Source organism: Roseateles sp. PN1 (assembly GCF_038419725.1).
GTDB lineage: Bacteria > Pseudomonadota > Gammaproteobacteria > Burkholderiales > Burkholderiaceae_C > Paucibacter_A.
Genome location: NZ_JBCARA010000006.1, coordinates 1 through 57146, shown reverse-complemented (window position 1 = coordinate 57146; position 57146 = coordinate 1). Strand labels below are relative to the sequence as shown.

Sequence of the window (57146 nt, the reverse complement as noted above, 5' to 3'; positions counted from 1 at the left end):
GTACCGAAGAGCTGCGCCTGGCCGATGCCGGGAATGCGCTGCAACTCGGGCACGATAGAACGGGCGGCATAGTCACCCAGCGAGATCGGGTCTTTGGTGCCGTCCTTGCTGGACAAGGTCACGAACAACAAGAAGTTGTTCTGCGCCTTGTCGACCCGCACGCCTTGCTGCGTCACCGCAGCAGGCAGGCGCGGCGAAGCGCGCGACAAGCGGTTCTGCACATCGACCTGAGCCAGGTCGATATTGGTGTTGGCCTCGAAAGTGATGGTGATGGCACCGGTGCCATTGGCCTGGGAGGTGGACTCCATATAGGCCAGGCCGGTGGCGCCGTTGAGCTCCTGCTCAATCACCGAGATCACGCTTTCGTCCAACACCTTAGCCGAGGCGCCCGGATAGGCCACGCTCAGCACCAGCGAGGGCGGCGCCACCTTGGGGTATTGCGACACTGGCAGCACAGTGACGGCAACAGCGCCGAACACCACGATGAACAGGGCGATCACCCAGGCAAAAATAGGTCGATCAATGAAGAATCTTGACATGGCTGCGTCCTCGCCTTAACGCGCTGCGGCGCTGGCGGCCGATGCTGCTGGGGCGGCAGGTGCCGATGCAGCCGGCGTCCACGGCACCGGGGTCACCGGGGCGCCGGGCACAAACATCTTTTGGAAGCCGTCCACGATCACTTGTTCGCCGGCTTGCAGACCTTCCAGCACCACCCATTGATTGCCTTGGCCGCGATCGACCTTGACCTTGCGCGGCATGGGCTTGTTGTCCGGGCCGACGACCAGGACCGAGTCGCCCTGGTTGCTGCGCGTCACCGCCTGCTGGGGCAGCAAGATGCCGGCCGGCAACTCGCCTTGGCTCAAGCGCACACGCACATATTGGCCGGGCAGCAATTGGTTGTTCGCATTGGCCACTTCGGCGCGCAGGGTCACCTGGCCGGAAGTAGGGTCCACACTCAGGTCGGTGAACAGCAGCTTGCCGGGCTTGGCCAGTTCGGTGCCATCGTCCAGCACGATGCGCACCTGGGCGCTTTGCGCGGCATCAGCGCGCATCTTGCCGTTGCTCAGGGCGCGGCGCAGTTGCTGCACCTCGTTGGCGCTTTGGGTGAAGTTGACGTAGACGCTGCTGGTTTGCTGAATCAGGGCCAGTTGCGTGGCCTCTGCCGCGCTGACCAAGGCGCCTTCGGTTACCAAGGCCCGGCCGATGCGGCCAGAGATCGGCGCGCTGACTGCCGCGTAATCGAGATTCAACTTGGCGGTCTGGATGGCGGCCTTGGCGGCAGCCACATCGGCTTCGGCCGACTTGGCTGCAGCGACCGAGGTGATGTATTCCTGCTGGCTGATGGCCTTGGCTTCGGCCAGCGGCTTGTTGCGCTCGGCCTGGGCTGATGCTTGGCTCAAATTCGCTTGCGCCTTGATCAGGCTGGCATGCGCACTGTCCAGCGCGGCTTGGTAGGGAGCGGGGTCGATCTGGAACAGCGGCTGGCCGGCGCGCACTTCGGCGCCTTCGGTGAACAAGCGCTTGAGCACCACGCCATTGACACGGGCCCGCACCTGCGCCGTGCGCAGGGCTTCAACCCGACCCGGCAGCTCGGTCTGCACAGCCACCGGCTGCAAGCTGGCTTTCACCACGCCCACCTGGGGAGGTGGCGGCATGCCACCGGCTGGGCCCGCGGCCGCTGCCTTGTCACCGCCGCCGCAGGCCGACAAAGCGGCAAGCACAGCGACGCACAAAGGCAGGAGATAAAGCGCTCGTGCGCCAGCGCCCAGCTTGGGCGAAGGGTTGCTTGCTTGTTGGTTCATATTGATCTTGCTCAATTGGATGAAGAAGTTCATGGCGCCTGGCAGTTGCAGCTAGCGATCCATTTTTGCGCGATAAGCCCCTTTGCCTAACAACAACTTGGGTTCAAACGTGGGGCCAAAGCCGCGAAATGAGCGACAGTATATACAAACATACATTCGTGCATGTATGTAATCTTGCTTAGAATAGGGTCATGGCCAGGAAAACCAAGCAAGAAGCGCAGGAAACCCGTACGTGCATCCTTGATGCGGCGGAGCAGTTGTTTCAGCAACGCGGCGTTTCGCGCTGCTCGCTCCACGACATCGCTCTCCACGCGGGCGTGACCCGCGGGGCCATCTATTGGCATTTCAAAGACAAGGCTGAGCTCTTCAACGCCATGATGGAGCGCGCCACCATGCCGCTGGAAGAGGGCTTGAGCCCTGCGGTCGAGCCCGGCACCGACACGGAAGAGCCCGCGCTGAGCCTGCTGGATCTGCGCTGGGGCTTGGTCAACGTATTCCACTCGGCCATGCATAACGAGCGCGCAAGGCGGGTGTTCGAAATTTCGACGCAGAAGGTCGAGTACACCAGCGATATGCAGGCCTTGGTGGATCGCCGACTGGCCTCACACCGCGGTTGGCGGGCGCAGAACGAAGCCTCTTTTGAGCATGCCAAGGCGCAGGGGCAACTGCCCGCCAATCTGAACAGCGCCAATGCGGCGGTGACGCTGGTCGCCTTGGTCGACGGTTTGCTGCACCAGTGGTGCATGGACCCCCTGTCCTTCGACTTGGTGGCGGTTGGCCAATCCACGGTGGAGACTTTTTTGACCGCCCTGAGCTACCAGGGCGAGGCCCTGCTGCCGCCGATGACAGCCGAAGAGTCAGCGCGCCTGGGCCAAGGCAATCTGTGCGGCCCACGCCGCGCGAGCGACTGAAAAAGCGCATCCCGCTCGCATTTCAGGCCTTTTCCGGCACAAAGCCCACAGCCAAGCCCCCTGAATTGCACAGGCCTTGTAGGGGTTTGCGCTTGGACAAGGGACAATCGACCCTTCCCCAAATTCAGTGAGGCGCAGCCGGCCACCCGTCGGCCTGCGCTTTTGCCGCGCCATTTCAAGATGCAAGCCCAAAAGTCCAGCAGCAAGCCAGCCACCGCCGACAAATCCGCCAAGGCCACCAAGGCCTTGACGGCCTACCGGCCGTTCTGGGCCAAGCGCTTCGGGCCGGCCCCGTTCTTGCCGATGTCGCGCGCCGAAATGGAGCAACTCGGCTGGGACAGCTGCGACATCATCATCGTCACCGGCGATGCCTATGTGGATCACCCCAGCTTCGGCATGGCCGTGATCGGCCGCACGCTGGAGGCGCAGGGCTTTCGCGTCGGCATCATCGCCCAGCCCGACTGGCAAAGTGCCGACCACTTCAAGGTGCTGGGCAAGCCGAATTTGTTCTTTGGCATCGCCGCCGGCAATATGGATTCGATGATCAATCGCTACACAGCGGACCGCAAGATCCGCAGCGATGACGTCTACACCCCTGGCGGCCAGGGCGGCAAGCGCCCCGACCGCGCCACGCTGGTCTACACCCAGCGCTGCAAAGAAGCCTGGAACGATGTGCCCATCGTGATTGGCGGCATCGAGGCCTCGCTGCGCCGCATTGCCCATTACGACTACTGGCAAGACAAAGTCCGCCGCTCGGTGATCGTGGATGCCAAGGCCGATCTGCTGGTCTACGGCAATGCCGAGCGCGCCATCGTGGAAGTGGCACACCGCCTGGCCGCGCGTCAGCCGATCGAGAGCATCACCGATGTGCGCGGCACCGTCTTCATGCGCCGCACCAATGACCCCACGGCCGAAGGCTGGTTCGAGCTGGACTCGACCGAGGTGGACATGCCCGGCCGCGTGGACGAGCACATCAGCCCGTACCAGACGATCGAGCAGACCGCCGAGGAAAAAGCCGCCGGCTGCGTCACGGGCCAGGTCAAGGCCGGCCAAGAGACGGGTGACGGCAGCAAGCCCATCACCATCCACCGCAAGCCCGCAGCCGCACCGCTGGCAGGCAAGATCCAAATGCCGCCGCGCGAACGCACGGTGATCCGCCTGCCGGCCTACGAGCAGGTCAAGAGCGACCCGGTGCTCTACGCCCACGCCAACCGCGTGCTGCATTTGGAAACCAACCCCGGCAATGCCCGCGCCCTGGTGCAGCGCCATGCCGACCGTGATGTCTGGATCAACCCGCCACCCATCCCGCTGACCACGCCGGAGATGGACCATGTATTCGACCTGAACTACGCCCGCTCACCCCACCCGAGCTACGCCGACGCCAACGGCAGCCATGACGGCGAGACCAAGATTCCCGCCTGGGAGATGATCCGCTTCAGCGTCAACATCATGCGCGGCTGCTTCGGCGGCTGCACCTTCTGCTCCATCACCGAGCATGAAGGCCGCATCATCCAAAGCCGCTCGGAAGACTCGGTGATCCGCGAGATCGAGGAGATGCGCGACAAGGTCAAGGGCTTCACCGGCGTCATCTCCGACCTCGGTGGCCCCACGGCCAATATGTACCGCATCGGCTGCAAGAGCCCCGAGATCGAGGCCGCTTGCCGCAAGCCGTCCTGCGTCTACCCCGGCATCTGCCAGAACCTCAACACCAATCACGACCCGCTGATCAAGATGTACCGCCGCGCGCGGGCCTTGAAGGGCGTGAAGAAGATTCTGATCAGCTCAGGCCTGCGCTACGACCTGGCCGTGCAGTCACCCGAGTATGTGAAGGAGTTGGTCACGCATCACGTCGGCGGCTACCTCAAGATCGCACCCGAGCACACCGAGGACGGCCCGCTCACCAAGATGATGAAGCCGGGCATCGGCACCTATGACCGCTTCAAGAAGATGTTTGATGCCGCCAGCGAAGAAGCCGGCAAGAAGCAATACCTGATTCCCTACTTCATCGCCGCCCACCCCGGCACCTCGGACGAGGACATGATGAATCTGGCCGTCTGGCTCAAGAGCAATGGTTTCCGCGCCGACCAGGTGCAAACCTTCTACCCCAGCCCGATGGCCACGGCCACGGCCATGTATCACTCGAACCGCAACCCGCTCAAGAAGATCAGCCGCGACCCGGCCACCAGCGAGGTGGTGGACATCGTGCGCGGCGACCGCCGCCGCCGCCTGCACAAGGCTTTTCTGCGCTACCACGACGCCAACAACTGGCCGATGCTGCGCGAAGCGCTCAAGACCCTGGGCCGCAGCGACTTGATCGGTAACGGCAAGCATCATCTGATCCCGAGCTACCAGCCCGTCACCGACGGCAGCTACGAGAGCGCGCGACGCAAAAACTCTACGCCGACGCCTACCGGGCGTGGCGGCGCAGGCCATGGCGCGTCCGCGGCAACAGTGCGACCGGTTGCCAAGTCGCTGCACCACCCTTCGCAAGCGCGGCCCCAGTCTCGGCCCAACGCGCAGCCACAGCCGGGCCAGATCCTGACCCAGCACACCGGCCTGCCGCCGCGTGACAACGGCTCGCGCCCACCAGCCAAATCAACCCGGCCGCTAAAGCCTCACGGGGCTGCTGGCAAGGCGGGAGCATCGGCGAGCCCGTCTAGCCGCGCCGGCAAACCCAGCCCCTCAGGCAAGCCGGGCAAACCAGCGAAACCAGGCCAGCGCTGAGCACTGACCACTGAGCGCAGCCTCAAGGCTGCTGCTTGGCTTGCCTGAATAGGTTGGCCACCCGCAGCGCCAGTTGCACAAAGCTCAGAATTCGGGCCAGGCCAGGCCGCCGGGCGCGCCCCTTGAGCAACATCGCCGCGCCCGCGGCGCCACCGGCCAAACCCCACCAGCCCAGCGGCTGAGTGAGGGTTTGCGCCTCCTTGCGCATCTCGGCACGCAACTCGATGCTGCGCAGGCGCAAGGCTAGGTGGCGCAGCTTCAGGTCATTGAGTTCTTGTTGAAACATGATGCTCAGCCTCCCAAAGCTTCACGGTCGCGCGCCAACTCGGCCACGCTGCCGGCAAACGCGCCGCCTTTTTGACTGATATTGGCGCTCGCTCGCCGCCAGCACCACCATGCCAGCAGCGCGTAGCCCGCGCCCAGCAGCAAAGCCGCCAGCCAACGCCATGGCTCCGGGCTGAGCAGCAACACGGCCGCCGAGAACAAGCCCAGCGCCGCCACGGCCAGCAACAAGGCCATCAAGGCCTGGACCAAAGCGGAAAACAGCCGCAGCTTCTCCGCCTCGAGCTCGACGGAGAACATATCGACGCGGATTTCCAGCATCTCCAGCGCATGCGAAAACAGGCGCCGTACACTGCCAAACAGGCCGCCGCTCTCGACGGAATCGGCCGCGCCGGCCTTGGTCGAGGCCGTCTCCGGCGACTCTTCTCGTGCTTCCCTCATGCCATCTCCTCAATATCAAAACTAACGCCACCCTTTTTACAGGGATCACTTCGTGAACAATGCTGCTACAAGTGAGTTTTCAAGTGTTGCGTCACATCAGCGCACAGGGTTGTGAGCATGGCGATGAAGTTCAGAATCGAATACCCTTGTGCCATTGTCAATCTATCGGCTGGAGCATAGCCCCCCCATGCAAGAGACAAACAGTCCGATGCCCCCTGAAGCACAGGGCGATGACGATTTGCTGGAATTCCTGGAAGGCCCTGAGCCGGGCGACCGCGACCCTGCCGGTTCAGCCAGTCATTGGCGCATCCTGATCGTTGACGACGACAGCGACGTCCACAAAGCCACCGAACTGGCCATGCAAGGCCTGCTGGTCGAAGGCCAGCCGCTCACCTTTGTCCACGCCCGATCCGCGGCCGAAGCCCGCTATGTGCTGGCCCATGAGCATGATCTGGCCGTCGTTCTGCTCGATGTGGTGATGGAGACCGAAGACTCCGGCCTGCAACTGGTGCGCTATATCCGCGACGAGTTGCAACTGGCCTCCCTGCGCATCGTGCTGCGCACCGGCCAACCCGGCTATGCGCCCGAAATCGAAACGGTGCAGGCCTATGACATCAACGACTACAAGACCAAGTCGGAACTGACCCGCACCCGCTTGTACACGGTGCTCACGGCCGCCATCCGCTCCTACCGCCAGATCTGCGCGCTGGAAGCCAACCGGCGCGGCCTGGAAATCATTGTGGAGGCCAGCACCGAGCTGAGCCGCCTGCGCGGCTTGCACCGTTTTTCTGAAGGCGTGGTGACACAGATCTGCGCCATGCTGGGCATCTTGCCCGAGGGCCTGGTGTGCGCACAGGTGGGCTCCGACGCCAGCACCGATGTGCGCATCGTCGCCGCGGCAGGCCAGTACAGCAGCTTGATGGATCTGCCACTGAGTTCGGTACCCATCTCCGCCGTGCGCGATCCGCTGCAACGCTGCTTGCAACAGCGCGAGAACATTTACGAGGAAGGCACCTGCCTTTACTTCGGCCTGTCCAACGGCCGCCCAATGGCCGCGCTGGTCGATGTGGGCCGCACCCTGGGCGAAATGGATCAGCGACTGTTGCGCGCCTTTTGCGCCAATATTTCGGTCGGTCTGGAAAACGTGGTGCTTTACAGCCAGTTGCTGGACCAGGCCTATAACGACCAATTGCTGCGCCTGCCCAACCGCAACCGCTTCGTCGAGTTGCTGGACAAAAACCTCAAGGATCCAGCCGGCATCACGCTGGCCTTGATCGACATCGACGATTTCTCCGACATCAACGACGCCTTCGGCCACCAGTTCGGCGACCAGGTCTTGCAAGCGGTGGTGGTTCGCCTGGGCGAGCGACTGGGTTTCAACACCGCGATGGCCCGCGTCGGCGCCGACACCTTCGGCCTGCTGGGGCCAAGCGCCCAAGTGTGCGGCGAATCGATCGAAGCCGTGTTCATCGAGCAATTCGCAGTGTCGGGCGAGCGCCTGCAACTGTCGGCCACCACCGGCCTGGTGCGGCTGGAGGATTCGGCCGCGGTGGGCTCCGAGCTCTTGCTGGACGCGCAAATTGCGCTCAAGCAAGCCAAGTTGCAGCATCGCGGCTCCTCACAGTATTTCTCACCCGCCATGGGCACCGATGCGCGCGAACGCTTCAAGCTGCTCAAAGGCTTGCGCGCGGGCTTCGAAGAAAACCGCTTGTTCGTGGTCTATCAGCCGCAGGTGGATTTGGCCACCGGCAAGGCCATTGGCGCGGAAGCCTTGCTGCGCTGGCGCACCGAAGAGGGCCGCTTTGTGCCGCCCGACCAATTCATTCCCTTGGCGGAAAAGTCTGGCCTGATCATCAGCATTGGCGAGTTCGTGCTGCGCACCGCCTGCCATCAAACCAAGCGCATGCTGGAACTCGGTTACGCCGACTTCCGCATGTGCGTGAATGTGTCGCTGGCGCAGTTCCGCCACCAGGACTTCATCGCCATGCTGATGCGCGCGCTGCGTGATATCGGCGTCGACGGGCGCAATCTCGAACTCGAGATCACCGAATCGATGGCGATGGAAGACACCGAGCTGGTGATGCACATCCTGGCGGACATCAAGCGCTGCGGCATCACGGTGGCGATTGATGACTTCGGCACCGGCTTCTCATCGCTGAGCCATCTGCGTCAGCTGGATGTGGACCGGCTCAAGATCGACCGCGCCTTTGTGCGGGAAGCGCAAAGCTCCAGCGCCGGCTCGACGATTGCACAAATGGTCATCAATCTGGGTCGCGGCCTGGGCCTGACGGTGATCGCCGAAGGCATCGAAACCGAAGAGCAGCGCCAGCAACTGCTGGCCCTGGGCTGCCACGAAGGCCAGGGCTATTTGTTCGCCCGGCCCATGCCGGCAGAGCAGTTGGAGCGCTGGATGGAGCACCCGCTGGCGGCCGAGCAAACCTGAGGCACGCCGGCTGAACCGGCGGCGCTGAAGTAAATGCTCGGCGCTTGCCGAGCACTCGCACCAGCCGCGCCAGCCAAGCGCGCGGCATCAGCCTGGCGCGGCCAGCGCACCAGGATCAGCGGCGGCTGATCAACATGCCCAAGAGCAAGCCCACACCGGCCGCCAGGCCGATGGACTGCCAGGGGTTCTCATGCACATAGGCATCGGTGGCGCGGCCCGCAGCGCGGGCACGCTCCACGGCAGCTTCCTGCAGATCGGCCAGATTGTGCTTGGCACGGTCCAGGCTGGCCTGCACCTTGGCGCGCAGCTCGGTGGCGCCTTCGCCGGCCGAGCCTGCGGTCGCCCGCAGCAGCGACTCGGCCTCGGCCACAACCGCGTGCAAATCGCTAATCAAACGGTCACTTTGAACGGTGGGGATCTCTGCCATGGTGTTCACTCCTTGAGTTATTGAGGCCATCTGAGTCAGCCGATCTACGCTCGGCTGAAGAACCTGCCGGCAAAGCCCGGGCGGGCTTTGCTGCAGCGAGTTCATCAGGCAACGATAGCGCGTATCAGCTCAAGAGGCTATCTGGGGGCACATACTCGTATCCCAAGTCCCGCGCCACCGCCTCGTAGGTCAGCTTGCCCTGCGCCACATTGAGGCCGGCGCGCAGATGCGGGTTGTCCTTCAAGGCCTGCTTCCAGCCCTTGTCGGCCAAGGCCACGGCATGGCCGATGGTGGCATTGTTGAGCGCGAAGGTCGAGGTGCGCGCCACCGCGCCGGGCATATTGGCCACGCAGTAATGCACCACGCCGTCGACCACAAAGGTCGGATCGGCATGGGTGGTGGCGTGCGAGGTCTCAAAACAGCCGCCCTGGTCGATGGCCACATCCACCACCACGGCGCCCTTCTTCATGCGCGCGACCATCGCCCGCGTCACCAGCTTGGGCGCGGAAGCGCCCGGGATCAGCACGCCGCCGATCACCAGGTCAGCCGACAGCACCGCCTCTTCCACGCTTTGCACATTCGAATATTGGGTGCTGATGCGGTTGCCGAACACCAAGTCCAGCTGTCGCAAGCGGTCCACGCTCTTGTCCAGCACGGTGACGCGCGCGCCCATGCCGACAGCCATCTGCAAGGCATGGGTGCCGACCACGCCGGCGCCCAGAATCACCACATGCGCAGGCGCCACGCCGGGTACGCCGCCCAGCAGCACGCCCATGCCGCCCTTGCTCTTCTCCAGATGTGCGGCACCCGCCTGAATCGACATGCGGCCGGCCACCTCGCTCATCGGCGCCAGCAAGGGCAAGCCGCCGCCCGGGCCGGTGACCGTTTCATACGCAATGCAGATGGCACCGGACTTGACCAGGGCCGCCGTCTGCTCAGGGTCAGGCGCCAGATGCAAATAGGTGTAGAGGATCTGGCCCGGGCGCAGCATGGCGCACTCCTGCGGCTGCGGCTCCTTGACCTTGACGATCATGTCGGCCTGGGCGAACACGGTGGCCGCATCGGGCGCCAGTGTGGCGCCGGCGGCCAAGTAATGCTCGTCCAACAAACCAATCGCAGCCCCCGCGCCGGTCTGCATCAGCACCTTGTGGCCGCGCGATGTCAGTTCGCGCACGCTTGCCGGTGTCAGGCCCACCCGGTACTCGTGGTTCTTGATCTCTTTGGGGCACCCTACCGTCATCTTGTTTTGGCTCATCACAGTCTCCTTGTGGCTCGTTGGCCGGTTATAGGCCTCGCAGTTGTACGACCGAAGGCCACGAAAGTGAAGCGGCATCACACGCCCTTCATCGCCATAAGGGAAACTGATGTGCGGCGCCCTGCGGCGGCACGGCACACTCAGGGCATAGTCCGATGGAAGCAGCAGGAGTTCACGCATGAAGCCAGCCAAAATCCTCGTCGCCCAAGGTGGCGGCCCCACCGCCGTCATCAACCAGTCGCTGGTGGGCGTGGTGCTGGAGGCGCGCCGCCAGGCCAAGGTCGAGGCCGTCTACGGCGCCTGGCACGGCATGCGCGGCATCATCAACGAAGACTTCGTTGATCTGGGCCAGGAAACCAGCCACAACTTGGAACTGGTGGCCGGCACCCCCTCCTCCGCCCTGGGCTCCACCCGCGACAAGCCTGACGCGGCCTACTGCCACCAGATCTTCAAGGTGCTGCAGGCCCACGGCATCACCCACTTCTTCAATATCGGCGGCAACGACTCCTCCGACAGCGTGCGCATCGTCAGCGAGGAAGCAGCGGCCGCTAACTATCCACTGCGCTGCATCCACATCCCCAAGACGATTGACAACGACTTGGTGGAGAACGACCACACGCCCGGCTTCCCCTCCGCCGCCCGCTTTGTGGCCCAGGCCTTCGCCGGCGCCAACCTCGACAACGCTGCCCTGCCCGGGGTCTACCTCGGTGTGGTGATGGGCCGCCATGCGGGCTTTCTGACCGCGGCATCGGCCTTGGGCAAGAAGTTCCCTGACGACGGCCCGCACCTGATTTACCTGCCCGAGCGGGTGTTCGAGCTGGAACGCTTTCTGGCCGATGTGAAAGCCATGTACGAGCGCCATGGCCGCTGCGTCATCGCCGTTTCCGAGGGCATCCACGACGCCGCCGGCGAGCCCATACTCGCTCAGCTCAGCACCCAGCTGGACCGCGACGCCCATGGCAATGTGCAGCTCTCTGGCACCGGCGCCCTGGCCGATCTGCTGTGCGAGCAAATCAAATCCCGCCTCAAAATCAAGCGGGTGCGGGGCGACACCTTCGGCTATCTGCAGCGCAGCTTCATCGGCTGCGTCTCCGACGTGGATCAACGCGAGGCCCGCGAGGTCGGCGAAAAGGCAGTGCAATTCGCCTTCCACGGCCAGCGCGATGGTTCGGTGGCGATCAAGCGGGTGGGCAACTACTCGGTCGATTACGAGTTGCTGCCGCTGACGGCGGTGGCCGGCAAGACCCGCGTGATGGAAGACGAATTCATCAGCGCCAGCGGCACCGATGTGACCGATGCCTTCCGCCTCTACTTGCGCCCTCTGCTGGGCTCAGGTCTGCCGGACGCCTTCCGTCTGCGACCCAACCCGGTGGCCAAGGTTTTAGGTCGGACATAAGCGGCGGCCGCCTGGCTCAGAAGGGCCGGCTGATCAATACAAAGAGCTCGGGCTGCCAGCGGCGCTGTAACAGCGGGCTCCTGGCAGCGTCGCCTTGCAACTGGTGGACACCGAGCTTTGATCGCAACAGCCATTGATCGTTGAGCCGGTAGCTCAGGCGGGCGAACAGGCCCGCGCTGACCAGCCCCTCGCCCACCTGATAACTCGGCACGCCAAGCTTGGCCGCCTGCGGCGCGCTGAGGCCAAACATCGCTTGAGCCAGGCGCTCGTCCATCAGCTGGGCGCTTGCACCCACAGCCAGCTGCAGCGTTGGCAGCGCCAACAAACCGAAGTCGCCGGAGAGCTCAAGCGAGCTGCCTTCGCCGACCTGCTCCCGGCGCGCCAAACGCGTGCTCAAGGCCGCCTGCAACTGCAGGCGCCCCAAGCCTAGCTCGGCATTCCAGCGCAGCGCGGGCGCCATTGGAATCGTGTCCAACTGACGGTAGGCCGCGGGCAAGTCCTCAGACCGGCGCACATTGATATCGGGCGCCACCGCCACCCCCAGCTGCAAGGCAGCCAATGGGCGAAACTGCAGACCGAGGCCGCGCACGCTGCTGATGTAGAACCAGTCTCGGTACTGCGATTCAAGCACCGGCAGGGGTAAGACAATCATCTGCTTGGACCCGGCATAGCTGGGAAACATGGCCAAGCCACCGCCCCACTGGTGCGACCAAGCGGAGGCGGGCGGCAGCTCTACTGCGGGCGGGGTCGCTGGAGTTTGGGCCTGCAGCGCGCTGCCGAGCAGGGCGTGCAGCGCCAAGGCCAGGATGGCCAGTCGTCGAGGGAGTGCTTGCGATTTCATCATGAGGCGTACGTTCATAAGGTCTGGGGCTGAAACAAGGAGCCGGTAAACGGCAGTCGCGTGAGCGGCATCACTCCACTTCGATCACATCGTTGTTGGAGCCCGATTTGGTGATCTTGGCCTGCAGCCCCAAAGGGATATAGACGGTGTTGCCGGTGCCGGTGAGATCGATGTGCAGCACCGTGGCCGTCTTGTTGACGCGGATGGTGTTGTGCAGCCCCGTCACCAGCAAATTCCGGACCGTGTTGCCGGCACTGATCTGCACCTCGTTGCGTGCGCCGGTGATTTCAATGTCGTAGCTGCCGACCTTGTTCAAGGTTTCCTTCTGGCCAATGCCGTCAACCAGCATGCGGCCGTCTTCTTCGCTGCTGCCGCCACAGGCAGCCAAAAAGGCCAGAGAACACAGCAGCAGCGCTGCACTCGATCCATAAATTGAAGGAACTTTCATAGTGCGTTTCATTGAGAGTGGTGGGTGATGACGGCAGTGTGCAAAGGCGCGCATGAAGCTCAGATGAAGCCGCACAGCCGGTGCGCGCGCCAACATGAAGCTGCGATGAAGACCGCAGGGCCAAGCCGCCAAAACGCAGGCACGCCACTCCTAGAATCCCCGGCCATCGACGCTCTAGCCCGCACCATGTCCAACATCTTGCTTGTCGAAGACGATCTGCCGCTGGGTAACTCACTCCAGCGCGTATTGACCCTGGCCGGCCACCATGTGGTGTGGCTGCGCAATGGCAGTGACGCGCGACGCTTTCTCGGCGATATGGACTTCGCGCTGCTGCTGCTCGACATCGGCCTGCCCGACGAGCTTGGCCTGGATGTGCTGGCCTGGTTTCGCCAACTCGGGCGGCAAACGCCGGTCATGCTGCTGACCGCACGCGACAGCGTCGGCGAACGAGTGCAAGGCCTGGACGCCGGCGCCGACGACTACCTCGGTAAGCCCTTCGCGATGGAAGAACTGCTTTCCCGCGTGCGTGCGCTATTGCGTCGGCAAAGCGGTCAGGCCAGCAATGTCTGGCAGCTCGGGCCTTTGAGCATAGACACCGCGCGCCGGCGCGTGCTGCTGAACGCGCAGGAGGTCACCTTATCGGCCCGCGAATACGACATCTTGCTGGCCCTGGCCGCCGAACCCGGCCGGGTGCTGACGCGCGCTCAGATCGAAGCGCGCCACCAACTCAGCGACACGCTAGACAGCAACGCCACCGACGTTCACGTCTACAAGCTGCGCAAGAAGCTAGGCAATGAGTGGATCAGCACCGTGCGCGGTGTTGGTTATGTGCTCGAACTCGCGGGGGCCGGCACATGAGCAATGCGCCGGTGTCCGCGAGCGGGAGGCTTGATGGACAACACCCGTCGCTGATCCAGCGCCTGATCGCCTGGCAAGCACTTGCCCTGGTGCTGGCCTGGTTGGCCCTGGCCGGATTACTGACCTGGCGCGGCGTGGGCGAGGTGCAAACCCGCTTGCAAGGCATGAGCACGGTGATGGCCAGCGCCGCCTTGAGCCCTGAGTATGAGCTGCCGCAACGCATGGCTAGCACCGAAGGCGCGGCCATGGCCCTGCAAGGCCTGGACGAAGAGTTCGCCCAAGGCCTGCGTCCCGCCTACCAGCTGTGGGACCACGAGGGTCGCCTGATCTACCGCAGCGCGAATGCCCCTCCCACCCGACTCGATGCCGCAAGCGCCTTCGGCGAAACACTCAACTGGCAGGTACAGCGCTCGGAGCCCGGCCTCGGCCGCACGTTGCTGATAGCCGCGCCACGCGAGTTGGCCCCAAGCGCCATGCTGCCCCTGCTCTGGCAGGTGCTGACATCACAGCTGGGCGTCTTTCTCTGGCATGGCTTGGTGATCTGGCTGAGCGTGCGCGTCGGCTTGCGCCCGCTGGCTCAACTGGCGGAGCGCATTGCCCAGCGCCGCGCTGGCGACCTGGCGCCGGTACAGGTGGACCGGCTCTATGCCGAAACCGCCCCCGTGCTGCGTGAGCTCAACGAGCTGCTGGCCCATGAAGCCCAAAGGCTGGACAAGGAGCGCCGCTTCCTGGCCGACGCGGCGCACGAGCTGCGCACGCCGCTGGCCGCAGTCAACGCCCAAGCGCATCTGCTGCTCAGCGAAGCGGACGCCCAAGCCCGGGGCGAGGCGGCCGCAGCACTCACACAGGGCATTGCCCGCGTTTCCCATCTGCTGGCCCAGTTGCTGACCCTGGCTCGCGCCGAGGCATCCCCGACCAAGCCCGAGCCAATCGAGCTTGATGCCGCGAGCCTGCTGCGCGGCCGCGTCGCGCTGCTGGCCGGTCTGGCACGGCCACGCGGCATTGAGCTGTCACTGAACGCGCCCGAACACTTGCCCTTTCGGCTCGAGCCCGAAGGGTTCTGTTCGATCGCCGACAACTTGATCGACAACGCGATCCGCTACACCGCGCCCGGCGGCCGGGTAGAAGTGAGCCTCAGCCGGCAAGGCGATGTGTTGGCATTCGGCGTGCGCGACAACGGCCGCGGTATCGCGCCTGAATTGCGTGAACGGGTCTTCGAGCGCTTCTACCGCGTGCCCGGCAGCGCCGAGCAAGGCACCGGCCTGGGCCTGGCCATCGTCAAACGGGTGGCCGAGCGGGACGGCGCGACGCTGAGCTTTGTCGCCGGGCTAGACGGGCGCGGCCTGGGCCTGCGCCTGCTGATCCCGTCTCAGCAAGGCAAGGCCGCCGGCGCCGGGCAGCAGGGATAAGGGGCTGGCATCGCCCAGCGGGCCTGAGCGGCGGTAGCATGCAAGCCTCCTCTTCTGAGACCCACGCCATGTCACCCCAAACACCCCCACCGGCCGGCTGGCCGCGCCTGAGCAGCAGCGTGTTTTATGCCAACGCCAGCCAAGCCATCGACTGGCTGGTCGACGCCTTCGGCTTTGAAGTGGCCATCCAGGTCATGAGCCCCGACGGCAGCCGGGTCTTGCATAGCCAGCTGCTTTATGGCGAAGCCATGATCATGGTGGGCGAAGGCGGGGCCGAGCGCGAGCCTAAGTTCGGCATCCCCTGCCGCAGCCCGCTGGCCGTGGGTGGCGCCAACACGCAGTGCCTGATGCTGTTTGTCGACGATGTCGAGGCCCATTGCGCGCAGGCCCGGGCGGCCGGCGCCATCATCCTGGCCGAGCCGGAATTGCATGACTATGGCCCCGAGTACTGGGCCGACCGCAGCTACGGCGCGCAAGACCCCGACGGCCATATGTGGTGGTTCACCCAGCGGGTGCGCGATCCGGCCTGATTTAGCCGTCCTGCTTCATCGTGCGGGCGAATGCCGAATCGACAAACAACTGCCGGCCGACCGCCGGACAGCACGGGCGCGTACAGTCCGGCCACCATGTCAAACGCCACACCTCCCAGTTCTAGCGCCAGCGCCAGCCCGCACCCCGCCAACACCTTCACCGAACTGCTGGTGACCTTGCTGGCGCCCTCCTTGGTGCTGATGCAGCTCAGCGGCCCGGAGCGCCTGGGAACCATGGGCGCGCTTTTGCTGGCCCTGTCCATGCCGCTGTTCTGGGCCTTGCGCACGGCAGTGCGCGAACGCCGCTTCAGCTGGATGGCGGGCTTGGGCGTACTCAGCACCTTGATGACCGGTGGCATCGGCCTGCTGGCCCTGGATGCGCAATGGTTGGCCGTTAAGGAAGCGGCCGTGCCGGGCCTGATCGGCCTGGTGGTGCTGATTTCCGCCATGACACGCAAACCGCTGATCCGCCTGCTGGTATTCAACCCGCAAATCATGGACGTGCCGCGTATCGAGACCGCCCTGGCCGTGCGCGGCGCCACCGCCGCGTTTGAGCGCTGCCTGCGCCTGGGCACCTGGATGCTGGCGGGCAGCTTCGCCTTCTCCAGCACGATGAACTACGCCCTGGCGCGCTGGGTGGTGCAAAGCCCCGCCGGCACCGAGGCCTTCAACGCCGAGCTGGGTCGCATGAACTTGCTGAGCTGGCCCGTCATCGCCATCCCGTCCACCTTGATGATGATGGGCGTGCTGTTCTACCTGGCGCGCGGCATCAAGCAGTTGACCGGCATGAAGCTGGAAGAGTGCCTGCGCCAGCAATAGTCCACGCCAAAAGCATTCCGCAGCCGAATCGCTGAGTAGGATGGCAGCCTCATTCCAAGCAGGAGCAAAGAAGATGGGACAGATGATCGAATTCACGCGCCCCGACGGCGCGTCCAGCCCCGCCTACCTCGCCCGTGCTGCGGCAGCCAATGCCCCTGGCCTGATCCTCTTGCAGGAATGGTGGGGGCTGAACGACAACATCCGCGCCACCGCAGACCGCTATGCCGCCGCCGGTTTCACCACCCTGGCGCCCGACCTCTACCGCGGCCGCCAGGCCAGCGATGCCGACGAAGCCAGCCACTTGATGAGCGGCCTGAGCTTTGCCGATGCCACCCACCAAGACCTGGCCGGCGCACTGGCCTATTTGCGCGGCGCAGCCGGCTGCCCCAAGGTGGGCGTGAGCGGCTTTTGCATGGGCGGCGCGCTGACGGTGGCCGCGGCCGTGCATGTGAAAGGGCTGTCTGCCGCCAGCTGTTTTTACGGCATGCCGCCGGCCGACTTTGCCGCGCCGCAGGACGTAGGCATTCCCTTCCAAGGCCATTACGCCGACATCGACGACTGGTGCACGCCCGAGGCCGTGAAAGCCTTTGTGGCCCTGCTGCCGCCGGGCGCCGACATCCATCACTACCCGGCCGCCCACGGCTTCTTCAACAGCAGCCGTGAGCATGTCTACGACGCGGCCTGCGCCGACTCGGCCTGGCAACGCACGCTGGACTTTCTGCGCCGGCATCTGCAAGGCTAGGGCTGGAACGACGCTCCCGCCGATCTAGCCGAGCGCGCTGATCAGCTCAAGGCGAAGAGGGCTGCGCTGGCGAAGGCGCTTCCTGCGCAGGAAGCTCCAGCTGCAGCCACTCGATCTCAAAGCGCGCCCCCTGCCCCGGCGCGCTCTTCACGCTCAGGCGGCCTTTGAGTTCTTTGCTGACCTGAGCCTGGGCTTTGAACAGGCCCAGGCCGCTGCGACCTTGACCAAACTGGGTGGATACGTAGGGGTCGAACACACGCGGCAGCAGATCGGCAGCAATGCCGCGCCCCTGGTCTTGCACGGATAGCCACAGCTGATGGCCGGTGCGCCCGGCGCTGACCCGCACCAAGCCCGCCTGCCCGGGCGGGTAAGCATGGCGCGCCACGTTTTGAAACAGCTGCACCAGCACATCATGGATGACCCCACTGGCCACGTTCAATGGCTCGGCCAGATCTAGCTCCAGGCTGAGCGCGCTGCTGGGGCCCAAGGCCTCGCGCCAAGCGGCATGGACCAGCGTTTCGAGTGGCTCCTTGGCGGCAAGATCCAGCCGCGGCTCGGGCAACTCAGCGACGAATTCCTTGTATGTGGCGATCAGCTTGATTGCACGCTCGACGTTGCTCAGCGACAAAGCGCCGCCTGTCGTCAGGGCGAGCACATCCGCCTGCAGGCCCGAGCGCGAGACCGCCCCTTGCTGCAAACGCTGCTCAAGGGCTTGCCCCCGCGCCACCAAGCTACTCAGCGCCGTCAGAGCAACGCCCAGAGGCGTGTTCAACTCATGCGCAACCCCTGCCAACAAGCTGCCGAGCGATGCCAGGCGGCTGCTCGCAATCAATTCGTCTTGCAAGTCACGTTGCAACTGAAGCGACTCACTCAAAGCCTGATTCTTGTGCTCCAGCGCCTTGGCATGCGCTTGGGCATGTTCTCGGTCGACCTGGGCATGGTGCAGCTCCGCCTTCTCAAGCGCCATCGTCAACGCCCTTTGGCTTGACAAGCGCAGATCGCTCAGCTCCCAGGCATGGGCTTGCTCAAGTGCCAGCAAGGCCCCCTCCCCATCGCCGATCTGCATCAGCCAAGGCGCCAGCTCCCTGAGCCTCCGCGCGTGATGAGCGTTCTTGCTCTGCAAGCTCGCCAGGCCGGCAATGCTTTGCTGCATCAGCTGCGCTGCACCGGCGAAGTCCTGGCTGGCGGCGCAGCACTTGGCCTGCGCGGCCAAGACTTCGGGCTCGAAGCGCCGCCGCGCATAGTCGCTGATGCGGGCCAAGTAGGCACTCGCGCTGCTCACGGCTTGCTGCGCCTGGCCATAGTCGCCCATTTCCAAAAAGGCCTCGGCCACGCCCGTCAAGGCATTGCAGGCCTCAGCCCAGCGCCGCTGCTGGACACTGAACTTCACGGCCGCCTGAGAGGCCTGCAGTCGCCGCTCAAAGTCACCTTGGCGCCGGTAGGCCAGGGCGAGATCCGTGAGGGCCACCACCCACGGCCCCGGATACGCTGCCTCTTGGTAGAGCGCTGAGGCCGCCAGCAGGCACTCAATCTCGCGCTGAGTTTCCTGCTTCACGCAAAGACAGGCGGCCAGCGCGATCTGGTAGTGGGCTCTATCCTCCGGCGCAGTCGCGGCCTCCGCATTCAGATCAGTCAAGCGCGCCAACAGCAGGGCCGCCTGCTCCACCTCGCCGATGAAGGCATGAAGGTGACAACTCTTGGCGAGCAAATAGATGCGGTAGGAGGCACCCAGCCCCAACTCGGTCCAGCCCAGGCCAATGGCCAAAAGCGGCGCCGTGGTTTGCCCCTGCAATTCCTCATCCAGCAGGCAGACCAAATGAGCCACCAGCGCCACCCCGAATTCACTGGGCGCCTCTTGTTTCAGCTGTTCGAACAGAGCGAGCGTCGCCGGAAGCTGATCGCCGGCCTGACTGGGCTCACCCCAGTAGCGGGCCTGCTCGGCCCGCAGCCAAGCCCAACGCTCGGCGGGTGTGGCGGGGGGACTTGGCAGCTGCGGCATTCTTCGCTCCAAATGAACGAAAACATTCTGCGCCCAAAAGATGCGCCCAAGCGGAAAGCACAGTTGCCGCGCTGCGAAAGACGCCCTAGCCCGCCCGCATGGCTGCGCCGAAGCAGCCATTGCAGGCCAAATAGAAAAGCGACCGGTCCCGCCGCCCAAAGGCCGAAGCGGGAAATTCCGGTCGCTGCCGGCCCGAGCGGGTCAACGCTCAGGCCGCTTCAGTCACTGCGGGCAATCAGGCCTGGCGGCTATTGCGGCGGCGCGCCACGAAGCCCAGCAGGCCCAGGCCACCCAGCAGCATGGCGTAGGTTTGCGGCTCAGGCACGGCCGTGATCTGCACCAGGCGGTCAACACCGCTGCCGGGGTGCTGCACGTTCACATAAGCCACATTGGGGTTCAGCGTGTCAAAGTACAGGCCGGTGGGCTCGGCACCCACGGTGCTCAGGCTCGCCCACTTGCCAACCGATTCGGCCACGCCGTCACCGTCGCTGTCCTTGGCGAACCAGATGTCGGCCTTGCCGCCGTCCTGGTCTTCGATCACATAGATATTGCCGTCGGCGTCGATGGCCAGGTTGTCCGGGTTGCTCCAAGTGGCACCCACCTTCTGGCCGGTGGCCATGTCGATGCTGCTGTTGTCAGCGAAGAGCTTGACCTCGGTGCTGTCCAGGTTCAGCGAGTAGACGCGGCCACGGCCATTGCTGCTGTTGGCATCATTGTCGGAGTCGGTGGTCGTGAAGTAGACGATCTGCTTGCCATCGGCCAGGGTGCGGATCTCCAGATCTTCGGGGCGGTTGTAGCCGGTGCCGCGCACGCTGGCGTGATCGGCGGTGACGCGGCCGTCAATCGTGCCGTCGGCCAAAACGGTGGAGACACCCGCCAAGGCGCCGCCGCTGGCGTTGGTGATCGCCACCCAGGAGGCTGCGCCGGTGATGGCCGAGCCCGTGTTGCCCTCGAACTGGCCGCCTGCACCCACTCTCAGCGCGAAGGTCTGGCCGGCTGCAAAGTAGTCATTGCCATTGTTCGCATTGGGATTGGCCGACACGTATTTGTAGATGGCGCCGCCATTGAGTTCATCGACAAAGTACAGGCTGTTGTTCTTGTCGAACGCCAGGCCTTCGTGCGAGACGCGCGGCAGGATGCTGCGCTGGATGAAGTTGCCGCCATTGGCTGTGGCCGTGGTGGCGTTGGTCAGTTCGAACAGGCGACCACGGGTGCTGTTAGAGCCCCAGGACTCTTCGGCCGTGACATAGCTGCCCCAAGGGGTCCAACGCGAGGCATCACCGGACACAAAATTTTGCGTGCCGGGCGCCACCACGGTCACGGTACGGGTGGCGTAGTCCTTGTTCCACAGGTCCACGCGCTGCACGCCGCCGGTGCCGGTCTCGAAGGGCATGAACAAGTAACGGCCACGATCAGCGCCGGTCTCATTGGCGGTGATCATGTCCCAGGAGCCGGAGTTGCTGCCGGGCACCAGGCTGTTCTGTGTCGCGCGGTCAGCCAAGATGGTCTGGCTGAACTTGGGCGAAGACAGCTGGAAGGGCGCGGTCTCGGGCAAGGCGCCGGCGGCCACATTGCCGACCATGGGCGTGAAGTTGGAGAAATGGCTCAGGCCGGCCGAAGCGGCCTGGCTCAGGGCGAGAAGACCGAGGCCGGCGATGGCGGCGGCAATACGAGAGGGGGCGAATGTCATGAAGGCAACTCCGAATAGCGGGCTTGAAGAACTGGCGACTGCTGTCTTGGTGCAAGACCTGCAGCGGCGAGTGTCCTCAAATGCCGTGACCTCGGAGTGACCCGCTTGTTACCGGGCATGAGCCAGTTGGCCCATGCCTGGCGGCACGCTTCAACGCAGCTTCAGCCGGCGCGCTTGGCCAGCAGCGCCCGCGCCACGCGCGACACCGGTTGTCGGCCCAGCACGCCGGAGATGAAGGCGCCGGCGTCGACCAGCTTGTCGAGGTCGATGCCGGTCTCAATGCCCAGGCCGTTCAGCATGAAGACCACATCCTCGCTGGCCACATTGCCGGTGGCGCCCTTGGCATACGGGCAGCCGCCCAGTCCGGCCACGCTGGTGTCGAAATGGTGCACGCCCAGCTCCAGGCAAGCGTAGATATTGGCCAGCGCTTGGCCGTAGGTGTCGTGGAAATGGCCGCTGACCTCGACCAGCGGATAGTGCTTGAGTGCGCGCTCCATCGCGGCCTGCACCTTGCGCGGTGTGCCCACGCCGATGGTGTCCGCCACGCCCAGATGATCAACGCCGATGGCCTTCATCAGCAGCACCACACGCTCCACCTGATCGGCGCTGATATCGCCCTCGTAAGGGCAACCCACGGCGCAGGACAAGGCGCCGCGCACCTTGATGCCGGCGGCATGCGCGGCCTCGACCACCGGCGCGAAGCGCTCAATGCTTTCGGCAATGCTGCAGTTGATGTTCTTCTGGCTGAAGGCTTCGGAGGCGGCGGCGAACACCACCACTTCGTCGGGCCGGGTCAGCAGGGCCGACTCCAGTCCCTTCATATTCGGCGTTAGCACCGAATAGCGAACGCCGGGCTGGCGCTCGATGGCGGCCATCACGGCCGCGTTGTCGGCCATTTGCGGCACCCATTTGGGCGACACAAAGCTGGTGACCTCGATTTCCTTCAGGCCGGCGCCTTGCAGCATGGCCACCAGCTGCGCCTTGTGCGCGGTGGAAACCGGCTCTTTCTCGTTTTGCAGGCCGTCGCGCGGGCCGACATCGACGAGGGTGACGTGATTGGGCAAATTCATCTCAGGCCTCCATGCGCAGCAACTCGGCACCATCGCCGATCTGGTCGCCCACGGCAAACAGCAACTCGGCCACCACGCCGTCCTTGGGCGCATTGATGGTGTGCTCCATCTTCATGGCTTCCATCACGGCCAGGGGCTGGCCCTTGCTTACCTTATCACCCACCGCGGCCAGGAAGCTGACCAGCTTGCCCGGCATCGGCGCCGTCAGGCGGCCGGCCTCGGCCGCGCCGTCACCGGCATGGGCCAGGGCATCAATTTCGGTGATGTAGGCACTGCCTTGCGGAGCGAACACGGCCACGGTTTCGCCGTCGGCATAGCTGTTCACCAGCACACGCTGTTGCGCCAGGCCAGAGCCCAAGAGCAGCTCATGGCGCTCCAGGCTGCTGGAGTTGACAGCAAAAGCCAGGGCCTCGCCGCCATTGATGCTCAGCTGCATGCCGCCCTGGTGGTGGCGAGACAGCAGCACCGCGTGGCGCTGACCAGCGATCTCCAGATCGAAGCGGCGCGCCGAGGCGCCGAACAAGCGCCAGCCGTCGCGACGGCTCCAAGGGTCGGCATCTTGTTGCTGCGCCTCGACGGCCAGGGTGTGGGCAACCACGGCGGCCGAGCTGATCTGCAGTGGCAGGCCCGGCTGTTCAAACAGAGCCGCGCGTTCGCGCTCGATCAGGGCTGTGTCCAGATCGGCGCTGGCAAACGAGGCCGTGGCGGCGCAGCGGCGCAGAAAGGCCACATTGGTCTGCAGGCCGACGATGTGGGTGTCGCGCAGGGCAGCGTCCAAGCGGGCCAGGGCCTGGGCACGGTCCTCACCCCAGACGATCAACTTGGCGACCATGGAATCGTAGAAGGGGCTGATGGCATCGCCCTCGCCCACTCCGGCATCGATCCGCACCGGGCCGCGCTCAAAAGCCACATGCTCGGGCCAGCGCGCCACGTTCAGCGCGCCAGTGGCCGGAAGGAAACCTGCTTCAGGGTTCTCGGCGCAAATGCGCGCTTCGATGGCATGGCCATGCATGGTCAGCTGCTCCTGCTTCAGCGGCAAGGGCTCGCCCGAGGCCACGCGCAGCTGCCATTCGACCAAATCCTGGCCGGTGATCGCTTCCGTGACCGGATGCTCGACCTGCAGGCGCGTGTTCATCTCCATGAAATAGAAGCGCCCGTCTTGCTCGCAGATGAACTCCACCGTGCCGGCGCCGCTGTAGCCCACGGCCTTGGCCGCCGCGACGGCCGCGCCACCCATCTGGGCGCGGCGCTCTGCGGTCATGCCAGGAGCGGGCGCTTCTTCCAGCACCTTCTGATGGCGGCGCTGGACCGAGCAATCACGCTCAAAGAGGTAGACACAGTCGCCGAAGTTATCGCCAAACACCTGGATCTCAATATGGCGAGGGCGTTGCACATAACGCTCGATCAGCACCGCATCGTCACCAAAGCTGTTGATGGCCTCGCGCTTGCAGGAGGCCAGCGCGGCATCGAACTCGTCGGCGTTGTGCACGGCCCGCATGCCCTTGCCCCCACCGCCAGCGCTGGCCTTGATCAAGACAGGGAAACCGATGCGCACGGCCTCGGCTTCGAGCAGGGCCGGGTCTTGGTCGGCGCCGTGGTAGCCGGGCACTAGGGGTACACCGGCCGCTTCCATCAAGCGCTTGGACTCAGCCTTCAAGCCCATGGCCTGGATGGCGCTGGCCGGCGGGCCGATGAAGACCAGGCCATGCGCGGCGCAGGCCTGCGCGAACTCCTCGTTCTCGCTCAGAAAGCCATAGCCTGGATGGACGGCTTCGGCGCCGGTGGCCTTGGCGGCATCGATGATGCGTTGCCATTGCAGGTAGGAATCGCGCGGCGCCGGGCCGCCGATCAGCACCGCTTCGTCGCAAGCCTGCACATGGCGGGCCTGGGCATCGGCCTCGGAATAGACGGCCACGGTCTTCACGCCGATGCGGCGCGCAGTGGCCGCCACGCGGCAAGCGATTTCGCCGCGGTTGGCGATCAGGATCTTCTTAAACATGGCTTGGTCTCCTCTTGGCCCGGAAATGCGTCCGGCTTGTATTGCATGGGGCTCACAGCCCCAGTCGACGCAAAGCGTCTGCCCGCAGGCGAATCATTTGATTCATAGGCGGCGTCGGCAAGCTCGATGGGCAAGCCAGCTCGGTGTCCGGGCCCGCTGCATAGCGAACTGCGATCGGTTGCCCGCCCTGACATGTCTTTGCCACAGCCGCATATGCCGCCACAGGGTCGGCCAGCACCGGCTGCCCTGCCAAGGACTCAACCTCGCCAGTGACACGAAGGCTGCGGCACTGCACAGCTGGGTCCAACCTGAAGGCCTGGGGCAAGGTCCAGAAACCGACAGAGCCGCCGCAATCGCTGCCCATCAAGGCGGACATCAGCGCGGCGGCCGACTGCCTGCGCATGCCCAAGGGCAGCTGCTCGCTGCGCTGCACCGGCTCGGGATCGGCAAGGCCCAGCGCTTGAAGGCGCGCCAAGAGTCCGCTGGCAAAAGGCTGCTGCGGGTCCTGCAAGAGCTGCGCCATCGCAGCCGCGGCGGAACCGGCATCGGCCCAGGCCACAAAGGCGGCCACGTCCAGCGGGCGGTCCTTGCTGTGCAGCGGCCCCATCTGAGCCAAGGCCGACGGCTTGTCGTCGCGGGCCGTGCGCTGGGCCTGGCCGAGCAGCATCAGACTCATGCCGCAGGCATAGGCGTCGTCACCTTGGCGTCCCGGCTTCATCGCGGCAGCCACTTGCGCACCGCGAGCGGCCACACAGTTGTTCAGGTTCGACTCGATATCGGCACGCAGCTCCGCTGCATCCAACAGCGACTGCTCGCGCAAGAGCAGGCGAGCCATCCATTCGGCATGGCCCTCGTGCAGCCAAGGGCGCTGCTGATCGGTGCCGAACAGTCCGCTGTTCCACCAATGCACCACCTCATGCGTGACGAAACCTTCCAAGGCGGTTCCGGGCATGGTCTCCAGCGTCCGTGGCAGGCGCAGGCGCATCATGCGACCTGCCGTGGTGTCGCCGTGAAACCCAGGCAGGTCCGATACCGCGGTGACCACCGCGCCCGGCCCGGGCAAGGCCGCACCATAGAGTTGGGTCAGGCGGGCCAAGGTGTAGTCGAGCACTTTTCGTATGCGTGCAACTCGTGCGTTATCCAGGACCGGGTCGACCAGGACATTGACACCGGGCAAGGCGAGCAGTCCCGTGGAACTTCCCATGTACACATACTGGGCCACGCCGAGAGCACGGACTTCATCGCGAGAGGCGCCGGCCAGGACGCGATCCACTTGCTCCGCGCTCGCGCTTTGCTCGACGGGCGCGCGCTCCACACGGCCCTGATGGATGACGATGCCGCCTTGCGGCGGCAGCCAGCGCCAACGCAAGCCATGGCCCTTGAGTAGGACCGCTGCATGGCCGCTGTAAGCGAGCACGCCGCTGGAGTCGCTGAGCGGCTGGGCCGCTTCGTAGGTCGCATCCAGCGCCAAAACGCGCGCCTTCAGGCGCAGCACGGCGCTGCGGCAGTCGGGCTCTTGGCGCAGCCGGATGCCGGTCGCCGTCAGCTCTGTGCATGAGCCTTGCGGCTTCATCATCTCGCCGCGCCAGCGCTTGTGAGCGTCCCGGTCGGCATCGAAAAAACTCAGCTCATGCACACCCTCGGGAGGCGTGTAACGGATTTCCAGCTCACCGCCCGGAAGCAGCTGCTGACTGATCAAGAGCTCTCCGGCCTTCGCCTGGGCGCCCAAGGCCAAGGCTCCGACTGCGGCGCACAGCATGCGCCGCCAGGTCGATGCGCACAAATTCATGGCCATGCTCCGCGCCATCAGTGGCCGTGCGAACAGCCAGCCGGCGCCTCTTGCGGCGCCAGATTGGCCTCGCTGGCGCAGCGCATGCCCAAACGATTCAACAGCGCCCGATCCTTCTCAGCCTGCGGATTCGAGGTGGTGAGCAGCTTGTCGCCATAGAACATCGAATTGGCGCCTGCCAGGAAGCACAGGGCTTGCATGCTCTCGGGCATCTCTTCACGGCCGGCGGACAGGCGCACCATGGCGCGCGGCATGGTGATGCGAGCGACCGCGATGGAGCGGATGAATTCGAAGGGGTCCAGCGCCTCCGTGCCCTTATCGGCCAGCGGCGTGCCTTCGACCTGCACCAAGTTGTTGATCGGCACCGACTCCGGGTAGGGATTCAGATTGGCCAGCTGCACGATCAGGCCGGCGCGCTGGCGGCGGGTTTCGCCCATGCCGACGATGCCGCCGGAGCAAACCTTCAGGCCCACATTGCGCACGCGGTCCAGGGTGTCCAGGCGGTCTTGGTAGGTGCGGGTGGTGATGATCTGGCCGTAGAACTCGGGCGAGGTGTCGAGGTTGTGGTTGTAGTAATCCAGGCCGGCTTCGGCCAATTGCTCGGCCTGGCCGTCACCCAGCATGCCGGCGGTCAGGCAGGTTTCAAGGCCCATGGCCTTGACCTCCTTGACCATCTCGCCAATGGCTTCCAGATGGCGTTCCTTGGGCGAGCGCCAGGCGGCACCCATGCAGAAACGCGTGGCGCCATTGGCTTTTGCCGCGCGGGCCGCTTCCAGCACTTCTTGCAGCGGGATCAGCTTTTCGGCCTTGAGGCCGGTGTCGAAGTGGGCCGACTGCGGGCAGTAGGCGCAATCCTCTTCGCAGCCACCGGTCTTGATGGACAAGAGCGTGGACAGCTGCACCGCATTGGCATCGAAGTTCTCGCGGTGCACTTGCTGCGCCTTGAACATCAGGTCGTTGAAGGGCAGGTCGAACAGGGCGGTGACTTCATTCACCGTCCAGGGCTTGTCATTGCGGCGGTCGTCGTCCCGGGTGGGGGTCAGCGATTGGATTTGATTGGTGGTTTGCGAGTGGCTCATAGCGATTCCAGGGCAGGCAAGAAAAACGGTTCGGATCAGTTCGGGTCAGACCAAGCACTGCGGCAGCAGCGCTTGAAGATTCAAATGTTCGGCCACGGCGTCGGCCGTGGGAAGCTTCAAACGGGGTATATGGCCCCAGCAAGGCGCGGCCAAGGCCGCATCCAGCGCGGCCAGATTGTCGGTGACATGGGGCATGGCCGGATCCACGGTGTTGGCCACCCAGCCGACCAGCGTCAGGCCACGGGCGCGAATGGCTTCGGCCGTCAGCAAAGCATGGTTGATGCAGCCCAGGCGCAGGCCCACCACCAAGACCACCGGCAGCGCCAGCTCGGCCGCCAGATCGGCGGTGTCAAAGCCCGCGCTCAAGGGCACGCGGAAGCCGCCCACCCCCTCCACCAGGGCGAAGTCGCCCAGGGCGGCGCTGGCGCGAATGGCGGCCAGCACGGCGTGGCGCTCGATGCTGCGGCCTTCCATCGCCGCGGCGATATGCGGTGCGCAGGCGGCGCGGTACTGCAGCGGGCCGACTTGCTCCGGGCTCATGCCGATGTTTTGCGCGGCATGCAGCTGCTGCACGTCTTCGTTGACCCAGCGGCCGTCCACCAGATCCTGGCCGGCAGCCAAGGGCTTGATGGGCGCCACGCGCAGGCCAGTCTGGCTCAGCGCATGAGTCAGCCCGGCGGTGATGCAGGTCTTGCCAATTTCGGTGTCAGTGCCGGTGATGAACAGGCCTTTGAAGCTGGCCGCCTGAGAGGCTGTTGTGTTGGCACTCATGCAGCCACCTTGTCCATATCGGCGGCGGCTGCGCTCAGCGCTGCCAAGAGCTCATCCACATCCGCTTCGCTGTGCGTCGCGCACAGGGTGATGCGCAGCCGTGCCTCACCCTTGGGCACGGTGGGTGGGCGAATGCCCGGCACGCGCAGCCCTTGCGCTTCCAGGCGCGCGGCCAGGGCCATCACCTCGGCATTGCCGCCGATGATCAGAGGCTGAACAGGGGTGTCCGAGGGCGGCAAGCGCCAGCCCAGGGCCGGGTGGCGCTGCAGAATCGCATCCACACCGCGGCGCAGCTGGGCCTGGCGCAAACGCAGATTAGCGCGCCGCGCGCGGCCCAGCTCGCCGTCGATCAAGGCAAAGCTGGTCAGCAGCGCATGCTCCACGGCCGGCGGCGAGGCGGTGGAGAAGATGTAGTTGCGCGCCGCTTGCAGCAGGTATTGGGTGATGGTGGCATGGGCCACCACAAAAGCGCCCGCCAGGCCGGCGGCCTTGCCCAGGGTGCCGACCAGAATCAGGCGTTCGCTGCTGAGATTGAAATGCTCCAGCGAGCCGCGCCCCTGCTCACCCAGCACGCCAAAGCCGTGGGCGTCGTCCACGATCAGCCAGGCGTCGAACTCTTCGGCCAAGGCCAGCAGCGCGGGCAGCGGCGCCAGGTCGCCGTCCATGCTGAACACCGCGTCGGTGATGATGAGTTTGACCTTGGCCGTGCTGGCCGCCAGCAGCGCGCGCAGGCCGGCCACATCGGCGTGGCCATAGCGCTTCACCTCGGCCCGCGCCAGGCGGGTGCCGTCGATCAAGGAGGCGTGGTTCCAGGCTTCCGAAAAGATCTCGGCGCCTTCGTCGCCCAGCGCCGTCACCACGGCCAAGTTCGCCATATAGCCGGTGCAAAAGCCCAGGGCCGTGGCCTGCGGGATATGCGGCTTGAACCAGGCCCCCAGGGTCTGCGCCACTTGCTCGTGGGCGCGGCTGTGGCCGCTGATCAGGGGCGAGGCGCCGGAGCCGCCACCGTAAATCTGCGCGCCTTCAATCAGCGCGGCCTGGATGGCGGGCTCGGCGGCCAGACCCAGATAGTCGTTCGAGCAGAACATCAGCAGCTCGCGCGTGCGGCCGTCGGCGCCACGCACTTGTTGGCGCGAGGCGGTGGCACTTTCGGCCTGACGCAGAAAACGGGTGAGGCTTTGAGCCTCGATGGCGCGCAGCTTGGCGCTTAAATGATCAAGCAACATGGGGTTGGTCCGCAGAGTCGGACGAGGGCGATTGGGACAGTACTTCGTCCAGGGTCAGCGTGACTGCGCGGGCCAGGAAGGCGGCCGTGTCGGCGTCAATCACATAAGGAGGCATCAGGTAGACGGTGTTGCCGATCGGGCGGATCAGCAACTCATGGGCGCGCGCTGCCAAATGGAAGCGCTCGGCGAAACGCAGGCCAGGCTCTTGCACATCAAAGGCCAGGATCGTCCCCAGCTGACGCAGATGCTTGACGTTTGAATGGCCAGCCAGCGGCGCAAAGGCCTCGCGGAGCAGCGCGGCTTGCTGGGCGTTGGCCTGCAGCTGGCCAGCATCAAAACGGTCCAGCACCGCATTGGCGGCGGCGCAGGCCAGGGCATTGCCGGTGTAGGAATGCGAGTGCAAAAAGCCGCGTGCGACGTCTTCGCTCCAGAAGGCCTGATACACCGCTTCGGTCGTCAGCACCAGCGACAGCGGCATGGTGCCGCCGGTGATGCCTTTGGACAGGGTGATGAAGTCCGGCCACAGCTCATTGGAAGGGTCGGCCTCAGCGCCCAGGTGGGCAGGCACGGTCGCCGATGACCGGGCGTGCGCATGCTCCCAGGCGAAGAACGTGCCCGTGCGGCCGCAGCCCATGGCGATTTCATCGACGATCAGATGCACCTCGAACTCGGTACACAAGGCCCGCAAGCCGCGCAAGTATTCAGCCGAGTACATCACCATGCCGGCGGCACCCTGCACCAGGGGCTCGATGATGACGGCGGCGATCTGGCTGCCGCGCTCGCTCAGCAGCGCCCGCATCGCGGCCAGCGCCTGCGCTTCATTGCCCAGCCGGGCGTCGGGTGACTCAACGATGTGGGCCCGCATCAGAAGCGGGTCATAGGCATCGCGAAACACCTTCACGTCGGTGACGGCCAAGGCGCCGATGGTCTCACCGTGATAACCGTTCTTCAGGCAGACGAACTCGCGCTTCTCGGCCCGGCCCCGGTTGCGCCAGCTGTGAAAGCTCTGCTTGAGCGCAATCTCCACCGCGCTGGCGCCATCACTGCCGAAGAAGACATGGCCCAGCGCGCCGCCGGTGCGCACGCTCAGGCGCTCGGCCAGGCGCACCGCCGGCGCATGCGTGCAGCCGGCCAGCATCACATGCGGCAAGGTGTCGAGTTGCTGCTTGATGGCCGCATTGATGCCCGCATCGGCATGGCCGAAGAGGTTGACCCACCAGCTGCTGTTGGCGTCGAAAAAGCGCCGGCCGTCCATATCGAAGAGCCAGCCGCCCTCGCCGCGCGCGATGGGCAGTGGCGGCGTGACTTGGGCGCGCGCCATCTGCGTGCAGGGGTGCCACACCGCCGCCAGGCTGCGTTGCTGCCATTGCTGGCTGAGGGCGGACAAATCGCTGGGAGAGGGACTGCTCATGGACGGGGAAGGCGGGCGGGCAAGAAAAAGGGGAAAAAGAAGGAATGAGGCGTGGGCAAGGCAAAAAGAGCATCAGGGGCGAGGCGGCCAAAGTGCCGACCGAAGCCAGCAACTCGCCGCCGCTGCGTTGCCCGATTGGCGCCGCGCAGCGGGCGACAATGGTGCCAGCTATTGCTCCCCTCAGCTCATGAGCCAGGCCGGTGGGCGCTTGGCCAAAAAGCTCTGCACGCCCTCGCGGCCTTCTTCGCTGGCGCGGATGTCGGCGATGCGGCGGGCGGTGTCCTCACGCAGCTCGGGCGTGATGGCGCGGTGCGCAACATCCTGCACCAGCTTTTTGCAGGCGCGAACGGCCGCCGGGCCGTTGGCCACGATGGCGGCAGCCAGGGCATCAACCTGGGCGTCCAGCGTCTCGGCGCTGGCCAGCTCATGCACCAGGCCATGGGCCAGGGCACGCTCGGCGCTGAAGCGCTCGGCGGTGACGAAGTAGCGGCGCGAAGCTTGTTCGCCCAAGGCCCGCACCACATAAGGCGCAATGGTGGCGGGCAGCAGGCCCAGCTTGGCTTCCGAGAGGCAGAAGTTGGCGGACTCCGCCGCAACCACCACATCGCAGGCCGACAGCAGGCCCACACCGCCCGCGAAGGCATCGCCCTGCACCCGCGCGATCACCGGCACCGGGCAGCTGTAAATGGCCCAGAGCATTTCCGCCAGGCGCTTGGCATCGCTGTAGTTCTCCTCCCAGCCGTAGTGGGCCATGGACTTCATCCAGTTGAGGTCGGCGCCGGCGCAAAAAGCCTTGCCGGCAGCCGCCAGCACGATGACACGCACGGCCGGGTCGGCGCCCAGCTGGCCAAAAGCACGGCCCAGCTCCTCGATCACTTGCTCATTGAAGGCATTGCGCAACTCGGGGCGATTCAGCGTGAGCCTGGCCACGCCGCCCTGGGTTTGCAGGGTCAGCATCTGGTAGTCGTTCGTGCTTATTGTTGTCATCGTCGTCGTCATCACTGATTGTCCTTCCAGACTACGTCCTCATTGACCGCATAGAAATCGCAGGGTTTGCCACTGCGGCGCTGGCAAAAGCTCAAGGCCCGCGACATCGCGTCATCCCCCGAGGCATAGCCCCACTGGCCGGACTTGTTCAACACATAAGCGCGCGGCGGCTTAGACGCCAGAAAGCGCCGGTAGCCATCCAATGCCGCCGCGCTGCGCACAGGCAGGGCCGACTCATCATCGAGCGCCGCAAAGCGGCTGGCCGCCGGCGGCTGCAGCAGGCCCGGCTGCGCGAAGCCCAGCGGGGCCAAAAAGGCATCGACCATGGGCTGCCAGACATCGTTGGCAGCAGAAAACAACTTGTGGCCATCGTCGCCGATGGCGGGCAGCAAGCGGTAATCCGCCACACCGCCGGCCTGTCGATACATCTGCGCCCAGTTACCGGAGTGGCGCGGGGAGAAGTAATGGTCGTTCTCGGTATAGACCCACAGCGTGGGTGTGGCGGCGCGTGGCGGTGAGGTCTGGCGCAAAGGGGGCGGCGTCGTTGCGTCGGCCGAAGCATCAGCGCCGTCGCCATCCGCACTGCCGCTGCCTGCATTCAATGCGCCCATGCGGGCGTAGAGCCGATCCAGCTGGGCCGACTGACAGGGCTCACCACGATGGTTCACCGGGCTGCCCCCGTGACCACCGGCGAAATTGATCGCGGCTACCAGGCCAGGCGGGCGCAGCGCCGCCGCCGCCAGGGTGGAGATGCCGCCCACCGACTGCCCCACCAGCACCAGCCGGTTCGGGTCGACAAAGGCTTCGGCCGCCAGGTATTTGGCGACCTTGATGATTTGCTGGGCCGCCGCCGTCACGGCCGGCGCATAGCGCGGGCTGTTGCAGGCGATGCTGTCTTCCGGGTCGCCGCGCGAGGCCAACTCGCCATAACCCAGGCGCAGCGGCACCGCCACCACAAAGCCCTTGCGCAGGAAAAAGCGCGCGGCCGACTCAAAGCGCTGGCGCGGATAGCTGGCGCGTGTTTCGGTATTGCGGCCGTGGCTGATGATGACCAAGGGATGGGGGCCGGCGCCCTCGGGGCGAAACAGCGTCACCGGCAACTCGCCGCTGACCTCACGGCCAAAAGCATCGAGCACCGCAACCGGCACGCGCAGCACAGCTTCACGCACATCCTGCTGCAGAGGGCTATCCGCCTGGGCCCAGAGCGAGCCGTGAGCAGCGCAGGCCATCAAGCCGGCCAGCAAACCACGCCTGAGCTGGCGCACAGTGGCGCGACCAGAGCGCCGAGAAGCGGCGTGGCGCGTCTTCATGACTGCGGCCGGCAGCAAGCCGTGCTGAATCGTTTCGATGCATTGCAACGCGCCATGTGCACCTCCAAACCTAGGAGCCGCCATTTTTTCACATCACATCCGGAACACGCCGAACTTGGTCTCGGCGATGGGGGCATTGAGCGCCGCCGCCAGGCCGAGTGCCAGCACACGGCGGGTGTCGGCCGGATCGATCACGCCGTCATCCCACAAGCGTGCCGAGGCGTAGTACGGGTGACCTTGGTCTTCGTATTGCTGGCGGATCGGCGCCTTGAAGGCTTCTTCTTCGGCCGCGCTCCAGCTGCCACCCTTGGCCTCCAGGCCATCGCGCTTGACCGTGGCCAGCACCGAGGCGGCCTGCTCGCCGCCCATCACCGAGATGCGCGCATTCGGCCACATCCACAAGAAGCGCGGCGAGTAAGCGCGGCCGCACATGCCGTAATTGCCGGCGCCGAATGAGCCGCCAATGATGATGGTGAACTTGGGCACCTGGGCGCAGGCCACGGCCGTGACCATCTTGGCCCCCGCGCGGGCGATGCCTTCGTTTTCGTACTTGCGGCCGACCATGAAGCCGGTGATGTTCTGCAAGAACACCAACGGAATCTTGCGCTGGCAGCACAACTCGACGAAGTGCGCGCCCTTGTTGGCGCTCTCGGCAAACAAGATGCCGTTGTTGGCGACGATGCCCACCGGCATGCCCTCGATATGAGCGAAGCCGCAGACCAGGGTGGCACCGTAGCGCGCCTTGAACTCGTCGAAATCGGAGCCGTCGACCACCCGCGCAATCACCTCGCGCACATCGAAGGGCTTGCGGGTGTCGGTCGGGATCACGCCGTGCAGCTCGGCCGCATCAAACAGCGGCGCGCGTGGCGGCTGCAAGAGCAGATCGCCCTGCCCCAGCTTGCGCCAGTTCAGCGCGGCAATCGACTGGCGCGCAATCGCCAGCGCGTGGGTGTCGTTATTGGCCAGATGGTCGGCCACGCCGGAGAGGCGGGTGTGCACATCGCCACCGCCCAGGTCCTCGGCCGTCACCACCTCGCCGGTGGCCGCCTTCACCAGCGGCGGGCCGCCCAGGAAGATGGTGCCCTGGTTCTTGACGATGATGGTCTCATCACTCATGGCCGGCACATAGGCGCCGCCAGCCGTGCAAGAGCCCATCACCACGGCGATTTGCGGCACGCCCTGGGCCGACAGATTGGCCTGGTTGTAGAAGATGCGGCCGAAATGGTCGCGGTCCGGGAAGACCTCGTCTTGATTGGGCAGATTGGCGCCGCCCGAGTCCACCAGGTAGACGCAGGGCAAGCGGTTCTGCTGCGCGATCTCTTGCGCGCGCAGATGCTTTTTTACCGTGATGGGGTAGTAGGTGCCGCCCTTCACGGTGGCATCGTTGCAGACGATCATGCAATCCACCCCGGAGACGCGGCCGATGCCGGCAATGATGCCGCCGCCGGGTGCGGCGTTGTCATACATATTCAGGCCGGCCAGAGGCGCCAACTCCAGAAACGGCGTGCCGGGATCCAAAAGCATTTCCACCCGGTCGCGCGGCAAGAGCTTGCCACGGCCGGTGTGCTTGGCGCGAGCCGCCTCGCCGCCACCCTGGGCGATTTGCGCCAAGCGGGCATTCAAGTCATCCAGCAGGCCGCGCATGGCGTCGGCATTGGCCTTGAAGTCGGCAGAGCGGGCATTGAGCTTGGTCGAGAGTGCGGCCATGGGGTCTCCGGCGGAAGGTGGCGTCACGCAATCGATCGGTCCTTCAATCGATTTGAGTGAGGCTCAAGTTTTTTCGGCAAATACAAACTCCTTTTGGGAGCTTGCAAAGCGGTGAGGATATTGAATCAGCGGGATTTGCACAAGACGGACTTGAGCTTTACTCAATTATTACGCAGAATCCAGCCTGTGACAGCACTTAGCCCCACCGCCTCCTCCGCCACAGCTCGCCCATCGGCCCGGCCACCCGCACGCCGAGCCCCCGCCAGCGCCAAGGCCGAGCAGCGCGTGCGCGACATTCTGCGCGTCGGCCGCGAGGTGTTTGCGGAACGCGGCTTCGAGCAGGCCACCACCATCGAGATCGCGCAACGCCTGGGCATCTCCGAGGCCACCGTGTTCACCTACTTCCACGGCAAGCGCGAGCTGTGCATGCGGGTGATTCAAGACTGGTATGCCGAGATCATCGGCGCCATTGAAACCGGCTTGCCGCGCAGCGCCAGCGTGCGCGAGCAGCTGGAGTTCATGGTCCACACCCATCTGCGCCTCTTTTTGCAGCAAGGCACTGGCCTGTGCGCCCTGGTTTTGTCCGAGGGCCGCAGCCAGGGCCATGCGCTGGGCGAAGCCTTCATCGAACTGCAACGCCGCTACACCGCGCCGCTGATGGCCTTGCTGGCCCAGGGCCAGGCCAGCGCCGAACTGCGCCAAGACGTGCCGCTGCGACTGATGCGCAATCTGGTGCTGGGCCCGATGGAGCAAATGCTCTGGGAAGTGGTGCTGACCGGCCGGCAAATCGACATCGAACAAAGCGCCAAGGACCTGGTGGCCCTGCTGTGGCCAGCCTTGCAAGCGCCGGAGCAGGAGCTGCAAGCCTTGCGCCGCTTGCGCAGCGATCTGGAAGCGACGCTGAAGCGGGGCTGAGCCGGACCTGGCAATGGGCGATTGGCGGCCTGCGCCTGTGCTGCAAGCCCTAATTTCGCACGCAAGCAAACTCAGCCGGAAAGCGTTACGCTGTCGCCCACCCTGACATCGACCCTTCCCCGCTGGAGCCCTGCCCATCATGATCAAAATGACCGTCAACGGCCGCGCCGTCGCGCTGGATGTCGACCCGAGCGAGCCTCTGCTGTGGGCTTTGCGTGAAGACCTGCAACTCACCGGCACCAAATTCGGTTGCGGCATGGCCTTGTGTGGCGCCTGCACCGTGCACCTGGACGGGCAGCCGGTGCGCGCCTGCTCAACCCCCTTGTCGGTGGCCGCAGGCAAGAAAGTCACCACCATTGAAGGCGTGGGCGCCAGCAGAGTTGGCAAGGCCACGCAAGCGGCGTGGGTCAAGCTCGATGTGCCGCAGTGCGGCTACTGCCAGAGCGGCCAGATCATGAGTGCCTGCGCCCTGCTGGCCAGCAAGAAGAAGCCGAACGACGCCGATATTGACGCCGCCATGAGCGGCAATCTGTGCCGCTGCGGCACCTACAACCAGATCCGCGCCGCCATCCATGTGGCCGCCGATTCGCTCAACGGCAAGAAAGTAGGGGCTTGAGATGGCTGATACCGCATTCACAAGCACGCGCCGCGGCTTTCTGAAATCAGGCGGCAGTGCCGCTCTGGTGATCGGCTTCGCTCTGCCCTTGAGCAATAAGGTGCAGGCCGCTGCCGCCGCTGCGGCTAGCCAGCAAAGCAATACCTTCGCACCCAATGCCTGGCTGCGCATCACGCCGGACAACCGCATCACCGTGGTCTGCGGCTCGGCCGAAATGGGCCAGGGCGTGCTGACTTCCATCCCCATGCTGGTGGCCGAAGAGCTGGATGCCGACTGGAAGCTGGTGGGCGTGGAGCAAGCGCCCGCCCACGCGGCCTACAACAACCCCATGTTCGGCATGCAAGCCACCGGCGGCAGCACCACCATCCGTGCCCACTGGACACCGGTGCGCCAGGCCGGCGCGGCGGCACGCGAGATGCTGGTGGCAGCAGCCGCTGAGTTGTGGAAGGTGGACGCCAGCCATCTGCGCACCGAGCGCAGCTTCGTCATCAACACGCTCAACAAGAAGAAGCTAGCCTACGGCGCACTGGTCGAAGCCGCCGCCAAGCAAGCGGTGCCCACCACGCCCACGCTCAAGAGCAGCGCCGATTTCAAAATCCTCGGCAAACCCACCGCCCGGCTGGACACCCCGGCCAAGGTCAACGGTCAGGCCAAGTTCGGCATTGATGCGCACATTGAAGGGATGCTCGTCGCCGTGATGGCGCGCGCCCCCTTCCCCGAGGCCAAGATCAAGAGCATGGATGAGGCCAAGGCCCGCGAGGTCAAGGGCGTGCGCAAGATCATCACCATCCCGCACGGCGTGGCGGTGTTGGCCGACGGCTACTGGTCCGCCAAGCAAGGCCGCGATGCGCTGGCCGTGCAATGGGATTTGGGCGACAAGGCCCAGCTCAATTCGGCAAAAGTCAGCGAACTGCTCAACGACGCCGCCAATAGTGCCGGCGCCATTGCGGCGGACAAGGGCAATGTCAAAGACGCCGCGGCCAATGCCAGCAGCCAGCACAGCGCCAGCTACGAAGTGCCCTATCTGGCGCACGCCTGCATGGAGCCGCTGAACTGCCTGGCCTGGGTCAAGGGCGACGAGGTGACGATCTGGGCCGGCACGCAAAGCCAAGGCCCCTCGCAAGGCATCTTGAGCCAGGTGGCGCAGGTCACGCCCGCCAAGGTCAAGGTCAACACCATGCTGCTGGGCGGTGGCTTCGGGCGCCGTTTCGCCCCCGACTTCACCATTGACGCCACCTTGCTGTCCAAGCTCAGCGGCAGCCCGGTCAAGCTGATCTACACCCGCGAGGACGATATGGCGGCGGCTTATTACCGCCCCGCTGCCCTGGTCAAGTTCGAAGCCGCGCTGGACGAGCAAGGCCGCCCCAGCATGTTGCGCGCCGATGTGGCCTCGCCGTCCATCATGGCCGGCTCGGGCTTCATGAAGCTGCCCGAAAGCGGCGTGGACAGCCAGGCCGTGGAAGGCCTGGCCGACCATCTCTACGACATCCCGCATCAGCGCATCGCCTATGGTCGCGCCGAGCCGGGGCCGCAGGTTTGGTTCTGGCGCTCGGTGGGGCATTCGCAGAACGCTTTCTTCATCGAAAGCTTTGTGGACGAGTTGGCCGCAGCCGCCAAGGCCGACCCGCTGCAATACCGCCTGCAATTGCTGGACAAGCACCCACGCGCCAAGGCCGTGCTGCAAGCGGCTGCAGCCAAGGCCGGCTGGGGTCAGCCCTTGCCGGCAGGCGTCAAGCGCGGCATTGCTTTGGCAGAGAGCTTCGGCAGCTTGGTGGCCGAAGTGGCTGAGGTCTCGGTGGCCGCCGACGGCACGCCCAAAGTGCACCGAGTGGTGGCGGCGGTGGATTGCGGCCAGACCGTCAACCCGCAAACCATCGCACGCCAGATCGAAGGCGCCATCGTCTACGGCCTAACGGCGGCCTTGTACGGTCAGATCACCTTGAAGGACGGGCGCGTGGAGCAAAGCAATTTCCACGACTATCCCGTCCTGCGCATGAACGAGATGCCCAAGGTGGAGGTGCACATCATCCCCAGCATGGCCGCACCCGGCGGCATCGGCGAGCCGGGCACACCGCCCATCGCGCCGGCCGTGACCAATGCGATCTTCGCCGCCACCGGCGTGCGGATTCGCAAGCTGCCGATTGAGACGGCGCTGCTGAAGAAGGCCTGAGCGATCCGCTCAAGCCCAATTCATCGGTAGCTCAAGGGGCCGGCGGATAGCCGGCCTCGCTCAACGCTGCCGCCACCGCCTCGCGCGGCAGTTCTGTTTTCACCTGCAGCTCACGCGTGTCGCGCTTGAAGTCCAGCGCGGCTTGCGCGTCTAACTCGGCCATGGCCGCGGTGATGCTGGCCACGCAATGGCCGCAGCTCATATCGGGCAGTTTGAAGTCATAGCTATTCATCTGGGTGTCCTCGTTGGAAGCATGGATGGATGGATGGATCAGTGCGGAAAGCTTAAACCCTGCCATCGTGGCAAGGTCAAGCTGGATGAAAAGTTTGCGCAGGCTGTTGACCTTGCCATGATGGCAAGCTTGATACTGCCGACATGAACACAAACACCTCTTCGAGCTGGGCCCTGCCCATCAGCGGCATGACTTGCGCCTCTTGCGTCAAGCGAGTGGAGAAAGCCATTGCCGCCGTGCCGGGCGTCAGCGCGGTCGAAGTCAATCTGGCGACCGAAATCGCCAGCGTGACAGGCGGCCTGAGTGATGGCGGCGCACTGAGCCTAGACACATTGCGCCAAGCCGTGGAGAAAGCCGGCTACCAGCTGACCGAGCGAAGCTGGCAGCTGCAAATCAAGGACATGACTTGCGCCTCCTGCGTGGGCCGGGTCGAGAAGGCCCTCCTGAAGGTGCCCGGCGTGCTGCAGGCCGAGGTCAATCTGGCCACCGAGACGGCCCAGCTGCGGGCGCTGAGCACCGTCGAGGCCGATCAGTTGCTGGCGGCGGTGCTGCGCGCCGGTTATGGCGCACAGTTGCAGCAAGACAGCGAGGTCAATGCCCAGCCGGATCGCCCCAGCTGGGCCCACAGCGGTGGCCCGGTCTTGCTGGCGGCTTTGTTGTCGGCGCCACTGGTCCTGCCCATGCTGGCCGAGCTGTTTGGCGGGCATTGGATGCTGAACGGCTATTGGCAGCTGGCCCTGGCCGCCCCGGTGCAGTTCTGGCTGGGCGCGCGCTTTTACAGGGCCGGCTGGGCCGCACTGCGCGCGGGCAGCGGCAATATGGATTTGTTGGTGGCCCTGGGCACCAGCGCGGCCTTCGGCCTGTCGATTTACGAACTGCTGGCCTATGGCGCACACAGCATGAATCTGTATTTCGAATCGGCGGCCGTGGTCATCACCCTGGTCTTGCTGGGCAAGTGGATGGAGGCCCGCGCCAAGCGCCAGACCACCGAAGCCATCCGCGCCCTGAAGAAGTTGCGCCCCGAAACCGCCCGCGTGCGGCGCGACGGGCAAGAGCAGGAACTGCCCCTGGCCGCCTTGCGCCTGGGCGACGAGGTCGTCGTGCGCCCAGGCGAGCGCATCCCGGTGGACGGCGAGGTGCTCAGCGGCGCCAGCCCGGTGGATGAGTCGCTGATCACGGGTGAGAGCCTGCCGGTGGACAAGCACGTGGGCGACCGCGTGGTGGGTGGCGCCATCAACGGCGAGGGCTTGCTGCTGCTACGCACCACGGCCTTAGGCGCCGAATCCACCCTCTCGCGCATCGTGCGCTTGGTCGAGTCGGCGCAAGCCAAGAAGGCGCCGATCCAGCGCATGGTCGATCAGGTCAGCGCGGTGTTCGTGCCGGTGGTCATAGGCATCGCCTTGCTGACGCTGCTGGGCTGGGGCTTTTACAGCGGCGACTGGGAGCACGCAATTCTGAATGCCGTGGCGGTGCTGGTGATCGCCTGCCCTTGTGCATTGGGCCTAGCCACGCCCACGGCCATCATGGTGGGCACCGGCGTGGCGGCGCGGCGCGGCATTCTGGTCAAGGATGCTGAGGCGCTGGAATTGGCCGCGCAAGTGGGCCTGGTGGCGTTTGACAAGACCGGCACCCTGACCCAAGGTCGCCCCCAACTGGCCGACCTGCAGGCCGTGGCCGGGCTGAGTGAGGCCCAAGCCCTGGGCCTGACCGCCGCCCTGCAAGCCGGCAGCGAACACCCACTGGCGCGGGCGGTGCAGGAACGTGCAGCCGCGCAAGGTCTGAGCGTTCTGCCTTGCAAGGATTTGCGCGCCGTGCCGGGCCGCGGCCTGAGCGGCGTGGTGGGGGCCCAAGCCTATGTGCTGGGCAGCAGCCGCTATATGCAAGAGTTAGGCGTGGACTTGGCGCCCATGCAAGCGGCCGCGGAGAAAGCGCAGGCCGCGGGCCACAGCATGTCATGGCTGGCCCAGGGCAGTGCCGAGGCTGGCAGCGCGCCGCGCCTGCTGGCGGCCTTGGCCTTCGGTGACCAAGTCAAAGCCAGCGCCGCTCCGGCCATTGCCGCCCTGCACGCCATGGGCGTGCGCGCCTTGATGCTCAGCGGCGATAACCGCGCCGCGGCACAGGCGGTGGGCACGCAGCTGGGCTTGGACGAGGTGCGCGCCGAGATCCTGCCCGAGGACAAGGCCCGCATCGTGGCGGAGCTCAAGCTCGCCAGCAGTGCCGGCCAGCAGCGTGTGGCCATGGTGGGCGACGGCATCAACGACGCCCCGGCCCTGGCCGCAGCCGATGTGGGATTCGCCATGGCCACCGGCACCGATGTGGCCATGGCCGCGGCCGGCATCACCCTGATGCGCGGGGATGTGGGCCTGGTGGCGGAGGCGATTGCCTTGTCGCGCCGCACCGTGGCCAAGATCCGCCAGAACCTGTTCTGGGCCTTTGCCTACAACGTGGTGGGCATTCCGCTGGCGGCACTGGGCTACTTGAACCCCATGCTGGCGGGCGCGGCGATGGCGCTGTCCAGCGTGTCGGTGGTCAGCAATGCCCTGTTGCTCAAGCGCTGGAAGCCATGAGGATGAGCATGATGAAGCAAGAAGAACTCTTCAATATCGGCGAGGCGGCGGCGCGCTCAGGCGTGTCCGCCAAGATGCTGAGGCACTACGAGTCCTTGGGGCTTTTGCCCAAGGTGGCGCGCACCGAGGCGGGCTACCGGCTTTACTCCGAGCGCGAAGTGCACACCCTGCGCTTCATCCGCCGCGCCCGCGACCTGGGCTTTGCCATGGCCGAGATCAGCGAGCTGCTCAAGCTCTGGCAGAACCGGCGGCGCGCCAGCAGCGATGTGAAACGCATCGCCCAAGTGCATATCGATGACCTGAATCGGCGGCTGCAAGAAATGAGCGCGATGAAGCAAGCGCTGGAGCAATTGGTGCATTGCTGCCAAGGCGACGAGCGACCGGACTGCCCCATTCTGGACGGGCTGGCGAGCTGAGCGCGGCGTAAGGCCTCAAGAAAAAAGGGCCGCTCGCGGCGGCCCTTGCGGCTGAGTGGAGAAAGCCCCCCTCAGGCCTTGCTGCCCACTTGGCGGCGGCGCGCCCAGGCCAGCACCGCCACACCCAGGCCGAACATGGCATAAGTGGCGGGCTCGGGCACAGCGGCCACAGCGTAAATGGCGTCAGCCATCAATTGATGACCCTTGGTGGTGGGGTGGATGGCGTCGTAGAACAAGCTGGTCGACAGGTCACAGTTCAATGCCACCTGACCGCAGGCATCGGTGACATTGCTCAAACCCAATGCGGCGCCATTCATCACCGTCTGAGTCATGAACGCGTACATATCGAAAGCTTGCACACCGGCTTCGCCAGCCAGGCGCGCATGCAGCTTGGCGTCCATCTCCTCGGCGGTCTTAGAACCCCAGAACTGCCCACTGAAGCCCAGGCTCAGCGCCATCGGCGTCAGGCCAAAGTTGGGGGTATTCACGACCAAGATGTGTTTGGCGCCACGCTCCTGCAAGGCATCAACCATATTGCCGATGTCCAGCGCGTAGTCGGCCGCCGTCTTGCCAACGATGGCAAATGCCTCAGCTTGCGACTGGGCGCCAGCCAACTGATCCAAGGCCACACGCACATTGTTGCCGCCGCCCGAGATGATGAAGAGCTCATTGCCCGACACCGTCTTGCTCGGGTCGCCCAGGAACATGCCGAGCTGCTTCGTCATGCTGAAGGGGAAGCCGCCGGGGCCATCAACGCCATCGGCACTGGTCTCGGCGCCGCCGAAAGCGTAGTTATTGCCGCCAAAGCTGGGGTAGCCGGGGGCGCCGAAAACACCGGAAGGCGTGAGTGGCAAGCCCATCTTGGCCGCGAAGTACTCCGTCCACACGGGGCCATTGCTGTAGCGGCCCGAGGCGTAGGGCAGCTTGGAGAAGTCGGTATTGCTCAGCGGCGCAGCACCGGGGCCGAAGCCGCCCAAGAGTGCTGCGTTATTGCCGGAATCGGACAGGCTGTCGCCGAAGACCACCAGGCCGGAATAGCTGCCCGCCTGGGCCAAGGCGGCCACGGCCAGCATCGCGCCACCGAGGGCGAATTTGATCGGGGAATACGGTGTCATTGCGGGTTCCTCGCTCCACTTGCTGTGTCTGTTGAAAGGACGGAGGGAAGCAAATGTCCGCTTGGCGGCGTTTGCTGCACTTGTCGCGCTTTTTGAAAGCCGGGTGCAGCATCGCCGACGAGGCGCGCGAGTGTCAATGTGATTCGGCCACGCCTTCTGGGGGTATGGCGCGCGCGACAGCACGCGCGAAATTCGCGTTAGCGCCCGGTTTTACCCTCTGGCCTGGGCACCGGCGGGAAGAATGCCGCACGCTCCTGCGCCACCTGATCCGAACGGCGGGCAATATTCCCACACACCAGGTCGCAGAGTTCGTAGACCGCAGGATCGGCAATTCGGAAGAAGGCACTGGTGCCGCGGCTTTCGCGCATCACCAAGCCGTGCTGCTGCAAGACCGCCAGATGGCGCGAGACATTGGCGGCACTGAACCCGCACAGCGTGGCCAAGTCACCGACCCGGCGCTCTTCCTGGCGCAACAAATTGAGAATTTGCAAGCGCGTCGGCTCTGCCAAGGCTTGAAAGTAGCCAGCGATCTGCTCCAGGGCGGCGGGGGGAAGATCTTGCATGACGGATGGGAGCGGGAGGCATAGAGTCGGGGCGTTCCCCAGTTTAGTTGAATGCTTGCGCACTTGCCTAGTTGCTTTATTGTTTATTTGCATGATTACGCAAATACGCATAGAATTTAACTGAAGCAGCCCATGCACCGAGGACTCCCACCCCATGACCAAGACTTCACCCCACTTGCCGGAACTGTTGGCGCACTTGCCAAGGTCGGCCGCTTCGGCGACCAAGGTAGCCATTGCCGCCATGGTCGCTATTGCCGGGATTGGGTTTGCCGCCCCCTCGTGGGCTCAGCAAGCCCCTGCAAAGGCCGGATCCACGGCCAGCCCCGCCCCGCTGAGCAGCCTGCTGCTGCGGGCCGGTGGCAATGGCGATGTGCGTTTCGGCCGCAGCTTTGATGGTGTGGTGGAAGCGCAGCGGCAAACGGTGATTGCCTCGCAAGTCGCCGGCGCCATCGTGCAGATCGAGGTCAAACCCGGCGACCGGGTCAGCCAGGGTCAGATCCTGCTGCGCATCGACGCCCGTGCTGCCAATGAGGCGGCCTTGGCCAGCGAGGCCCAGGCGCAAGCCGCGCACGCCACCTTGCAGCTGGCCACGCGTGATTTCGAACGCCAGCAGCAGCTCTTCAAACAACGCTACATCAGCCAAGCCGCCCTGGACCAAGCCGAGAGCCAGTTCAAAGCCACCCAGGCCCAGGTGAACGCGCAACTGGCGCAAGCCAGCGGCGCGCGCACGCAAAGCAGCTTGCATGTGGTGCGCAGCCCCTATGCGGGCGTGGTGTCCGAGGTGCCAGTGGCCTTGGGCGATATGGCCATGCCCGGCCGCGCGCTGCTGACCGTCTATGACCCCAAGGCCTTGCGCGTGACGGCCAATGTGCCGCAAAGCGTGGTGAGCAGCTGGGGCCCCAAGCCGCAGCTGAGCCTGGAGCTGGCCGGCCAACAAGGCATCACACCGGCGCGGATTCAGGTCTTGCCGGTGGTGGACGCCGCCACCCACTCGGTGCAGCTGCGCCTGGACTTGGCCGATGCCAATCTGGCCGCGGCGACGCCGGGCATGTTCGCCCGCCTGTGGTTGAGCGAGGCCGCCGGTGGAGCACCTGCTACAGACAACACAGGCAAGGCGACGGGCGCCGCGCCCACACCCATCATGTTGCCGCGCTCGGCCGTGGTGCGCCGGGCCGAGTTGAACGCCGCCTATGTCTTGGACGCGCAAGGCCGGCCCTTGCTGCGCCAGTTGCGGCTAGGCCGCGTGCAGGGCGAGATGGTGGAGGTCCTGAGCGGCCTGAACCTCGGTGAGCGCGTCGCCACCGACCCGGCAGCCGCCGCCCGCTGGAAGGCACAACCATGAGCGCGCCAAATCGATTGGGTGCCAGCGGACGCATTGCGGACTTTTTCCAGTCCGCCCAGATCACCCCGCTGCTGGCCTTGGTGGCCTTGCTGCTGGGCATCTTTGCGGTGCTGGTAACGCCACGCGAAGAAGAGCCGCAAATCAACGTCACCATGGCCAATGTGCTGGTGCCCTTCCCTGGCGCCAGCGTGGGCGATGTGGAGCAGATGATCGCCACGCCCGCCGAGCAAGTGCTGTCACAGATGGCCGGGGTCGAACATGTGATGTCGGTATCCAAGCCCGGCCTGGCCCTGCTGACGGTGCAGTTCAAGGTCGGCGTGCCGCGCACCGAGGCCCTGGTGCGCCTCTACGACACGGTCAACTCGAATGCCGACTGGCTGCCCAGCGGCCTGGGCGCTCTGCCACCCATCATCAAGCCCAAGGGCATTGATGATGTGCCTATCCTTAGCCTCACGCTGTTCAGCAAAGGCAACTCAGAGAAGACCGGCACAGCCGACGCCAACAACGAAACCGGCGCCTTCGAGCTTGAGCGCGTCGCGCGCGGCCTGGAAGCCGAACTCAAGCGCGTGCCCGGCACCCGCGAGGTCAAAACCATCGGCGGCCCAGGGCGCGGCGTAAACATCGAGCTTGACGCCGCACGGCTGGCCAGCGCCGGCCTGACGGTGGCCGATCTGCGCCAGGCTTTGCAATCCGCGAACGCCGGCGCGCCCCTGGGCGAGGTCTTGCGCGGCAACAAAAGCATCGCGCTGGAGGCCGGCGCCTTCATCGCCAATGCGGCTGATTTGGAAGAGCTGGTGGTCGGCGTGCGCGCCGGCAAGCCGGTTTATCTGCGCGATGTGGCCGAGCTGCGCGATGGCGCCCTGCCCGCGACGCGCTATGTCTGGCATGCCGAGGGCGGCCAGAGCTACCCGGCCGTCACCCTGGCCATCACCAAGAAGGCGGGCGAAAACGCCATCGACGTGACCCGCGCCCTGACGGCCCGCGTGGCCGATCTGCGCAACACCTTGATCCCCGCCGATGTGCAAGTGGCCGAGACGCGCAACTACGGCGCCAGCGCCGATGACAAGGCCAAGAAGCTGATCCAGAAGCTGCTCTTCGCCACCGCCTCGGTGGTGGCCCTGGTCTTCATCGCCCTGGGCCGGCGCGAGGCCGCCATCGTCGGCACCGCCGTGATGCTGACGCTGACCGTGACCTTGTTCGCCAGCTGGGCCTGGGGCTTCACGCTCAACCGGGTGTCGCTGTTTGCGCTGATCTTCTCGATCGGCATCTTGGTGGATGACGCCATCGTGGTGGTGGAGAACATTCACCGCCACCAGCAACTCTTCCCCGGCCGCAGCCTGAAGGACATCATCCCCGGCGCGGTTGACGAAGTGGGCGGCCCCACCATCTTGGCCACGCTCACCGTCATCGCCGCACTCCTGCCCATGGCTTTTGTGTCGGGCTTGATGGGGCCGTATATGAGCCCCATCCCCATCAACGCGAGCATGGGCATGCTGTTGTCGCTGGCGATTGCTTTCACCGTCACGCCCTGGCTGGCGCGAATCTGGATGAAGGCCTCTCCTGCCACCGATGCCAGCCACGACACAGGTGCCAGTTCTGCTGGCGAAGCGCCACATGCCCCTCAAGCACATGGCCTGGCCGCCAAGCTGGCGCCCCTGTTCGAGCGCATCTTCACCCCGCTGCTGGACGCCAAGCGCGGCGGGCGCAACCGTGGCCTGCTGGGCCTGGGCATTGCGGCACTGATTGCCCTTTCGCTGGCCTTGCCCGCAGCGGGCTGGGTGGTGCTGAAGATGCTGCCCTTTGACAACAAGTCGGAGCTGCAAGTGGTGGTGGACCTGCCCGTCGGCACGCCGCTGGAACAAACCGCCGCCGTGCTGCGCGAGTTGGGCGCTTACCTCGACGGTGTGCCCGAAGTACGCCACTACCAAGCCTATGCCGGCAGCGCTTCGCCGATCAACTTCAACGGCCTGGTGCGCCAGTACGACCTGCGCAGCGAGCCCCAACAAGGCGATATCCAGGTCAATCTGGTGGATCAGAAACACCGCAAGGAGCAAAGCCACGCCATCGCCCTGCGCCTGCGGCCGGAGCTGCAAAAAATCGGCCAGCGCTTTGCCGCCAACGTGAAGTTGGTGGAAGTGCCGCCGGGCCCGCCGGTGATGTCGCCCATCGTGGCGGAGATTTACGGTCCCGAGGCCGCCGGCCGCAACGCCGTGGCCGCCCAGGTGCGCGCCGTCTTCGAGGCCAGCGCCGGCCTGGTGGATGTGGACGACAGCCGCATCGCCAGCGCCCCGCGCCAGCTGCTGCTGATCGACCGCAGCAAGGCCGCCCTGCTCGGTGTGCCGCAAAGCTTGATCGTTAGCACCTTGCGCGCAGGCTTTGCCGGTGAGCCCGTCACCTATCTGCACGACCAAAGCCGCAGCCCGGTGCCCGCGGTGCTGCAACTGCCGCCCTCTACACAAGGCGATATCAACAGCTTGCTGGCCTTGACGGTGCGCAGCCAAAGCGGCGCCAGCGTGGCGATCCGCGAGCTGGTGACGCTGTCGGACACGGTGCGCGAGCAGCCGCTTTTCCACAAGGATGGCCTGCCGGTGAACTATGTGATGGCCGATATGGCTGACGCCAAGACCGGGCTGGACAGCCCCCTCTACGGCCTGTTCAAAATGCGCGGCGAGATCCAAAAAATCAGCACGCCGGGTGGTGGCACTTTGCAAGAGTTCTTCATCAAGCAGCCCACCGACGCCCTGCGCGACTACAGCCTCAAATGGGACGGCGAATGGCAGATCACCTATGAGACCTTCCGCGATATGGGCCTGGCCTATGGCGTTGGGCTGATCCTGATCTATCTGCTGGTGGTGGCCCAGTTCGGCTCCTATCTGACGCCGCTGATCATCATGGCGCCGATTCCGCTGACCATCATCGGCGTGATGCCCGGCCACGCCCTGCTGCACGCGCAGTACACGGCCACCAGCATGATCGGCATGATCGCGCTGGCCGGCATCATCGTGCGCAACTCGATTCTGCTGGTGGACTTCATCCAGCTGCAATTGCGCGAAGGCATGGCGCTGGAGCGCGCCATCATCAGCGCCGCCACCGCGCGCGCCCAGCCCATCATCCTGACCGGCCTGGCGGCCATGATGGGCGCCTTCTTCATCCTCGACGACCCGATCTTCAACGGCCTGGCGATCTCGCTGATCTTCGGCATCGCCATCTCGACGCTGCTGACTTTGGTCGTTATTCCCCTGCTCTACTTTGTGGCCTACCGCCACGCCCATCCAAAGGAAATTCAATCATGACCACCTGGCAACTTGTGCGCGTCATCGCCGGCACATTCATCCTGGCTTCGCTGGCCTTGGGCCTGCCCGGCAGCCCCGTCTTTCACTCCCAATACTGGCTGGGCTTCACCGCCTTTGTGGGCATCAACTTGCTGCAGAGCGGTTTGACGAAATGGTGCTTGATGGAGTCCATCCTGGCCAAGCTGGGCCTGCGGCGCGGCAACTGAGTCCAGCAAACAAAACCCTTCTGGCGTCGTTGCCCTGGCTTGCCGTACCAGCAAGGTACTGTCTACGCCAGGGCGCCTAGCCAGAACCGCTTCGCTGGGCTTTGTTTGCCGGACTCAGGGCCGCAGCCAACGAGACTCAGGCCAGGCGGCCTTCCTGAAAGTCACGCACGGCCTGCTTGAGTTCCGTCTGCGTATTCATCACAAAGGGGCCGTACTGCGCGATCGCCTCGCCCAGTGGGCGGCCCGCGATCAGCAAGGCCCGGGCGCCGGCGGGGCCGGCGCTGAAGGCAACGCGCTCTGCCCCCGGCGTATTGGCCAACAAAGCCATGCGCTCGGCCGGCACCGGCGCGCTGTCGGCATCAAAACTCAGCTCGCCTTCGTAGACGTAGACAAAGGCGTTGAAGGCCTCGGGCAGGCTTTGCTCGAAGCTGGCGCCGGCTTGCAGATGCAGGTCCAGATACAGCGGCTCGGTCGTGTCGCGCTGCATGGCGCCGGCCTGGCCATGGCTGGTCCCAGCGATCACACGCAGCAGGCCACCGGGGATGGTCACTTCGGGAATCTCCGCCGACGGAATGTCCCGGTACCAAGGCGGGCACATCTTGTCTTTGCCGGCGAGGTTGAGCCAGAGCTGAAAGCCCGCCATGCGCCCGGCCGTCTGCTCCGGCATTTCGGAATGGATCACGCCGCGCCCGGCCGTCATCCACTGCACGCCGCCGTCGCCCAGCAAGCCCTCATTCCCTGCCGAATCGCGATGCCGCATGCGGCCCTGCAACATATAGGTGATGGTCTCAAAGCCGCGATGCGGGTGGCTGGGAAAGCCGGCGATGTAGTCACCCGGCTGATCGGAGCCGAAGGCATCCAGCATCAAAAAAGGATCGAGCCGGCGCTGCAAATCCTGGGTCAGGACACGGGTGAGCTTGACGCCCGCGCCATCGCTGGTGGCTTGGCCGGTGATGATGCGCTCGACGCGGCGGGCGGGGCTTGATACAGGCTGTGACATGGAATCGCGGGCAATGGTTTGAACTTGTCGGCGACCTTAGCAGCTTTCGCCCCGGCGCTCATGGTTCAAGGATTTGCGCCTTGGGCCCTATACTCGCGCTTCGCTCCGGGGAGCCCTGCTGCGCCAGACTTGTTCTTGCGCCGGGCTGAGACATGGTGGAAGCCATGGACCCGCTGAACTTGATCCGGTTAATACCGGCGTAAGAAGAGCCTGCTCATGTCCCCACTCGCCCACCTGGTATTGCGCCAGCGCGCCGGCTTTGAGCAAGACCTGACCCTACGCCCGTATTCCACCGGCCCAGGGTTTGGCACTCCGGAGATTTCTCTCAACCGGAGCCCGCCAGCGCATGAACACCGTCACCACCCCTAAGCTCAGCGAAGCCGCTACAAGCGCCATCGATTTCGAAGCCCGGCTGCTGCAAAGCCGCAGCCCTCTGCCGGCCTCCAGCAAACAGTATTTGAGCGGCCAGATCCACCCGGAACTGCGCGTGCCGCAGCGCGCCATCAGCCTGACAAACGGCGAAGTGGTGAGCGTGTACGACGCCTCCGGCCCCTACACCGACCCGGCCGCTGCGATTGATGTGCACCACGGCCTGCCCACCCCGCGCGCCGCCTGGTTGGCAGCGCGCGGCGACAGCGAGGTCTACCCGGGCCGTGAGATCAAGCTGATTGACGACGGCCTGCGCGACCAAGCCCAGCAACAGCGTCTGCACGAGCTCAGCGCCGGCCTGCGCCGCCAGCCGCGCCGCGCCAAGGCGGGAGCCAATGTGACGCAGATGCATTACGCCCGCCGCGGCATCATCACGCCCGAGATGGAGTTTGTGGCCATCCGCGAGAACCAACGCCACGAGTGGATGCGCGAATACGAGCAAGATGCCGAACGCGAAGCGCGCCTGGCCGGCAACCCCTTCGGCGCCAGCATTCCCAAGATCATCACGCCCGAGTTTGTGCGTGATGAGGTGGCGCGCGGCCGCGCCATCATCCCCGCCAATATCAATCACACCGAGCTGGAGCCGATGGCGATCGGTCGCAACTTCCTGGTCAAGGTGAACGCCAATATCGGCAACTCAGCCGTCACCTCCAGCATCGAAGAAGAGGTCGAAAAGCTGGTGTGGAGCACCCGCTGGGGCGCGGACACGGTGATGGACCTGAGCACCGGCCGCAATATCCACACCACCCGCGACTGGATCGTGCGCAACAGCCCGGTGCCCATCGGCACGGTGCCGATTTATCAGGCGCTGGAGAAGGTCGGCGGCGTGGCCGAAGACCTCACCTGGGCCATCTTCCGCGACACCTTGATCGAGCAGGCCGAACAAGGCGTGGACTACTTCACCATCCATGCCGGCGTTTTGCTGCGTTATGTACCGATGACGGTGAAGCGCCGCACCGGCATCGTCTCGCGCGGCGGCTCCATCCTGGCCAAGTGGTGCATCGCGCATCACCAGGAGAACTTCCTCTACACCCACTTCGAAGACATCTGCGAGATCATGAAGGCCTACGACGTCAGCTTCTCGCTGGGCGACGGCCTGCGGCCCGGCAGCCTGTCGGACGCCAATGACGAAGCCCAGTTCGCCGAACTGCGCACCCTGGGTGAGCTGACCAAGCTGGCCTGGAAGCACGATGTGCAAACCATGATCGAAGGCCCCGGCCATGTGCCCATGCACATGGTGCAGGTCAATATGACCGAGCAGCTCAAGCACTGCGACGAAGCGCCCTTCTACACCCTGGGCCCGCTGACGACCGACATCGCCCCTGGCTACGACCACATCACCAGCGGCATTGGTGCCGCCATGATCGGCTGGTTCGGCTGCGCCATGCTCTGCTACGTCACGCCCAAGGAACACCTGGGCCTGCCGGACCGCGATGACGTCAAGCAAGGCTTGATGGCCTACAAAATTGCCGCCCATGCCGCCGACATCGCCAAGGGCCACCCCGGCGCAAGGGCGCGTGACGATGCCTTGTCCAAGGCGCGTTTCGAGTTCCGCTGGGAAGACCAATTCAACCTCGGCCTGGACCCGGACACCGCGCGCGCCTTTCACGACGAAACCTTGCCCAAGGACAGCTCGAAAGTGGCGCATTTCTGCTCCATGTGCGGCCCGAAGTTTTGCTCGATGAAGATCACGCAAGACGTGCGCGACTACTCGGCGCAGTTGCAGGCGGACCAGCAACTGGCCGAGCAGGGCATGCAAGCCAAGAGCGCCGAGTTCAAGGCGCAGGGCAGCGAGATCTACATCCCGATCCAGAAGGCTTGAGACCGATGGCACGCATTGCCATTGCCGGCGCGGGCCTGGCCGGGCGGCTCTTCGCTTTCGCGCTGAGCCGCGCCGGCCACGCGGTGCAAGTGTTCGAAGCCGGCCCCGGCCCCGCGCCCAGCTTCGACGGCCAGGGTGCAGCCGCCTTCACCGCAGCCGGCATGCTGAGCCCGTTGGCCGAGATGGAGAAGGCCGAGCCCGAGGTGGCCGAACTGGGATTTGCCTCGCTGCGGCTATGGCCGCAAATCGTCGCCAGCCTCCGCCTGCCGGTGCAGCTGCATTGCCAGGGCAGCCTGCTGCTGGCGCACCGGCAAGACCTGGGCAGCGCCCAGCGCATCTTGGCCCGCTTGCCTGACGCGCCAGCGCCCTTGTCGGCCGGCGCGCTGCGTGAGCTGGAACCGGCCTTGCTGCCCAGCGGCTTGCTGGCCTGGCTGCTGCCGGGCGAAGGCCTGATCAATCCTGTGCAGGCCATGGCAGCGCTGCACGCAGGCGCAGAAGGCGCGCAATGGCATTGGCAGCAGCCCGTCGCCAGCGTGGAAGCCGGCGGCTTGCTGCTGGCGGACGGCAAGCGGGTGGCGGCGGACTGGGCCATTGACACACGCGGCCTGGGCGCGCGCTCCGCCGAGCTGCCCCTGCGCGGCGTGCGAGGCGAGGTGCTGCAGCTGCGCTTGACCAGCCACGGCTTGCGCCGCCCGGTGCGCCTGCTGCACCCGCGCCACCGGGTCTACCTGGTGCCGCGCAGCGAGAGCGAGCTGATGCTGGGCGCCAGCGAGATTGAAAGCGAAGACCGCAGCGAGGTCAGCTTGCAAAGCGCGGTGGAGCTGATGGCCGCCGCCCACAGCGTGATGCCAGCTTTGAGCGAGGCCCGCATCACCCGGCTGGACCGCAATCTGCGCCCCGCCCTGCCCGACAACAAAGCCCTGGCCCACTGCGCGCCCGGCCTGATCCGCCTGAACGGCCTCTACCGTCACGGCTGGCTGCTCGCACCGGCCCTGGCGCAGCAATTGCTGAACCAAGCCGGCCTGGCCACACTTGAACACGAGCCTCACCCATGAGCACCCACATCCAGATTTTTCTTGACGACCAAGCCCTGTCCCTGCCCGCGCCGCTGAGCCTGGCCGATTTGCTGCAGGCACAGCAGCGCGCGCCGGAAAGCGTGGCCACGGCCCTGAACGGCATGTTTGTGGCCCGCGAAGCCCGCGCACAGACGCAGCTGGCCCATGGCGATGCCGTGCTGCTGTTCAAAGCCATTGTGGGCGGTTGAAGGCCATGATGATGTCCACCCCCGACGCCCTCTGCATCGACGGCAAAACCCTCCATAGCCGCCTCTTCCTCGGCAGCGCCGGCTACCCCAGCCCACAGACGCTGGTGGAAGCCATTCAGGCCGCCGAGTGTCAGGTCTTGACCCTGGGCCTCAAGCGCACCTTGCAAGCGGGTGACAACGGCTTTGTCGCCATGGCCATGCAAGCCGCCCAGGCCCAGGGCGCGCACCTGCTGCCCAATACCGCCGGCTGCCGCACGGCACGCGAAGCGGTGCAACTGGCGCAGATGGCGCGCGAGCTCTACGGCACCCACTGGATCAAGCTGGAAGTGGTGGGTGACGAGCACACCTTGCAGCCCGACCCTTTCGAGCTGCTCAGCGCCGCCACCGACTTGGTCAAAGACGGCTTCACCGTCTTCCCCTACTGCACGGAAGACTTGATCCTGTGCCGGCGCCTGCTGGAAGACGCCGGCTGCGCCGTGCTGATGCCCTGGGGCGCGCCAATTGGATCGGGCCAGGGGCTGCTGCATCTGCAAGCCCTCAAGACCCTGCGCGAGCGCCTGCCGCAGGCCACGCTGATCATCGACGCGGGGCTCGGTGCGCCCTCGCAAGCTGCGCAGGCGCTGGAGCTGGGCTTTGACGCCGTGCTGCTGAATTCCGCCGTGGCACAGGCGCGCGCGCCGGTGGCCATGGCCGTTGCTTTTCGCGACGCCGTGCGGGCCGGGCGCCAAGCCTATCTGGCCGGACTGATGGCGCCGCAAAACTTCGCCACGCCATCCACCCCGGTCAGCGGCCACGCATTTTTATTGGGGCAGCCATGAGCAGCGCCTGGCCTCAACCCTGCTTGCCGTCCGCTTATGCGCCGGATCAGCAAGACCTGACCCCATCACACTCGGCCCCGCCCATCGTCTGGAGCATCGCCGGCACCGACAGTGGTGGCGGCGCCGGCCTGGCCGCCGATCTGCGCGCCGCAGCGGCCATGGGCGTGCACCTCTGCCCGGTGGTGGCGGCGGTGACGGCGCAGAACTCGCTGGGCGTGCAAGCCGTTCATGCCCTGCCAGCCGAGCACATCGACACCCAGCTGGCAGCCCTGTCCCAGGACATGCGGCCCCGCGTCATCAAGTGCGGGCTGCTGGCCAGCGTGGCAGCGGTAGCGGCAGTCGCGCGCTGCGTCGACGCTTTGCGCAGCGATGTCAGCCGGGGCCCGGTCGCCCTGGTGGTGGACCCGGTGCTTGGCGCCACGGCCGGCGGCGTGGCCTTTGCCGATGCGGCACTGATCGAAGCCTATCGCCAGCTGCTGCTGCCCCGCGCCACCCTGATCACGCCGAACCGCCGCGAGGCACAAAGGCTGGCGGCTGGCAGCGATCAAGCATCGGCACCGGAGCTGGCCGAGGCCTTGCGAGCGCTGGGTGCAGAGGCGGTTTGCATCACCGGCGGCGACGATCTCGCACTGGGCGCTGCCGAGCCAGCTGATCCCGCCAGCTCAGCTGGCTCCATCAACGGTCTGGCATTGGACTGGCTAGATGCCAGCCTGGGCAGCACCCCGGTCAACGGCTGGTTGGCGCTGCCGCGCCTGCCGTCCACACATCACCATGGCAGTGGCTGCACCTTCGCCACCGCTGCCGCCGCCGCTTTGGCGCACGGCTTCCCGCTGCCCGACGCCGCGTTGCTGGCCAAGATGCTCACTTGGACCGCCGTACGCGACGGCCATGCCGCCGGCCAGGGCGCCGGGCCGGTGCGCGCCAGCGCCAGCTTCATCGAAGACCCGAGCTGCATGCCGGTGATGGGTTTTGCGGATGAGCGGGAACTGGACGCCGCCACGCTGGCACGCTGGCGCCGCGTGTTGGCAGAAGCTCACAACGAGCCTGCGGCCGAACTGGGGCTCTATGCCATCACCGACGGTCCTGACAAGGCGGCCGCCCTGCTCGCCCTGGGCCTGCCTCAGGTGCAACTGCGCATCAAGGCCGGCGCCGCTAGGGCGCATCTGCAGGCCGACATTGCGGTCGCCACGCAGGCTGCGGCCGACGCCAGCCAAGGGCAGCTCTGGGTCAACGACCACTGGCAGCTGGCCCTGGCCGCTGGGGCCCAAGCCCTGCACCTGGGTCAGGAAGACTGGGCCGGCTTGAGCGCCGCGCAGCGTGAACCGATTGTCAGCGGCAAGGTGAAGTTAGGCATTTCCAGCCATAGCCTGTGGGAATTGGCCCGCGCTCGCGGTCTGAACCCGACTTACATCGCCTGCGGCCCGGTCTTTGCGACCACAACCAAGGACATGCCTTGGCGCCCGCAGGCCATGACTAATCTGCGCTGGTGGGTGCGCATGGCCGGCCGGCCGGTGGTGGCGATTGGCGGGCTGCTGACACCCGCGCAAGTAGCGGATTGCGCCGCTCAAGGCGCAGCAGCGGCCTGCTTGGTGAGGGCCGCAGATGCGGCGCTGGCCGAGCCGGATCCTGCGCAAGCCTTACGTCCCTTCGAGCAGGCCTGGCGCGAGGGCCGGCTGCGGTGGACGCAAGATCAAAGCCCGGCTTTACGGGGCTTAGCGCCCGGACTGTTTGCCTTACTCCGGTGCCCCGAAGCCCACTTCGACCCGACCTTCACGAGGCCGTGAGATGGGCTGAAAGCGCCATTTCGAGATCGCATCAATGGCCAGTTGGGTCGCACGGCTATTGGTGGAGCGCAAGGCCTTGGCCTGCTGCACGCTGCCATCGGCCTGCACCATAAAGCTCACCAGCACCGAGCCACCCGCAAAGTCTTTCAAATAGCGGCGCGGCACCTCGGGCTCGACACGGTGGATCAGGGTCAGCTGCGGCTCTTCCTCCACCACCGGTGGCGCAGCTGGCTTGGGCACGGCCGGGGCGGCCAAGGCCAGCACGGCGGCGTCCTTGCGTTCAGCGGCTGGCGCAGGTTCGGCAGCAGCGATGGCGGTTGCTGCAGGTGACGTCGCGTTGGTGGCAGCGGCGGCGGCGGCTGCTGCTGCAGTTGCGGCGGCTGCCACGGCGGCTTCGGTATTGGACGAGCGGCCGGCTGCGACGGGCGCGGCCGCATTATTTGTGTTGGCGGCGGGCGCCTTGGCGACGCTGGGTTTGGCTGGGGCGGCAGCCGGCGCGGCCGCGTTCTGCTTTTTGTTGGCGGCCTCGCCTTGGAGGCGGATCCAGGTAAACACCCGATCGGCCTGCTTTTGCGCACGCTCCTCGGCCGCTTGAGTGGCGTCCTGCTTGGCATCCGATTTGGCATCTGCGGCGCTGCCAGAGCTGGTCTGCGCCAGCACCTGCGGCATCAAACCGGCCAGCGCGACCAAAGCAATACAACTCGGCAAGCACCGAATCTTGCGGACTACAAGACGCATATTCAAAAACTCCCCCTCAACTCATCAAGCACACCATGAACCGCCCTAAGCCGACGTCAGACCTGATCTTGCTGAACACATGCCAGCGCAAAGGCTGCCATCTTGCCGTCAGTTGACTGTCTGCTCGTGCCGCGCAATTCCCCTGGGCGCAGGCGTGGGGCAGTGTAGGGAGGTCTCGCCCATCTCCACTGCCGGGGTTTGCCCTAGGATTTGGCCGCTTTGCCAAATAGCTAACGCAAATGAACGGTAGCGGGCACTAAAAGCGGCCGCCGGATGGGGTCAGGTCTTGCGACGGCTGACTCAAAGCCTCAGAAAAATGGGCCCGGCCGCCCTCGCCTGCTCAAGCAAGCAGGCAAATGCAGCCGGGCCCTTAGCCACTGATTCCAAGTCAGCGCCTTTGGCGGCGCTCGCTCCTCAGATCATTTTTTAGCGTCAAAGCGCAGCACGATGCTGCGCACCTGATCCACCGAAACGCCGGCCTTGCGCTTGATCGCGCTCAGGCTGTGGGCGCTGAGCACCTCATGGCCCAGTTGCGCGGCTTGCGGCGGCAAGGCTGCACGCAAAGTGCCGTTGGAGAAGAACTCCAGCGACATGCCGGCCATTTCGCCACCACCCAGATCCAGCATGGTCTCGGCACGCGCGCTGACGTCCAAGCCCTCATGCTTGGGCAACTCGGCCTGGGTCAAGCTGTGCTGCTGGAGGCTCAAGCTATCGCCCTGATCCTGCACAAGGTAGTGACCCAGATGATCCAGGCCGCCGCTCGCGCCGGAGTCGCGGAACAAGGGCAAGAGGTTCTGCACCGGCTCCGTGGGGGCATTGCCCGCCATGCTCAGGCTGATATGCCCGCCGTTTCGCAGCATGTGCAGGCCACCCTCGGTGGCGGGCGTCCGGCCGCTGCGATCAGCGCTCGCCGGGCCGGCCGCATCACCGCCGGAACCTACCCCTTCGGCCAGCGCCAGCAAGGTGGGCACCGGGCCAGTCGCCGGCAAAGCGCCGGCCAAGACGCTAGATCCAGCGCCGCTGGCAGCACCATTCGAACCATTTGCACCGTTTGCGCCGCCAGAGCCGTTCGATCCACTGCCACCCGTAGCACCCGCACCGCCCGTCGCATTGCCGCCCTGCGGCTTCACCAACAGCCCGGCCGTTTGGCCTTGCACGTCCAGGCTCAGGATGCGAGCCACCGTCTCAACCTGGCCGTGCGCCAGCTGGTAATTGCCGGCGTCAGTGCCGTCCAGGTTCAGCTTGACCACCACGAGCTTGCCATCAGCGGCCAACAAGTCTTGGAACTGCCCGGAGGCCAGGGCGCGGACACTGTCACCCGCCACCACGCCGATCAAACTCGGTGCCTCCAGCTGCGCGTCACGCGAGCCATCGAAGTACTTGTCCTTCACCACCAGCGGCGCGGTCTGCAAGGTCTTGGGCGTGATGTCGCCCTTGGCCTGCACTTGCGCGCCGGCCAGCTGATAGTTGCCGGCGTCGGCACCGGCCAA

Annotated in this window: 47 protein-coding genes, 2 pseudogenes and 1 riboswitch (1 of these 50 running past the window's edge); of the genes and pseudogenes, 22 read left to right on the top strand and 27 right to left on the bottom strand. The window is 65.4% G+C overall.

Annotated features, from left to right (window positions below; genetic code table 11):
* Both AABB87_RS11165 and AABB87_RS11160 read right to left on the bottom strand, forming a co-directional pair.
* Positions 1-539, bottom strand: partial view of an efflux RND transporter permease subunit gene (locus tag AABB87_RS11165; RefSeq protein ID WP_341971315.1) — the start only. The gene continues 2626 nt to the left of window position 1, outside the view; only the first 539 of its 3165 coding nucleotides appear in the window; it begins with the start codon at positions 537-539; its stop codon lies beyond the left edge, outside the window.
* A gap of 15 nt (positions 540-554) precedes the next feature.
* Positions 555-1835: an efflux RND transporter periplasmic adaptor subunit gene (locus tag AABB87_RS11160; protein ID WP_341971314.1), complete on the bottom strand. Its 1281-nt coding sequence runs from the start codon at positions 1833-1835 to the stop codon at positions 555-557.
* A gap of 158 nt (positions 1836-1993) precedes the next feature.
* On the opposite strand from AABB87_RS11160, the gene AABB87_RS11155 reads away from it, so the two are divergent.
* Positions 1994-2713 carry a TetR family transcriptional regulator gene (locus tag AABB87_RS11155; RefSeq protein ID WP_341971313.1) on the top strand — a complete coding sequence of 240 codons (720 nt, stop codon included), beginning with the start codon at positions 1994-1996 and terminating at the stop codon, positions 2711-2713.
* Between the two features lie 180 nt (positions 2714-2893).
* Positions 2894-5437, top strand: coding sequence for a YgiQ family radical SAM protein (locus AABB87_RS11150; protein ID WP_341971312.1), 2544 nt, complete (start codon positions 2894-2896; stop codon positions 5435-5437).
* A gap of 22 nt (positions 5438-5459) precedes the next feature.
* On the opposite strand, the gene AABB87_RS11145 is transcribed toward AABB87_RS11150, so the two are convergent.
* The gene (locus tag AABB87_RS11145) at positions 5460-5723 is read right to left on the bottom strand and encodes a hypothetical protein (RefSeq protein WP_341971311.1); all 264 of its coding nucleotides are present in this window, start codon (positions 5721-5723) and stop codon (positions 5460-5462) included.
* 5 nt (positions 5724-5728) lie between these two features.
* Positions 5729-6160 carry a phage holin family protein gene (locus AABB87_RS11140; protein ID WP_341971310.1) on the bottom strand — a complete coding sequence of 144 codons (432 nt, stop codon included), beginning with the start codon at positions 6158-6160 and terminating at the stop codon, positions 5729-5731.
* A gap of 187 nt (positions 6161-6347) precedes the next feature.
* Here AABB87_RS11140 and AABB87_RS11135 point away from each other — a divergent pair, with 187 nt between their 5' ends.
* The gene (locus AABB87_RS11135) at positions 6348-8603 is read left to right on the top strand and encodes an EAL domain-containing protein (protein WP_341971309.1); all 2256 of its coding nucleotides are present in this window, start codon (positions 6348-6350) and stop codon (positions 8601-8603) included.
* Between the two features lie 115 nt (positions 8604-8718).
* Here the strand turns inward: AABB87_RS11135 and AABB87_RS11130 are convergent, their stop codons facing one another.
* A complete protein-coding gene (locus AABB87_RS11130; RefSeq protein WP_156422054.1) occupies positions 8719-9030 on the bottom strand; it encodes a DUF883 family protein in 312 nt (103 codons plus the stop codon).
* A 124-nt stretch (positions 9031-9154) separates the two neighbouring features.
* On the bottom strand, positions 9155-10270 hold the full coding sequence (ald, locus tag AABB87_RS11125; RefSeq protein WP_341971500.1) for an alanine dehydrogenase: 1116 nt from the start codon (positions 10268-10270) through the stop codon (positions 9155-9157).
* 193 nt (positions 10271-10463) lie between these two features.
* Here ald and AABB87_RS11120 point away from each other — a divergent pair, with 193 nt between their 5' ends.
* The gene (locus AABB87_RS11120; RefSeq protein ID WP_341971308.1) at positions 10464-11681 is read left to right on the top strand and encodes a 6-phosphofructokinase; all 1218 of its coding nucleotides are present in this window, start codon (positions 10464-10466) and stop codon (positions 11679-11681) included.
* Positions 11682-11697: 16 nt separating this feature from the next.
* Here AABB87_RS11120 and AABB87_RS11115 read toward each other — a convergent pair whose 3' ends face one another.
* Both AABB87_RS11115 and AABB87_RS11110 read right to left on the bottom strand, forming a co-directional pair.
* A complete protein-coding gene (locus AABB87_RS11115; protein ID WP_341971307.1) occupies positions 11698-12525 on the bottom strand; it encodes a MipA/OmpV family protein in 828 nt (275 codons plus the stop codon).
* Positions 12526-12592: 67 nt separating this feature from the next.
* Positions 12593-12970, bottom strand: coding sequence for a DUF3060 domain-containing protein (locus AABB87_RS11110; RefSeq protein WP_341971306.1), 378 nt, complete (start codon positions 12968-12970; stop codon positions 12593-12595).
* A gap of 186 nt (positions 12971-13156) precedes the next feature.
* Here AABB87_RS11110 and AABB87_RS11105 point away from each other — a divergent pair, with 186 nt between their 5' ends.
* From AABB87_RS11105 to AABB87_RS11085, 5 genes are all read left to right on the top strand, one after another.
* Positions 13157-13828, top strand: coding sequence for a response regulator transcription factor (locus AABB87_RS11105; protein WP_341971305.1), 672 nt, complete (start codon positions 13157-13159; stop codon positions 13826-13828).
* Entirely contained in the window at positions 13825-15237 is a 1413-nt protein-coding gene (locus tag AABB87_RS11100) for a sensor histidine kinase (RefSeq protein ID WP_341971304.1), read from the top strand. Before AABB87_RS11105 ends, AABB87_RS11100 begins: the two co-directional genes overlap by 4 nt.
* Before the next feature lie 68 nt (positions 15238-15305).
* Entirely contained in the window at positions 15306-15767 is a 462-nt protein-coding gene (locus AABB87_RS11095) for a VOC family protein (protein WP_341971303.1), read from the top strand.
* Between the two features lie 96 nt (positions 15768-15863).
* A complete protein-coding gene (locus AABB87_RS11090; protein ID WP_341971302.1) occupies positions 15864-16586 on the top strand; it encodes a VC0807 family protein in 723 nt (240 codons plus the stop codon).
* Between the two features lie 73 nt (positions 16587-16659).
* Positions 16660-17328: a dienelactone hydrolase family protein gene (locus tag AABB87_RS11085; protein WP_341971301.1), complete on the top strand. Its 669-nt coding sequence runs from the start codon at positions 16660-16662 to the stop codon at positions 17326-17328.
* A 46-nt stretch (positions 17329-17374) separates the two neighbouring features.
* Here AABB87_RS11085 and AABB87_RS11080 read toward each other — a convergent pair whose 3' ends face one another.
* The 13 genes and pseudogenes from AABB87_RS11080 to AABB87_RS11025 form a co-directional block, all read right to left on the bottom strand.
* The gene (locus AABB87_RS11080; RefSeq protein ID WP_341971300.1) at positions 17375-19327 is read right to left on the bottom strand and encodes a HAMP domain-containing sensor histidine kinase; all 1953 of its coding nucleotides are present in this window, start codon (positions 19325-19327) and stop codon (positions 17375-17377) included.
* Between the two features lie 235 nt (positions 19328-19562).
* Positions 19563-19658 (bottom strand): annotated as a pseudogene (locus AABB87_RS23065) (FxDxF family PEP-CTERM protein); the annotation flags it as partial.
* A gap of 39 nt (positions 19659-19697) precedes the next feature.
* Positions 19698-20720: pseudogene (locus AABB87_RS11075) on the bottom strand (alkaline phosphatase PhoX); the annotation flags it as partial.
* A 458-nt stretch (positions 20721-21178) separates the two neighbouring features.
* Positions 21179-22087: a hydroxymethylglutaryl-CoA lyase gene (locus AABB87_RS11070; RefSeq protein ID WP_341971298.1), complete on the bottom strand. Its 909-nt coding sequence runs from the start codon at positions 22085-22087 to the stop codon at positions 21179-21181.
* 1 nt (position 22088) lies between these two features.
* Complete coding sequence (locus AABB87_RS11065; protein WP_341971297.1) at positions 22089-24086, bottom strand: acetyl/propionyl/methylcrotonyl-CoA carboxylase subunit alpha; 1998 nt, start codon at positions 24084-24086, stop codon at positions 22089-22091.
* 52 nt (positions 24087-24138) lie between these two features.
* The gene (locus AABB87_RS11060) at positions 24139-25875 is read right to left on the bottom strand and encodes a hypothetical protein (RefSeq protein ID WP_341971296.1); all 1737 of its coding nucleotides are present in this window, start codon (positions 25873-25875) and stop codon (positions 24139-24141) included.
* Positions 25876-25892: 17 nt separating this feature from the next.
* Positions 25893-26954, bottom strand: coding sequence for a biotin synthase BioB (bioB, locus tag AABB87_RS11055; RefSeq protein ID WP_082680074.1), 1062 nt, complete (start codon positions 26952-26954; stop codon positions 25893-25895).
* 45 nt (positions 26955-26999) lie between these two features.
* Complete coding sequence (gene bioD / locus AABB87_RS11050; RefSeq protein WP_341971295.1) at positions 27000-27725, bottom strand: dethiobiotin synthase; 726 nt, start codon at positions 27723-27725, stop codon at positions 27000-27002.
* Entirely contained in the window at positions 27722-28951 is a 1230-nt protein-coding gene (locus AABB87_RS11045) for an 8-amino-7-oxononanoate synthase (protein ID WP_341971294.1), read from the bottom strand. The genes bioD and AABB87_RS11045 overlap by 4 nt, the downstream gene beginning before the upstream one ends.
* Positions 28941-30362 (bottom strand): aminotransferase class III-fold pyridoxal phosphate-dependent enzyme, encoded by a 1422-nt coding sequence (locus AABB87_RS11040; RefSeq protein WP_341971293.1) that lies wholly within the window; start codon positions 30360-30362, stop codon positions 28941-28943. The genes AABB87_RS11045 and AABB87_RS11040 overlap by 11 nt, the downstream gene beginning before the upstream one ends.
* 180 nt (positions 30363-30542) lie before the next feature.
* A complete protein-coding gene (locus tag AABB87_RS11035; protein WP_341971292.1) occupies positions 30543-31349 on the bottom strand; it encodes an enoyl-CoA hydratase/isomerase family protein in 807 nt (268 codons plus the stop codon).
* Between the two features lie 11 nt (positions 31350-31360).
* Positions 31361-32659: an alpha/beta hydrolase family protein gene (locus AABB87_RS11030; protein WP_341971291.1), complete on the bottom strand. Its 1299-nt coding sequence runs from the start codon at positions 32657-32659 to the stop codon at positions 31361-31363.
* Between the two features lie 93 nt (positions 32660-32752).
* Entirely contained in the window at positions 32753-34366 is a 1614-nt protein-coding gene (locus tag AABB87_RS11025) for a carboxyl transferase domain-containing protein (protein ID WP_341971290.1), read from the bottom strand.
* 186 nt (positions 34367-34552) lie between these two features.
* Between AABB87_RS11025 and AABB87_RS11020 the strand changes: the two genes are divergently transcribed.
* The 3 genes from AABB87_RS11020 (at position 34553) to AABB87_RS11010 (ending at position 38067) form a co-directional block, all read left to right on the top strand.
* Positions 34553-35281 (top strand): TetR/AcrR family transcriptional regulator, encoded by a 729-nt coding sequence (locus AABB87_RS11020; RefSeq protein WP_341971289.1) that lies wholly within the window; start codon positions 34553-34555, stop codon positions 35279-35281.
* A gap of 139 nt (positions 35282-35420) precedes the next feature.
* Positions 35421-35897 (top strand): (2Fe-2S)-binding protein, encoded by a 477-nt coding sequence (locus AABB87_RS11015; RefSeq protein ID WP_341971288.1) that lies wholly within the window; start codon positions 35421-35423, stop codon positions 35895-35897.
* Between the two features lies 1 nt (position 35898).
* Positions 35899-38067 carry a xanthine dehydrogenase family protein molybdopterin-binding subunit gene (locus AABB87_RS11010; protein WP_341971287.1) on the top strand — a complete coding sequence of 723 codons (2169 nt, stop codon included), beginning with the start codon at positions 35899-35901 and terminating at the stop codon, positions 38065-38067.
* Positions 38068-38098: 31 nt separating this feature from the next.
* Here AABB87_RS11010 and AABB87_RS11005 read toward each other — a convergent pair whose 3' ends face one another.
* Positions 38099-38299 carry a heavy-metal-associated domain-containing protein gene (locus tag AABB87_RS11005; RefSeq protein ID WP_058720901.1) on the bottom strand — a complete coding sequence of 67 codons (201 nt, stop codon included), beginning with the start codon at positions 38297-38299 and terminating at the stop codon, positions 38099-38101.
* 143 nt (positions 38300-38442) lie between these two features.
* Here AABB87_RS11005 and AABB87_RS11000 point away from each other — a divergent pair, with 143 nt between their 5' ends.
* A complete protein-coding gene (locus AABB87_RS11000; protein ID WP_341971286.1) occupies positions 38443-40866 on the top strand; it encodes a heavy metal translocating P-type ATPase in 2424 nt (807 codons plus the stop codon).
* An 8-nt stretch (positions 40867-40874) separates the two neighbouring features.
* Positions 40875-41282 (top strand): Cu(I)-responsive transcriptional regulator, encoded by a 408-nt coding sequence (gene cueR, locus AABB87_RS10995; protein WP_341971285.1) that lies wholly within the window; start codon positions 40875-40877, stop codon positions 41280-41282.
* 71 nt (positions 41283-41353) lie between these two features.
* Here the strand turns inward: cueR and AABB87_RS10990 are convergent, their stop codons facing one another.
* Together AABB87_RS10990 and AABB87_RS10985 are read right to left on the bottom strand one after the other, a co-directional pair.
* Positions 41354-42397 (bottom strand): SGNH/GDSL hydrolase family protein, encoded by a 1044-nt coding sequence (locus AABB87_RS10990; RefSeq protein ID WP_341971284.1) that lies wholly within the window; start codon positions 42395-42397, stop codon positions 41354-41356.
* Positions 42398-42594: 197 nt separating this feature from the next.
* Entirely contained in the window at positions 42595-42960 is a 366-nt protein-coding gene (locus AABB87_RS10985; protein WP_341971283.1) for an ArsR/SmtB family transcription factor, read from the bottom strand.
* A 154-nt stretch (positions 42961-43114) separates the two neighbouring features.
* On the opposite strand from AABB87_RS10985, the gene AABB87_RS10980 reads away from it, so the two are divergent.
* The 3 genes from AABB87_RS10980 to AABB87_RS10970 are packed head-to-tail and all read left to right on the top strand — an operon-like array spanning position 43115 to position 47801.
* Complete coding sequence (locus AABB87_RS10980; protein ID WP_341971282.1) at positions 43115-44302, top strand: efflux RND transporter periplasmic adaptor subunit; 1188 nt, start codon at positions 43115-43117, stop codon at positions 44300-44302.
* Positions 44299-47595, top strand: a complete 3297-nt coding sequence (locus tag AABB87_RS10975; RefSeq protein ID WP_341971281.1) for an efflux RND transporter permease subunit — start codon at positions 44299-44301, stop codon at positions 47593-47595. The genes AABB87_RS10980 and AABB87_RS10975 overlap by 4 nt, the downstream gene beginning before the upstream one ends.
* The gene (locus AABB87_RS10970; RefSeq protein WP_058720907.1) at positions 47592-47801 is read left to right on the top strand and encodes a YgaP family membrane protein; all 210 of its coding nucleotides are present in this window, start codon (positions 47592-47594) and stop codon (positions 47799-47801) included. Before AABB87_RS10975 ends, AABB87_RS10970 begins: the two co-directional genes overlap by 4 nt.
* Positions 47802-47937: 136 nt before the next feature.
* Here the strand turns inward: AABB87_RS10970 and AABB87_RS10965 are convergent, their stop codons facing one another.
* Positions 47938-48801: a pirin family protein gene (locus AABB87_RS10965; RefSeq protein ID WP_341971280.1), complete on the bottom strand. Its 864-nt coding sequence runs from the start codon at positions 48799-48801 to the stop codon at positions 47938-47940.
* A 96-nt stretch (positions 48802-48897) separates the two neighbouring features.
* Positions 48898-49024: riboswitch (TPP riboswitch) on the top strand.
* A gap of 123 nt (positions 49025-49147) precedes the next feature.
* Between AABB87_RS10965 and thiC the strand changes: the two genes are divergently transcribed.
* The 5 genes from thiC to AABB87_RS10940 are packed head-to-tail and all read left to right on the top strand — an operon-like array spanning position 49148 to position 54918.
* Positions 49148-51052: a phosphomethylpyrimidine synthase ThiC gene (thiC, locus tag AABB87_RS10960; protein WP_341971279.1), complete on the top strand. Its 1905-nt coding sequence runs from the start codon at positions 49148-49150 to the stop codon at positions 51050-51052.
* Positions 51053-51057: 5 nt separating this feature from the next.
* Positions 51058-52107 (top strand): FAD-dependent oxidoreductase, encoded by a 1050-nt coding sequence (locus AABB87_RS10955; protein WP_341971278.1) that lies wholly within the window; start codon positions 51058-51060, stop codon positions 52105-52107.
* The gene (thiS, locus tag AABB87_RS10950; protein ID WP_341971277.1) at positions 52104-52316 is read left to right on the top strand and encodes a sulfur carrier protein ThiS; all 213 of its coding nucleotides are present in this window, start codon (positions 52104-52106) and stop codon (positions 52314-52316) included. Before AABB87_RS10955 ends, thiS begins: the two co-directional genes overlap by 4 nt.
* An 11-nt stretch (positions 52317-52327) precedes the next feature.
* Positions 52328-53134 carry a thiazole synthase gene (locus AABB87_RS10945; RefSeq protein WP_341971499.1) on the top strand — a complete coding sequence of 269 codons (807 nt, stop codon included), beginning with the start codon at positions 52328-52330 and terminating at the stop codon, positions 53132-53134.
* Positions 53131-54918, top strand: coding sequence for a bifunctional hydroxymethylpyrimidine kinase/phosphomethylpyrimidine kinase (locus AABB87_RS10940; RefSeq protein WP_341971276.1), 1788 nt, complete (start codon positions 53131-53133; stop codon positions 54916-54918). Before AABB87_RS10945 ends, AABB87_RS10940 begins: the two co-directional genes overlap by 4 nt.
* Here AABB87_RS10940 and AABB87_RS10935 read toward each other — a convergent pair.
* Together AABB87_RS10935 and AABB87_RS10930 are read right to left on the bottom strand one after the other, a co-directional pair.
* Positions 54868-55626: a TonB family protein gene (locus AABB87_RS10935; protein WP_341971275.1), complete on the bottom strand. Its 759-nt coding sequence runs from the start codon at positions 55624-55626 to the stop codon at positions 54868-54870. The genes AABB87_RS10940 and AABB87_RS10935 overlap by 51 nt on opposite strands.
* Before the next feature lie 449 nt (positions 55627-56075).
* A partial coding sequence (locus AABB87_RS10930) for a YDG domain-containing protein (protein WP_341971274.1) occupies positions 56076-57146 on the bottom strand: 1071 nt, incomplete at its 5' end.

Excerpts from the sequence above, each read along its gene's own strand:
- AABB87_RS11095 (WP_341971303.1), top strand. The coding sequence starts at position 15,306 with ATGTCACCCCAAACACCCCCACCGGCCGGCTGGCCGCGCCTGAGCAGC.
- AABB87_RS11155 (WP_341971313.1), top strand. The coding sequence starts at position 1,994 with ATGGCCAGGAAAACCAAGCAAGAAGCGCAGGAAACCCGTACGTGCATC.
- AABB87_RS10970 (WP_058720907.1), top strand. The coding sequence starts at position 47,592 with ATGACCACCTGGCAACTTGTGCGCGTCATCGCCGGCACATTCATCCTG.
- AABB87_RS11030 (WP_341971291.1), bottom strand. The coding sequence starts at position 32,659 with ATGAAGACGCGCCACGCCGCTTCTCGGCGCTCTGGTCGCGCCACTGTG.
- AABB87_RS11040 (WP_341971293.1), bottom strand. The coding sequence starts at position 30,362 with ATGAGCAGTCCCTCTCCCAGCGATTTGTCCGCCCTCAGCCAGCAATGG.
- AABB87_RS11145 (WP_341971311.1), bottom strand. The coding sequence starts at position 5,723 with ATGTTTCAACAAGAACTCAATGACCTGAAGCTGCGCCACCTAGCCTTG.
- AABB87_RS11140 (WP_341971310.1), bottom strand. The coding sequence starts at position 6,160 with ATGAGGGAAGCACGAGAAGAGTCGCCGGAGACGGCCTCGACCAAGGCC.
- AABB87_RS11045 (WP_341971294.1), bottom strand. The coding sequence starts at position 28,951 with ATGTTGCTTGATCATTTAAGCGCCAAGCTGCGCGCCATCGAGGCTCAA.
- AABB87_RS11130 (WP_156422054.1), bottom strand. The coding sequence starts at position 9,030 with ATGGCAGAGATCCCCACCGTTCAAAGTGACCGTTTGATTAGCGATTTG.
- AABB87_RS10965 (WP_341971280.1), bottom strand. The coding sequence starts at position 48,801 with ATGTCACAGCCTGTATCAAGCCCCGCCCGCCGCGTCGAGCGCATCATC.
- AABB87_RS11110 (WP_341971306.1), bottom strand. The coding sequence starts at position 12,970 with ATGAAAGTTCCTTCAATTTATGGATCGAGTGCAGCGCTGCTGCTGTGT.
- AABB87_RS10945 (WP_341971499.1), top strand. The coding sequence starts at position 52,328 with ATGTCCACCCCCGACGCCCTCTGCATCGACGGCAAAACCCTCCATAGC.
- AABB87_RS11115 (WP_341971307.1), bottom strand. The coding sequence starts at position 12,525 with ATGATGAAATCGCAAGCACTCCCTCGACGACTGGCCATCCTGGCCTTG.
- AABB87_RS11005 (WP_058720901.1), bottom strand. The coding sequence starts at position 38,299 with ATGAATAGCTATGACTTCAAACTGCCCGATATGAGCTGCGGCCATTGC.
- AABB87_RS11105 (WP_341971305.1), top strand. The coding sequence starts at position 13,157 with ATGTCCAACATCTTGCTTGTCGAAGACGATCTGCCGCTGGGTAACTCA.
- AABB87_RS11015 (WP_341971288.1), top strand. The coding sequence starts at position 35,421 with ATGATCAAAATGACCGTCAACGGCCGCGCCGTCGCGCTGGATGTCGAC.
- AABB87_RS11100 (WP_341971304.1), top strand. The coding sequence starts at position 13,825 with ATGAGCAATGCGCCGGTGTCCGCGAGCGGGAGGCTTGATGGACAACAC.
- AABB87_RS11090 (WP_341971302.1), top strand. The coding sequence starts at position 15,864 with ATGTCAAACGCCACACCTCCCAGTTCTAGCGCCAGCGCCAGCCCGCAC.
- AABB87_RS11160 (WP_341971314.1), bottom strand. The coding sequence starts at position 1,835 with ATGAACTTCTTCATCCAATTGAGCAAGATCAATATGAACCAACAAGCA.
- AABB87_RS10990 (WP_341971284.1), bottom strand. The coding sequence starts at position 42,397 with ATGACACCGTATTCCCCGATCAAATTCGCCCTCGGTGGCGCGATGCTG.
- AABB87_RS10980 (WP_341971282.1), top strand. The coding sequence starts at position 43,115 with ATGACCAAGACTTCACCCCACTTGCCGGAACTGTTGGCGCACTTGCCA.
- AABB87_RS11080 (WP_341971300.1), bottom strand. The coding sequence starts at position 19,327 with ATGCCGCAGCTGCCAAGTCCCCCCGCCACACCCGCCGAGCGTTGGGCT.
- AABB87_RS11070 (WP_341971298.1), bottom strand. The coding sequence starts at position 22,087 with ATGAATTTGCCCAATCACGTCACCCTCGTCGATGTCGGCCCGCGCGAC.
- AABB87_RS10985 (WP_341971283.1), bottom strand. The coding sequence starts at position 42,960 with ATGCAAGATCTTCCCCCCGCCGCCCTGGAGCAGATCGCTGGCTACTTT.
- AABB87_RS10940 (WP_341971276.1), top strand. The coding sequence starts at position 53,131 with ATGAGCAGCGCCTGGCCTCAACCCTGCTTGCCGTCCGCTTATGCGCCG.
- ald (WP_341971500.1), bottom strand. The coding sequence starts at position 10,270 with ATGACGGTAGGGTGCCCCAAAGAGATCAAGAACCACGAGTACCGGGTG.
- bioB (WP_082680074.1), bottom strand. The coding sequence starts at position 26,954 with ATGAGCCACTCGCAAACCACCAATCAAATCCAATCGCTGACCCCCACC.
- thiC (WP_341971279.1), top strand. The coding sequence starts at position 49,148 with ATGAACACCGTCACCACCCCTAAGCTCAGCGAAGCCGCTACAAGCGCC.
- AABB87_RS10955 (WP_341971278.1), top strand. The coding sequence starts at position 51,058 with ATGGCACGCATTGCCATTGCCGGCGCGGGCCTGGCCGGGCGGCTCTTC.
- AABB87_RS11035 (WP_341971292.1), bottom strand. The coding sequence starts at position 31,349 with ATGACAACAATAAGCACGAACGACTACCAGATGCTGACCCTGCAAACC.
- bioD (WP_341971295.1), bottom strand. The coding sequence starts at position 27,725 with ATGAGTGCCAACACAACAGCCTCTCAGGCGGCCAGCTTCAAAGGCCTG.
- AABB87_RS11065 (WP_341971297.1), bottom strand. The coding sequence starts at position 24,086 with ATGTTTAAGAAGATCCTGATCGCCAACCGCGGCGAAATCGCTTGCCGC.
- AABB87_RS11135 (WP_341971309.1), top strand. The coding sequence starts at position 6,348 with ATGCAAGAGACAAACAGTCCGATGCCCCCTGAAGCACAGGGCGATGAC.
- AABB87_RS11000 (WP_341971286.1), top strand. The coding sequence starts at position 38,443 with ATGAACACAAACACCTCTTCGAGCTGGGCCCTGCCCATCAGCGGCATG.
- thiS (WP_341971277.1), top strand. The coding sequence starts at position 52,104 with ATGAGCACCCACATCCAGATTTTTCTTGACGACCAAGCCCTGTCCCTG.
- AABB87_RS11060 (WP_341971296.1), bottom strand. The coding sequence starts at position 25,875 with ATGAATTTGTGCGCATCGACCTGGCGGCGCATGCTGTGCGCCGCAGTC.
- AABB87_RS10975 (WP_341971281.1), top strand. The coding sequence starts at position 44,299 with ATGAGCGCGCCAAATCGATTGGGTGCCAGCGGACGCATTGCGGACTTT.
- AABB87_RS11150 (WP_341971312.1), top strand. The coding sequence starts at position 2,894 with ATGCAAGCCCAAAAGTCCAGCAGCAAGCCAGCCACCGCCGACAAATCC.
- AABB87_RS11120 (WP_341971308.1), top strand. The coding sequence starts at position 10,464 with ATGAAGCCAGCCAAAATCCTCGTCGCCCAAGGTGGCGGCCCCACCGCC.
- cueR (WP_341971285.1), top strand. The coding sequence starts at position 40,875 with ATGATGAAGCAAGAAGAACTCTTCAATATCGGCGAGGCGGCGGCGCGC.
- AABB87_RS11085 (WP_341971301.1), top strand. The coding sequence starts at position 16,660 with ATGGGACAGATGATCGAATTCACGCGCCCCGACGGCGCGTCCAGCCCC.
- AABB87_RS11010 (WP_341971287.1), top strand. The coding sequence starts at position 35,899 with ATGGCTGATACCGCATTCACAAGCACGCGCCGCGGCTTTCTGAAATCA.
- AABB87_RS11025 (WP_341971290.1), bottom strand. The coding sequence starts at position 34,366 with ATGGCCGCACTCTCGACCAAGCTCAATGCCCGCTCTGCCGACTTCAAG.